At 36.8% G+C, this 57,671-nt stretch carries 59 protein-coding genes, 2 pseudogenes and 3 riboswitches (2 of these 64 cut by a window edge); of the genes and pseudogenes, 48 read left to right on the forward strand and 13 right to left on the reverse strand.

The features are described from left to right. From AB3M96_RS13050 to AB3M96_RS13060, 3 genes are all read right to left on the reverse strand, one after another. Positions 1-268, reverse strand: the 5' portion of a protein-coding gene (locus AB3M96_RS13050; RefSeq protein WP_412968061.1) for a spore coat protein. Its footprint begins 77 nt before the window's first position; the window shows 268 of its 345 coding nt (coding positions 1-268); it begins with the start codon at positions 266-268; its stop codon lies beyond the left edge, outside the window. Between the two features lie 15 nt (positions 269-283). Beyond that, positions 284-601: a hypothetical protein gene (locus AB3M96_RS13055; RefSeq protein WP_412968062.1), complete on the reverse strand. Its 318-nt coding sequence runs from the start codon at positions 599-601 to the stop codon at positions 284-286. Positions 602-947: 346 nt separating this feature from the next. Further along, entirely contained in the window at positions 948-1,097 is a 150-nt protein-coding gene (locus AB3M96_RS13060) for a YuzL family protein (RefSeq protein WP_412968063.1), read from the reverse strand. Positions 1,098-1,350: 253 nt separating this feature from the next. Between AB3M96_RS13060 and AB3M96_RS13065 the strand changes: the two genes are divergently transcribed. From AB3M96_RS13065 to AB3M96_RS13190, 26 genes are all read left to right on the forward strand, one after another. Next, on the forward strand, positions 1,351-3,735 hold the full coding sequence (locus AB3M96_RS13065) for a 3-hydroxyacyl-CoA dehydrogenase NAD-binding domain-containing protein (protein WP_412968064.1): 2,385 nt from the start codon (positions 1,351-1,353) through the stop codon (positions 3,733-3,735). Between the two features lie 225 nt (positions 3,736-3,960). Then, on the forward strand, positions 3,961-5,139 hold the full coding sequence (locus AB3M96_RS13070) for an acetyl-CoA C-acetyltransferase (protein ID WP_412968065.1): 1,179 nt from the start codon (positions 3,961-3,963) through the stop codon (positions 5,137-5,139). A gap of 76 nt (positions 5,140-5,215) precedes the next feature. Then, a complete protein-coding gene (locus AB3M96_RS13075; RefSeq protein WP_412968066.1) occupies positions 5,216-7,000 on the forward strand; it encodes an acyl-CoA dehydrogenase FadE in 1,785 nt (594 codons plus the stop codon). Positions 7,001-7,247: 247 nt separating this feature from the next. Then, positions 7,248-7,607, forward strand: coding sequence for an arsenate reductase family protein (locus AB3M96_RS13080; RefSeq protein WP_412968067.1), 360 nt, complete (start codon positions 7,248-7,250; stop codon positions 7,605-7,607). An 89-nt stretch (positions 7,608-7,696) separates the two neighbouring features. Beyond that, positions 7,697-8,080, forward strand: a complete 384-nt coding sequence (gcvH, locus tag AB3M96_RS13085) for a glycine cleavage system protein GcvH (RefSeq protein ID WP_412968068.1) — start codon at positions 7,697-7,699, stop codon at positions 8,078-8,080. Positions 8,081-8,213: 133 nt separating this feature from the next. Next, positions 8,214-8,459, forward strand: coding sequence for a YusG family protein (locus tag AB3M96_RS13090; protein WP_412968069.1), 246 nt, complete (start codon positions 8,214-8,216; stop codon positions 8,457-8,459). 160 nt (positions 8,460-8,619) lie between these two features. Further along, positions 8,620-8,964, forward strand: coding sequence for a toprim domain-containing protein (locus tag AB3M96_RS13095; RefSeq protein WP_412968180.1), 345 nt, complete (start codon positions 8,620-8,622; stop codon positions 8,962-8,964). Positions 8,965-9,082: 118 nt separating this feature from the next. Then, the gene (locus AB3M96_RS13100) at positions 9,083-9,388 is read left to right on the forward strand and encodes a thioredoxin family protein (protein ID WP_412968070.1); all 306 of its coding nucleotides are present in this window, start codon (positions 9,083-9,085) and stop codon (positions 9,386-9,388) included. 100 nt (positions 9,389-9,488) lie between these two features. After that, a complete protein-coding gene (locus tag AB3M96_RS13105; RefSeq protein ID WP_412968071.1) occupies positions 9,489-10,766 on the forward strand; it encodes an MFS transporter in 1,278 nt (425 codons plus the stop codon). A 274-nt stretch (positions 10,767-11,040) separates the two neighbouring features. Continuing rightward, a riboswitch (SAM riboswitch) is annotated at positions 11,041-11,144 on the forward strand. A gap of 176 nt (positions 11,145-11,320) precedes the next feature. Next, positions 11,321-12,643, forward strand: a complete 1,323-nt coding sequence (locus AB3M96_RS13110) for an O-acetylhomoserine aminocarboxypropyltransferase/cysteine synthase family protein (RefSeq protein WP_412968072.1) — start codon at positions 11,321-11,323, stop codon at positions 12,641-12,643. A gap of 102 nt (positions 12,644-12,745) precedes the next feature. Continuing rightward, positions 12,746-12,852: riboswitch (SAM riboswitch) on the forward strand. A 193-nt stretch (positions 12,853-13,045) separates the two neighbouring features. After that, positions 13,046-14,071, forward strand: a complete 1,026-nt coding sequence (locus AB3M96_RS13115; protein ID WP_412968073.1) for a methionine ABC transporter ATP-binding protein — start codon at positions 13,046-13,048, stop codon at positions 14,069-14,071. Continuing rightward, a complete protein-coding gene (locus AB3M96_RS13120; RefSeq protein ID WP_412968074.1) occupies positions 14,064-14,768 on the forward strand; it encodes a methionine ABC transporter permease in 705 nt (234 codons plus the stop codon). Before AB3M96_RS13115 ends, AB3M96_RS13120 begins: the two co-directional genes overlap by 8 nt. Before the next feature lie 16 nt (positions 14,769-14,784). Beyond that, positions 14,785-15,624, forward strand: coding sequence for a MetQ/NlpA family ABC transporter substrate-binding protein (locus tag AB3M96_RS13125; RefSeq protein ID WP_412968075.1), 840 nt, complete (start codon positions 14,785-14,787; stop codon positions 15,622-15,624). A 545-nt stretch (positions 15,625-16,169) separates the two neighbouring features. Continuing rightward, on the forward strand, positions 16,170-16,340 hold the full coding sequence (locus AB3M96_RS13130) for a YuzK family famiily protein (RefSeq protein WP_412968076.1): 171 nt from the start codon (positions 16,170-16,172) through the stop codon (positions 16,338-16,340). Positions 16,341-16,898: 558 nt separating this feature from the next. Then, entirely contained in the window at positions 16,899-17,684 is a 786-nt protein-coding gene (gene sufC, locus AB3M96_RS13135; protein ID WP_412968077.1) for a Fe-S cluster assembly ATPase SufC, read from the forward strand. 17 nt (positions 17,685-17,701) lie between these two features. Next, a complete protein-coding gene (gene sufD, locus AB3M96_RS13140) occupies positions 17,702-19,009 on the forward strand; it encodes a Fe-S cluster assembly protein SufD (RefSeq protein ID WP_412968078.1) in 1,308 nt (435 codons plus the stop codon). Next, positions 19,009-20,229, forward strand: a complete 1,221-nt coding sequence (locus AB3M96_RS13145) for a cysteine desulfurase (protein WP_412968079.1) — start codon at positions 19,009-19,011, stop codon at positions 20,227-20,229. The genes sufD and AB3M96_RS13145 overlap by 1 nt, the downstream gene beginning before the upstream one ends. Beyond that, the gene (gene sufU, locus AB3M96_RS13150) at positions 20,219-20,659 is read left to right on the forward strand and encodes a Fe-S cluster assembly sulfur transfer protein SufU (RefSeq protein ID WP_412968080.1); all 441 of its coding nucleotides are present in this window, start codon (positions 20,219-20,221) and stop codon (positions 20,657-20,659) included. The genes AB3M96_RS13145 and sufU overlap by 11 nt, the downstream gene beginning before the upstream one ends. Positions 20,660-20,724: 65 nt before the next feature. Further along, the gene (gene sufB, locus AB3M96_RS13155) at positions 20,725-22,122 is read left to right on the forward strand and encodes a Fe-S cluster assembly protein SufB (RefSeq protein ID WP_412968081.1); all 1,398 of its coding nucleotides are present in this window, start codon (positions 20,725-20,727) and stop codon (positions 22,120-22,122) included. Between the two features lie 513 nt (positions 22,123-22,635). Continuing rightward, on the forward strand, positions 22,636-23,484 hold the full coding sequence (locus tag AB3M96_RS13160; protein ID WP_412968181.1) for a DUF72 domain-containing protein: 849 nt from the start codon (positions 22,636-22,638) through the stop codon (positions 23,482-23,484). A 19-nt stretch (positions 23,485-23,503) separates the two neighbouring features. Beyond that, a complete protein-coding gene (locus AB3M96_RS13165; protein WP_412968082.1) occupies positions 23,504-24,895 on the forward strand; it encodes a bifunctional metallophosphatase/5'-nucleotidase in 1,392 nt (463 codons plus the stop codon). Between the two features lie 98 nt (positions 24,896-24,993). Further along, positions 24,994-25,296, forward strand: a complete 303-nt coding sequence (locus AB3M96_RS13170) for a YunC family protein (RefSeq protein WP_412968083.1) — start codon at positions 24,994-24,996, stop codon at positions 25,294-25,296. Between the two features lie 200 nt (positions 25,297-25,496). Next, positions 25,497-26,243: a sporulation protein YunB gene (gene yunB / locus AB3M96_RS13175; RefSeq protein ID WP_412968084.1), complete on the forward strand. Its 747-nt coding sequence runs from the start codon at positions 25,497-25,499 to the stop codon at positions 26,241-26,243. 95 nt (positions 26,244-26,338) lie between these two features. Further along, a riboswitch (Lysine riboswitch) is annotated at positions 26,339-26,524 on the forward strand. A 141-nt stretch (positions 26,525-26,665) separates the two neighbouring features. Then, the gene (locus tag AB3M96_RS13180; protein WP_412968085.1) at positions 26,666-28,246 is read left to right on the forward strand and encodes a Na+/H+ antiporter NhaC family protein; all 1,581 of its coding nucleotides are present in this window, start codon (positions 26,666-26,668) and stop codon (positions 28,244-28,246) included. 257 nt (positions 28,247-28,503) lie between these two features. Then, a complete protein-coding gene (locus AB3M96_RS13185; RefSeq protein WP_412968086.1) occupies positions 28,504-30,027 on the forward strand; it encodes a sodium-dependent transporter in 1,524 nt (507 codons plus the stop codon). Further along, positions 30,027-30,134 (forward strand): methionine/alanine import family NSS transporter small subunit, encoded by a 108-nt coding sequence (locus AB3M96_RS13190; RefSeq protein WP_412968087.1) that lies wholly within the window; start codon positions 30,027-30,029, stop codon positions 30,132-30,134. The genes AB3M96_RS13185 and AB3M96_RS13190 overlap by 1 nt, the downstream gene beginning before the upstream one ends. 74 nt (positions 30,135-30,208) lie before the next feature. Here AB3M96_RS13190 and AB3M96_RS13195 read toward each other — a convergent pair whose 3' ends face one another. Next, on the reverse strand, positions 30,209-31,144 hold the full coding sequence (locus AB3M96_RS13195) for a M23 family metallopeptidase (protein WP_412968182.1): 936 nt from the start codon (positions 31,142-31,144) through the stop codon (positions 30,209-30,211). 305 nt (positions 31,145-31,449) lie between these two features. Between AB3M96_RS13195 and lipA the strand changes: the two genes are divergently transcribed. Next, positions 31,450-32,352, forward strand: a complete 903-nt coding sequence (lipA, locus tag AB3M96_RS13200) for a lipoyl synthase (RefSeq protein ID WP_412968088.1) — start codon at positions 31,450-31,452, stop codon at positions 32,350-32,352. A gap of 63 nt (positions 32,353-32,415) precedes the next feature. On the opposite strand, the gene AB3M96_RS13205 is transcribed toward lipA, so the two are convergent. Further along, positions 32,416-33,231 carry a YhcN/YlaJ family sporulation lipoprotein gene (locus tag AB3M96_RS13205; RefSeq protein WP_412968089.1) on the reverse strand — a complete coding sequence of 272 codons (816 nt, stop codon included), beginning with the start codon at positions 33,229-33,231 and terminating at the stop codon, positions 32,416-32,418. A gap of 112 nt (positions 33,232-33,343) precedes the next feature. Here AB3M96_RS13205 and AB3M96_RS13210 point away from each other — a divergent pair, with 112 nt between their 5' ends. After that, the gene (locus AB3M96_RS13210) at positions 33,344-33,619 is read left to right on the forward strand and encodes a YutD family protein (protein WP_412968090.1); all 276 of its coding nucleotides are present in this window, start codon (positions 33,344-33,346) and stop codon (positions 33,617-33,619) included. Between the two features lie 37 nt (positions 33,620-33,656). Here AB3M96_RS13210 and AB3M96_RS13215 read toward each other — a convergent pair whose 3' ends face one another. After that, complete coding sequence (locus tag AB3M96_RS13215; RefSeq protein WP_412968091.1) at positions 33,657-33,944, reverse strand: cytosolic protein; 288 nt, start codon at positions 33,942-33,944, stop codon at positions 33,657-33,659. A 59-nt stretch (positions 33,945-34,003) separates the two neighbouring features. Then, positions 34,004-34,270, reverse strand: a complete 267-nt coding sequence (locus AB3M96_RS13220) for a DUF3055 domain-containing protein (protein WP_412968092.1) — start codon at positions 34,268-34,270, stop codon at positions 34,004-34,006. Positions 34,271-34,635: 365 nt separating this feature from the next. On the opposite strand from AB3M96_RS13220, the gene hepT reads away from it, so the two are divergent. Together hepT and AB3M96_RS13230 are read left to right on the forward strand one after the other, a co-directional pair. After that, positions 34,636-35,073, forward strand: coding sequence for a type VII toxin-antitoxin system HepT family RNase toxin (hepT, locus tag AB3M96_RS13225; RefSeq protein WP_412968093.1), 438 nt, complete (start codon positions 34,636-34,638; stop codon positions 35,071-35,073). Between the two features lie 17 nt (positions 35,074-35,090). Further along, positions 35,091-35,861: a TIGR01457 family HAD-type hydrolase gene (locus AB3M96_RS13230; RefSeq protein WP_412968094.1), complete on the forward strand. Its 771-nt coding sequence runs from the start codon at positions 35,091-35,093 to the stop codon at positions 35,859-35,861. A 43-nt stretch (positions 35,862-35,904) separates the two neighbouring features. Here the strand turns inward: AB3M96_RS13230 and AB3M96_RS13235 are convergent, their stop codons facing one another. After that, a complete protein-coding gene (locus AB3M96_RS13235) occupies positions 35,905-36,405 on the reverse strand; it encodes a phosphatidylglycerophosphatase A family protein (protein WP_412968095.1) in 501 nt (166 codons plus the stop codon). 139 nt (positions 36,406-36,544) lie between these two features. Between AB3M96_RS13235 and yutH the strand changes: the two genes are divergently transcribed. The 5 genes from yutH to thrB all read left to right on the forward strand — a co-directional run bounded on the left by yutH (position 36,545) and on the right by thrB (position 42,116). Next, the gene (gene yutH / locus AB3M96_RS13240) at positions 36,545-37,549 is read left to right on the forward strand and encodes a spore coat putative kinase YutH (RefSeq protein ID WP_412968096.1); all 1,005 of its coding nucleotides are present in this window, start codon (positions 36,545-36,547) and stop codon (positions 37,547-37,549) included. Between the two features lie 55 nt (positions 37,550-37,604). Beyond that, entirely contained in the window at positions 37,605-38,594 is a 990-nt protein-coding gene (locus tag AB3M96_RS13245; protein ID WP_412968097.1) for a 2-hydroxyacid dehydrogenase, read from the forward strand. A gap of 237 nt (positions 38,595-38,831) precedes the next feature. Further along, complete coding sequence (locus AB3M96_RS13250) at positions 38,832-40,130, forward strand: homoserine dehydrogenase (protein ID WP_412968098.1); 1,299 nt, start codon at positions 38,832-38,834, stop codon at positions 40,128-40,130. After that, positions 40,127-41,197, forward strand: a complete 1,071-nt coding sequence (thrC, locus tag AB3M96_RS13255) for a threonine synthase (RefSeq protein WP_412968099.1) — start codon at positions 40,127-40,129, stop codon at positions 41,195-41,197. The genes AB3M96_RS13250 and thrC overlap by 4 nt, the downstream gene beginning before the upstream one ends. Next, on the forward strand, positions 41,187-42,116 hold the full coding sequence (gene thrB / locus AB3M96_RS13260; RefSeq protein WP_412968100.1) for a homoserine kinase: 930 nt from the start codon (positions 41,187-41,189) through the stop codon (positions 42,114-42,116). The genes thrC and thrB overlap by 11 nt, the downstream gene beginning before the upstream one ends. Before the next feature lie 37 nt (positions 42,117-42,153). Here thrB and AB3M96_RS13265 read toward each other — a convergent pair. Beyond that, positions 42,154-42,481: pseudogene (locus AB3M96_RS13265) on the reverse strand (NifU family protein). Between the two features lie 208 nt (positions 42,482-42,689). Between AB3M96_RS13265 and AB3M96_RS13270 the strand changes: the two are divergent. The 3 genes from AB3M96_RS13270 (at position 42,690) to AB3M96_RS13280 (ending at position 44,798) form a co-directional block, all read left to right on the forward strand. Then, complete coding sequence (locus AB3M96_RS13270) at positions 42,690-43,019, forward strand: YuzD family protein (RefSeq protein WP_412968101.1); 330 nt, start codon at positions 42,690-42,692, stop codon at positions 43,017-43,019. 208 nt (positions 43,020-43,227) lie between these two features. Beyond that, positions 43,228-44,019 (forward strand): Nif3-like dinuclear metal center hexameric protein, encoded by a 792-nt coding sequence (locus AB3M96_RS13275; RefSeq protein WP_412968102.1) that lies wholly within the window; start codon positions 43,228-43,230, stop codon positions 44,017-44,019. Between the two features lie 128 nt (positions 44,020-44,147). Continuing rightward, positions 44,148-44,798, forward strand: a complete 651-nt coding sequence (locus AB3M96_RS13280) for a LysM peptidoglycan-binding domain-containing protein (RefSeq protein WP_412968103.1) — start codon at positions 44,148-44,150, stop codon at positions 44,796-44,798. A 34-nt stretch (positions 44,799-44,832) separates the two neighbouring features. Here AB3M96_RS13280 and AB3M96_RS13285 read toward each other — a convergent pair whose 3' ends face one another. Beyond that, entirely contained in the window at positions 44,833-45,900 is a 1,068-nt protein-coding gene (locus AB3M96_RS13285) for an NAD(P)/FAD-dependent oxidoreductase (protein WP_412968104.1), read from the reverse strand. A 239-nt stretch (positions 45,901-46,139) separates the two neighbouring features. Here AB3M96_RS13285 and AB3M96_RS13290 point away from each other — a divergent pair, with 239 nt between their 5' ends. The 3 genes from AB3M96_RS13290 to AB3M96_RS13300 all read left to right on the forward strand — a co-directional run bounded on the left by AB3M96_RS13290 (position 46,140) and on the right by AB3M96_RS13300 (position 47,897). Further along, on the forward strand, positions 46,140-46,376 hold the full coding sequence (locus AB3M96_RS13290; RefSeq protein WP_412968105.1) for a YuzB family protein: 237 nt from the start codon (positions 46,140-46,142) through the stop codon (positions 46,374-46,376). A 225-nt stretch (positions 46,377-46,601) separates the two neighbouring features. Beyond that, positions 46,602-47,456, forward strand: a complete 855-nt coding sequence (dapF, locus tag AB3M96_RS13295) for a diaminopimelate epimerase (RefSeq protein WP_412968106.1) — start codon at positions 46,602-46,604, stop codon at positions 47,454-47,456. A 75-nt stretch (positions 47,457-47,531) separates the two neighbouring features. After that, a complete protein-coding gene (locus tag AB3M96_RS13300; protein WP_412968107.1) occupies positions 47,532-47,897 on the forward strand; it encodes a HesB/IscA family protein in 366 nt (121 codons plus the stop codon). Positions 47,898-47,937: 40 nt separating this feature from the next. On the opposite strand, the gene yumC is transcribed toward AB3M96_RS13300, so the two are convergent. After that, positions 47,938-48,930, reverse strand: a complete 993-nt coding sequence (gene yumC, locus AB3M96_RS13305; RefSeq protein WP_412968108.1) for a ferredoxin--NADP reductase 2 — start codon at positions 48,928-48,930, stop codon at positions 47,938-47,940. Positions 48,931-49,341: 411 nt separating this feature from the next. Between yumC and AB3M96_RS13310 the strand changes: the two genes are divergently transcribed. From AB3M96_RS13310 to AB3M96_RS13325, 4 genes are all read left to right on the forward strand, one after another. After that, positions 49,342-50,565: an NAD(P)/FAD-dependent oxidoreductase gene (locus AB3M96_RS13310; protein WP_412968183.1), complete on the forward strand. Its 1,224-nt coding sequence runs from the start codon at positions 49,342-49,344 to the stop codon at positions 50,563-50,565. A 228-nt stretch (positions 50,566-50,793) separates the two neighbouring features. Next, the gene (locus AB3M96_RS13315; RefSeq protein ID WP_412968109.1) at positions 50,794-50,913 is read left to right on the forward strand and encodes a YuiA family protein; all 120 of its coding nucleotides are present in this window, start codon (positions 50,794-50,796) and stop codon (positions 50,911-50,913) included. An 88-nt stretch (positions 50,914-51,001) separates the two neighbouring features. Then, entirely contained in the window at positions 51,002-51,319 is a 318-nt protein-coding gene (locus tag AB3M96_RS13320) for a YuiB family protein (RefSeq protein ID WP_412968184.1), read from the forward strand. 203 nt (positions 51,320-51,522) lie between these two features. Then, the gene (locus tag AB3M96_RS13325; RefSeq protein ID WP_412968110.1) at positions 51,523-52,221 is read left to right on the forward strand and encodes a 3D domain-containing protein; all 699 of its coding nucleotides are present in this window, start codon (positions 51,523-51,525) and stop codon (positions 52,219-52,221) included. A gap of 16 nt (positions 52,222-52,237) precedes the next feature. On the opposite strand, the pseudogene AB3M96_RS13330 reads toward AB3M96_RS13325, so the two are convergent. Then, a pseudogene (locus AB3M96_RS13330) lies at positions 52,238-53,073 on the reverse strand (cobalamin-binding protein). Positions 53,074-53,155: 82 nt separating this feature from the next. Further along, a complete protein-coding gene (locus tag AB3M96_RS13335; RefSeq protein ID WP_412968111.1) occupies positions 53,156-53,626 on the reverse strand; it encodes a divergent PAP2 family protein in 471 nt (156 codons plus the stop codon). A gap of 141 nt (positions 53,627-53,767) precedes the next feature. On the opposite strand from AB3M96_RS13335, the gene AB3M96_RS13340 reads away from it, so the two are divergent. The 3 genes from AB3M96_RS13340 to AB3M96_RS13350 all read left to right on the forward strand — a co-directional run. After that, positions 53,768-54,151 (forward strand): DUF309 domain-containing protein, encoded by a 384-nt coding sequence (locus tag AB3M96_RS13340; protein WP_412968112.1) that lies wholly within the window; start codon positions 53,768-53,770, stop codon positions 54,149-54,151. 63 nt (positions 54,152-54,214) lie between these two features. After that, entirely contained in the window at positions 54,215-55,720 is a 1,506-nt protein-coding gene (locus tag AB3M96_RS13345; RefSeq protein ID WP_412968113.1) for a leucyl aminopeptidase, read from the forward strand. A gap of 1,067 nt (positions 55,721-56,787) precedes the next feature. Then, positions 56,788-57,671 carry the 5' portion of a Na+/H+ antiporter family protein gene (locus AB3M96_RS13350; RefSeq protein ID WP_412968114.1) on the forward strand. The gene runs 454 nt beyond the window's last position, so only the first 884 of its 1,338 coding nucleotides appear in the window; the start codon lies at positions 56,788-56,790; its stop codon lies off the right edge, out of view.

Here is a 57,671-nt window from a genome sequence, read left to right on the forward strand (position 1 = left end):
TATCTTCTTCTTCAAGCTTATACCAGCCATTTTTAAACATTAAATTATATAATTCTCTTTGACAGTCCTGAGTTTCATTAAAAATTGCCCGAATATCTTGATATAACCCATCATGACTCATCTCGTTCAGAGCAGTACTGTAAGCCGCAGTCATATATTTTTCAGTAGCCAACATATCGTTTACGAAATCACGATCATTCATTTCAGGAGTTTTAGGTACAGTTGTTTTGGGATTCTTTACTTGGTTTTGGTTCTGTTGTTGGTTCATTTACAATGCTCCTTTCTATTGCATTTGTTGTCCTTGTTGATTTTGGTTTTGACTAGGGGGTTGAGGCGCTTGCCCTGTATGTTTTTGCATGTGTTGTAGAATTTGGTTATAGTGACGTTCATGCATCTGGCATGCTTTCTCGAGTGCCTGAGAAATTTCGTCTATATGACATTGACCAGCATAAAAATGTGCTTTCTTAAGCGCCATTAAATTCCAAGACATCATATCTGTCAAATATAATAAATCTTTTGATGTAATAACCGCGGGTGTCTCAGACATTTGAGGACCCTTAGGTGTGTACATCGGTTGCTGTTGTGATTGTTGCTGCTGCATATTAATCCTCCTATCACATTATGAGTTGGCTACTGCATGAAGAGCTAAGTAGCCTATTTCTGTACAGGTATTATCCTTCCATAAAACAATTTTAGTATGCAAATAAATCAATATATTAAGGTGCGTTTTTTCTTTTTGACAGGCAATGAGTGCCCAACTAAAGTGAAAAAGATGGGTCGAGGTAACTCATATAGGCAATGAGTGCCCAACTAAGGTTAAAAGGATGGTCTAAGGTCATCCAACGAGAATAATATGCTTGATTAAGTGGATAGGTCCACAACCCAACAATATAATTGGCCCTCAATTAAATTGAAGGCCATTCCTTATGAACAACTATTAAATAGCCTTATCCTTCTCCACCAGTGTTTTCTGATCCATATTGCTGGTTAGTCGATGTTGTTTTGCCACTTCTTGCTCTTGTATCAGGACCAGCATTCCCCTTTACACTGGCAGCACTAACGCCTCTTTTTGAAGGGTTTTTATCCACCTTTGCCATTATAATCACCTCCGTTTTACTACGATAAACGGGCAATAACGCCCAATACAGCAAACTACACATATAGAGTCACCTGAAAAAAAGCTTTCCATTCGAACTGTAAAGAAAAAGGAAAATTGTTCTTCTAATATATTGCGAAAATTTAAATATTGCTTTATATTTAGATATAAGGAACAACTCATTCTTATTGGAAATTTTTTTTGGCATGAAAATGAATGAGTATTCATTCAAAAGGTCAAAGGGGGAACTGTGAATGATCCAAAGCATTAAAAAAGCGGCTGTCCTTGGTTCAGGGGTAATGGGATCAGGTATTGCTGCACACTTAGCAAACATTGGAATACCTACTTTACTGTTAGATATTGTTCCGCGTGAACTAACAGAAGACGAAAAAAAGAAAGGGTTTACATTAGAGGATAAGCAAGTTCGTAATCGTCTAAGTAACACTGCCCTTCAAAAATTATTAAAACAAAAGCCGGCTCCACTAACATCAAAAGAAAATATTTCACTTATTACCGCAGGGAATTTTGAAGATGATATGTCAAAGCTTTCTGATGTTGATTGGATTATTGAAGTAGTAGTTGAAAATCTTGAAATTAAGAAAAAAGTATTCAGCCAAATTGATGAAGTAAGAAAGCCAGGAAGCATTGTAAGTTCGAATACATCTGGTATTTCAGTAGAAGCAATGGCAGAAGGACGTTCTGAGGATTTCCAAAAGCATTTCTTAGGTACTCACTTCTTTAATCCACCTCGTTATCTAAAACTATTAGAAGTGATACCAACGAAACACACAAGCCCAGAAGTGCTCTCATTTATTAAAGTATTTGGTGAAGATGTACTGGGTAAGGGCGTCGTTGAGGCAAAAGATACTCCAAACTTCATTGCGAATCGCATTGGAACATATGGATTACTTGTAACTGTACGTGAAATGCTTAAAGGAGGATACAGCGTTGGTGAGGTTGACTCTGTAACAGGTCCAATGATTGGTCGTCCAAAGAGCGCAACTTTCCGTACATTAGATGTTGTTGGTCTTGATACTTTTATCCATGTAGCTAATAACGTATTTGAACAAGTTGAAGGCGAAGAAAAAGAAGTATTTAATGTTCCAACATTCATGAGAACAATGCAAGAAAAAGGCTGGTTAGGCAGCAAATCTGGTCAAGGTTTCTTCCTTAAAAAAGGAAAAGAAATCCTGGAATTAAACCCAGAAACGCTAGAATACCAAGAACGTAAAAAACTTAAAACTGCTACAACTGAAAGCTTAAAACAGGTTAAAGGATTACCAAATAAACTTAAAACGCTTTTATATGCAAATGATCGAGCAGGACAGCTGTTATGGAATATTACAAGCCCAGCTCTTATATACTCAGCAGATTTACTAGGCGAAATTGCAGATGACATTGTGGCTATTGATGAAGCGATGAAATGGGGCTTCGGATGGCAATTAGGTCCTTTCGAAACTTGGGATGCGATTGGTCTTGAAAACTCTGTGAAGAAGATGGAAGCAGAGGGAGCTGTTGTACCTAATTGGATTAAAGAGATGCTTGCGAACGGACATACTTCTTTCTATAAGAAAGAAAACGCTTCTGTCTCTTACTACCATAACGGTGAATACAAACCACTATCTGTGAATCCTAAAAATATTCATATTAAGAGTTTAAAAGAAACAAATGGTGTAATTAAGAAAAACAGTGGTGCAAGTTTAATAGATTTAGGTGACGATGTCGCACTATTAGAATTCACTTCACCAAACAATGCAATTGGTTTTGATATTATCCAAATGATTAACTACTCCATAGAAGAAGTATCTCGCAACTACAAAGGTTTAGTTATAGGGAACCAAGCAAAGAACTTCTGTGTTGGTGCAAACCTTGCAATGATTTTAATGGAAGCACAGGATGACAACTTCTATGATATCGATTTAGTAGTTCGCCAATTCCAACAGGCAATGATGAATGTTAAGTACAGTGAAAAACCTGTTGTTGCAGCACCATTCGGTATGACACTTGGAGGAGGAGCAGAAATCTGTTTACCTGCTGCAAGGGTGCAGGCTTCTAGCGAAACATACATGGGTCTAGTAGAAGTTGGTGTTGGTGTAATTCCTGGTGGTGGAGGTAATAAAGAACTTTATATCAATCATCTCCAAGGATTACCAAACGGTGTTGAGGTAAATCTTCAAAATGTAGCAAATAAGGTATTTGAAACAATTGCAATGGCGAAGGTTTCTACTTCAGCTGAAGAAGCACGTACAAATAACTTCTTATCAAAAGATGACGGTGTAAGTTTCAATGGTGATCACCTAATTTATGATGCAAAGCAATCAGTTCTTGCTTTATCTGCACAAGGCTATAAAGCTCCAGCCCGTAAAAAGGTACCTGTTGTTGGGGAAACAGGTTATGCAACTTTATTATTAGGAGCACAAGCAATGAAGTACTCAGGTTATATTTCTGAGCATGATTTAAAGATTGCTAAGAAGCTTGCATGGGTTATTGCTGGTGGAAATGTACCTTATGGAACTGAAGTTGACGAACAATACTTACTTGATTTAGAGCGTGAAGCATTCCTAAGCCTTGTTGGAGAACCAAAAACACAGCAAAGAATGCAGCACATGCTAGTAAAAGGAAAACCATTACGTAACTAACTAGAAAAGTGTAGGCGAGCGTTTAGCGACGTACGGACTGGACTGAACCTGTAGGAGATAAAGGAAACACGACGAATGAAATGAGTCGATGTTGACTTATCGTACGGAGGGTGAGGGAAGTCTCGCTAGGCGCTGCGAGCCGGTACTAGACAACTAGGACGTTAAACTTAATAGATGAGGAGATTGAAACAGCGTCTCCTCGAAAATTGAAATGGGGGGAATTTTGTGAGAGAAGCAGTCATAGTAGCGGGTGCAAGAACCCCGGTTGGAAAAGCCAAAAAAGGTACCCTGGCAAATGTGCGTCCTGATGATTTAGGAGCACTAGTTGTTAAGGAAACATTAAAGCGTGCAGGTAACTATGAAGGTAATATCGATGATCTAATAATTGGGTGTGCAATGCCAGAAGCTGAGCAAGGATTAAATATGGCACGTAATATAGGCGCACTTGCTGGCCTTCCACATACAGTACCAGCAATCACTATCAACCGTTATTGCTCGTCTGGTCTACAATCTATCGCTTACGCAGCTGAAAAGATTATGCTTGGTCATTCTGATACAGCTATTGCAGGTGGAGCAGAATCAATGAGTATGGTTCCAATGATGGGTCATGTTGTACGACCAAACGTTACGCTTGCAGAAACTGCACCTGAATATTACATGGGAATGGGTCATACTGCAGAGCAAGTAGCTGTAAAATACGGTGTTAGTCGTGAGGAGCAAGATGCTTTTGCGGTAAGAAGTCATCAACGTGCTGCTGCTGCAATAAAAGCTGGTAGATTCGTAGATGAAATCGTTCCAGTTGACGTGACACTGCGTTCTGTTGGGGCTAATAATAAATTGGTTGAGAAAAAGGTGCAATTTTCACAAGACGAAGGTGTCCGTGAAGGAACAAGTTCTGAAGTACTAGCAAAGCTTAGACCAGCATTTTCTGTAACTGGTTCTGTAACAGCAGGTAACTCGTCACAAACAAGTGATGGGGCAGCAGCAGTAATGGTAATGGATCGTGAAAAAGCTGTTAGCTTAGGGTTAACTCCTTTTGTTAAATTCAGATCTTTTGCAGTTGCGGGAGTACCACCAGAAGTAATGGGAATTGGCCCAGTTGCGGCAATCCCTAAAGCTCTTAAACTAGCTGGACTAGAGCTATCAGATATTGGCTTATTCGAACTTAACGAAGCATTTGCGTCTCAATCTATTCAAGTTATTCGTGAATTAGGACTTGATGAAGAAAAGGTTAACGTAAATGGTGGAGCAATTGCACTAGGACATCCACTGGGATGCTCTGGAGCAAAATTAACACTAACATTAATGCACGAGATGAAACGCCGCGAAGTTCAATTTGGTGTTGTAACAATGTGTATCGGTGGCGGCATGGGTGCTGCTGGAGTATTTGAATTATTAGCTTAATCTTTAACATTAACTAAACATGGCTAATCCATTTGGATTGGCCTTTGTGTAAATATACTTTTAGGGAGGAAACAAAATGTCAAATGCAACTGAAAAGGTAGTATTAGGTGGAGGCTTCTTAATCGAAGATATTGAAGCGGATCGTATTTTTACACCAGAGGATTACACAGATGAGCATAAAATGATTGCAAAAACAACAGAGGATTTCATTGAAAATGAAGTTTTACCTCAAATTGAGCATATTGAAAACCATGAATTTGACCGCACAGTTAAGCTTTTAAAAGAAGCCGGTGAACTAGGCTTATTAGGTGCTGATGTTCCTGAAGAGTACGGCGGTTTAGGTTTAGATAAAGTAAGTTCAGCATTAATTACTGAAAAAATGGCAAAAGCCGGTGGTTTCTCACTTTCACATGGTGCGCACGTTGGTATTGGTTCATTACCTATCGTATTATTCGGAAATGAAGAGCAAAAGCAAAAATATTTACCAGGCCTTGCTTCTGGTGAATTATTAGCTGCTTATGCATTAACTGAGCCAGGTTCAGGATCTGATGCACTTGGTGCAAAGACAACTGCTAAACTTAATGCAGAAGGAACTCACTATGTATTAAATGGTGAAAAACAGTGGATTACAAATGCCGGTTTTGCTGATGTATTTGTAGTATACGCAAAAATTGATGGTGAACATTTCTCAGCATTTATCGTTGAGCGCAGTTATCCAGGTGTTTCTACTGGTGCAGAAGAGAAGAAAATGGGTATTAAAGGCTCTTCAACTCGTACTTTAATTTTAGAAGATGCAGTTGTACCTAAAGAAAACCTACTTGGTGAAGTTGGTAGAGGGCATGTAATTGCATTTAACATCTTAAATATCGGTCGTTATAAGCTTGGAGTAGGTGTTGTTGGTGGTTCTAAGAGCGCATTTGAATTAGCTGTAAAATATGCAAACCAACGTCAACAATTTAAACAACCTATTTCTAAATTCTCACTTATTCAAGAAAAACTAGCTAACATGGCTACTAAAATTTATGCTGCTGAATCAAGTGTGTATCGTACTGTAGGATATTTTGAAGACCGTATGGGTCAATTATCTGAAGAAGAAGTAAATAACGGTAAAGAAGTAGCTAAATTAATTGCTGAATATGCAATTGAATGTTCTATCAACAAATTCTTCAATACTGAAGTGCTAGATTATGTTGTAGATGAAGGTGTACAAATTCACGGTGGATATGGCTTCATGCAAGAATATGATATCGAAAGAGCATACCGTGATTCACGTATTAACCGTATTTTTGAAGGAACAAACGAAATTAACCGTTTATTAGTGCCTGGAACATTCCTTCGTAAAGCATTAAAAGGTGAGCTTCCTTTACTTCAAAAAGCAGCACAACTTCAAGAAGAATTAATGATGCTTATGCCGGAAGAAGTTGGCGATGGCGTACTTGAGCAAGAGAAATATCTAGTTCGTAATGCTAAGAAGGTTGGATTAATGATTGCTGGTTTAGCAGCACAAAAATTCGGCCCTAAATTAGAAAAAGAACAAGAAATACTTGCGAATATCGCTGACATTGCAGCAAATATCTATGCTATGGAATCTGCAGTTCTACGTGCAGAAAAGGCGATCAACAAATCTGGTGAAGAAAAGAACAAACAAAAAGTTCTTTACACACAAGTATTTGTTCAAGAAGCATTCAATGAAATCGAAGCACATGCAAAAGAAACACTTGTTGCAGTTGAGGAAGGAGATACTTTACGTATGATGACTTCAGCACTACGTAAATTAACTCGCCACACTCCAATAAATGTAATTGCTAAGAAACGTGAAATCGCTGCAACACTTATAGATGCAGAAAAGTATACTGTTTAATTAGCAAAATACAGGAAAAGCTCCTACTGTAAGGGGCTTTTTCTTTTGACATAGGTTCACAAACTACTCGTTTATTTTTTAAAAAAATCTAGCAGGAAACGAAAGAAAAAAGTCGAATTGTAACAAAGGATTCTAAAAGTTTTCTTTCAAATCGTGGTATGGTAGAATATCAGGTGAAGTAAGGGGAAATATCTATTTCTGTAGTTATCTGGAATAGCATGCTTTTTTAGTATAGGTGGTGATAATGATGGCATTGATGTTTTACTGGTATCCAAAGTGTGGAACATGTCGAAAAGCTAAGAAGTGGTTGGAAGAACATCAACTTACATTCGAAGATATACATATCGTTGAAAATCCACCATCTAAAGAACAGTTAGAAGAAATGTATAAGAGTAGTGGATTGGAATTAAAAAAGTTCTTTAACACCAGTGGCCAAAAATATCGCGAATTAGGTGTGAAAGACAAAATAAACAGTGCAACTGAAGATGAATTACTTTCGCTTCTGGCTTCTGATGGTATGTTAATTAAACGCCCACTTGTAACCGATGGTACGAAGGTTACGGTTGGTTTTAATGAAAAGCAATTCGAAGAGACCTGGACCAACTAATCCGGATGGAAGACTATCAGTCTTTTACATATCATTTTTTAAAACATGAAAATGAACCAATAAAATACTATTTTGTGGAGGTTATACGAATGAATTTACCTAAAGAGTTACGCTATACTGAAGAACATGAATGGGTAAAAGTAGAAGGAGACAATGTTCGCATTGGGATTACTGACTTCGCGCAATCTGAATTAGGCGATATCGTATTCGTTGAATTACCAGAGGTTGGAGATGAAATTCAAGCAGATGAGCCATTTGGTAGTGTTGAATCTGTAAAAACTGTTTCCGAACTTTATGCACCAATCAGTGGAAAAGTAGTAGCCGTAAACGAAGATTTGGATGACAATCCAGAGTACGTAAATGAATCTCCATATGAAAAGGCTTGGATGATTGTTGTTGAGCCAGCAAATGCAAGCGATGTAGAAAACCTCATGACTGCTGAACAATATGAAGAAATGGTAAATGAAGACTAATAATAACAAGAACCTATTAAGGGGTATTTCCTTTAGTAGGTTCTTTTTTGTTGACCTACGGCAAACTGGCCTTTGATAAGATTCAGCCATTCTGGTTAACCTATTACTAAATACCGAAGGAAGGATGTTTAGAATGGTATTGAAACAATCAAGAATCGACATCACAGACAGAGTAGTAGGCAAATTAGGGAATAACGAAATGGACTTGTTTGTTGAACAAGAACCTATTGGTAAGATATCCTTTACAAATAGTGGAGCTCAGTATGAGTTGAAACAGGGTTATGAGCAAGAGGAAAATAAAATTTTCACTTATGCTGATGTAACAACTAGCCCTGATCAAAAATATGTAGATTGTGATGATGAAAACGGCTGGTGTTAAGGTAGTGGAAATCCCACTGCCTTTTTTTCACATCGACTATTTATTGTATCACCAAAAACAACGGTGATTGATAAAATGAAGGAAAAGCAGCAGTAGACATAGAATATACATTGTATACATTAGAAATTCCACACTTGAAACTAGGTGATGAATTGTGGCTTTGGATGATATAGAGAAGGTTCTTATTGTAGAGGGGAAATCTGATAAAAAGAAGGTTGAGACGGTTATAAATGAACCTATTGAAATAATCTGTACGAACGGTACAATTAGCATTTCAAAATTAGATGAATTGATTGAGCACCTTTTCAACAAAGATGTTTACATCCTTGTCGATGCGGATAATGCAGGAGAAAAGCTTCGGAAACAATTTAAACGGGAATTTCCAGAAGCAAGGCACTTGTTTATTGATAAAACGTATCGAGAAGTAGCTACTGCTCCAGAACAACATATTGCAACAGTCCTGTTAGCAGCAAATATTGATGTACATGCAGAGTTTTTACTCTAGAAATAATCCATACACCACTCACAAAAAATATATGTTTTTTAGTGCGTGTTTCTTTATGACTTGAAGGGTTGATGTTACAATACTAGAAATGATAATTTAGTAAAGGTTGTATTGTACAATGAAGGATTTAATTGAAAAGGAAATAGAAAGTGCTATTGCGGAAAATGATAAATTTTGCTTATATCTCTATACACCAATGTGCGGGACATGTCAGGTAGCCTCAAAAATGTTACAAGTAACAACGGAATTGGTACCAACCCTTGCAATTGGAAAAAGTGACTTAAACTATTTACCAAAGAAAGCAATTGAATGGGAAATTGAGAGTGTGCCATGTTTACTAATATTTGAAAAAGTTCAGATAGACAAAAAAATTTATGCGTTTCATTCTGTACCATATTTACTTGATTTATTATCAAATCAATAAACATCGTCAAAGGATTGACGATGTTTTTATATTGCATTTTTTCCGAAAAGTTGTATGATATTTAGGGAGTCGAAATATCATTCGAGGTGTACACACGTATATGAACTTATTTAACGATTGGAAGAAACAATACAAATCGTATAACAAGAATATTAAATTATTCATTATAGCAACAGTTCTAACGCAAATTGGAATGGGAATCTTTACAATAATTTATAACTTTTATGTAAGAGAATTAGGATATTCAGAGCAAACAAATGGCACCATTATTGCAATGACAGCCTTAGCCTCAGCGATCATTCTTGTACCAGCGGGTATTATGAGTGATAAATTAGGTAGAAAGAAAATTATGATCTTAGGTGTTGCTATATCGTCTTTCGCTCTACTTACTCGAAGTATATTAGAAATAGAGCAATTGTTAATTGCAACTGCTTTCTTAACAGGACTATCTACTGCGTTTATTCAGGTTTCAGGAATACCATGGCTTGCAGAAAACTCTACTGCTGCTCAAAGGGTACATCTTTTTAGTTTTCATTCTGCAATTATGATGGTTGCCCAAGTAATAGGGAATATCTCAGGTGGAGTCCTTACTGATACGTTTCTATATGTGTTTAATTTAAGTGGGTTATGGAGTATTAGGCTTACTTTACTGTTGGCCGTTATTATTTATGTAGCAGGAGTTCTGCCAATCTTTAAAATGAGTGAAGTAACTAGAGAAAAACCTATTGTAAAAAAGGTGCAAACGTTGGGTCAAAAACTACGTGCAAATTCATCACAAATTAAAATCATTGCCATGTTTGCATTTGCTCAAATGATTATAGGTTTTGGTTCAGGCTTAGTAATTCCTTATCTGAATTTGTATTTCGCCGATCGTTTCCTGGCAAGCAACTCAATTATTGGTATCATTTTATCCTTAGGGCAAGCCGCAACTGCAATTGCGATGATTATTGGTCCAGCTATTGTTAAAAGAGTCGGCGAAGTTCGTGCTGTTGTATATCTTCAACTCTCTTCACTTCCGTTTTTACTATTAACTGGTTATACAGAAAACATTTATATCGCAGCAATAGGTTTCTTATTCAGGCAAGCATTGATGAATGCTGGAAATCCAATACAAGCATCTTTAGTTATGGGAAGAGTTAATGATTCGATGAAAGGTCTAGCAAACTCGGTCAACCAAATGGTATTTTCTCTTGGATGGGCGTTTATGGGACCTGTATCGACATCTATCGTGATGTTATATGGTTCATATTGGGGTTATGCTTATGTATTTACAATTACAGCTATATTGTATCTATTTGGCTCACTATACTTTTTACTCGTATTTAGTCGAAACCCGATAGATCAAGTTAATAAGAAAACAATGGCGAAGATTTCATAATTTATTTGGAGATAGGAACAAACTGGTGCTGGTTAGTGGTACTAGTTTGTTCCTTTTTGTTTGACGAATAATACTCTCATTCTCATAACCTATATATGCAGTAGGCTAAGTTTTCTAATTGGTTTTCCGCGCGTAAACATATAGATTTAATAGGATCTGTGTAGAAATTAGAATAGAGTAAATTATTTTAATTTTTAGTTGACTTATTAATTAAAAAGTATTAACATTCAACTATATTCAATTATTTAAAGCGTCTCTAATTTAATATACTAAAGTCTTATCGAGAGTGGCAGAGGGAATGGCCCTATGAAGCCCAGCAACCGGTTATGAAACACGGTGCTAAATCCAGCAGACATGCATTTGTCTGAAAGATAAGAAGAGATAAATGTAAATTAACCCTCTTCTTATCTGAAGAGGGTTTTTTAGTATGGTAGGAAGTAAACTAGGTCTTTCATTCTTGAAGAAAGATCTTATGTTTTCAATAAAGCGGAACAAACCTTCATAGATTTTACTCGTAATCCGCAATTAAATTCATTTTAAGGGAGAGATTCGTAATGAGTGAAAATCAAAAAAAGTATAGACCAGAAACGGTAGCTATTCACGGTGGTCTTGTAGCAGATCCTGTTACGGGAGCGAGAGCGGTTCCGATTTATCAATCAAATGCTTATAAATTTAATAATACAGAACATGCCGCAAACCTATTTGGTTTAAAAGAAAATGGATATATATATACTCGCATCCATAATCCAACAGTGACAGTTTTTGAAGAAAGAGTTGCTCAATTAGAGGGCGGAGTTGGTGCATTAGCAGTTGCAAGTGGAATGGCAGCTATAACAACTGCTATTCTAAATATTGCGGGTGCTGGGGACGAGATTGTATCAGCATCAACACTATATGGGGGTACATATAACCTATTCGCAAATACACTTCCTAAATATGGAATAAAAACAACATTTGTAGACCCTTCAAATCCAGAAAATTTCCGTCAAGCAATTACTCCTAATACAAAGGCTGTATTTGCAGAAACAATTGGTAATCCAAGTTTAGATGTTCTTGATATTGAGTCAGTAGCGAATATTGCGCATGAAGCAGGGATTCCACTTTTAATTGACAACACCTTTGCAACTCCTTATCTCTGCAGACCTATCGAACACGGAGCAGATATTGTCATCCATTCTGCAACGAAATGGTTGCTAGGTAATGGAACGACATTAGGTGGGATCATCGTAGATGGTGGTAATTTTGATTGGAATTCACCTAAATTCCCAGGTTTCACAACCCCTGATCCGAGCTATAATAATTTAGTTTATGCCGAGGCACTTGGACCTGTCGCTTATATTATAAAAGCCAGGGTTCAGCTTCTACGTGATCTTGGGCCATCAATAAGCCCATTTAATGCTTTCCAATTTAATTTGGGACTCGAAACCTTACATGTTCGAATGAAAGAACATATTGAAAATACAAAAAAGGTTGTCACTTATTTAAAAGATCATCCAGGCGTTGAGTGGGTACTATATCCTGGAGAAGAAAATCATCCGAACAAGCAATTAGCAGACAAATATTTATCAAAAGGGGCCGGCGCTGTTGTAGTCTTTGGCATCAAAGGTGGAAGAGAGGCTGGTCAAAAGCTAATAAATAGTGTTGAATTATGGTCACATGTAGCCAATGTAGGAGATGCAAAGAGTTTAATTATTCATCCTGCAAGTACAACGCATCAACAACTTGGACCAGAAGATCTAAAAGCATCAGGTGTAACTGAGGATTTGGTTCGATTATCTGTAGGAATTGAAAATATAGAGGATATACTTGAAGATTTAGAACAAGCAATTGAAGTAGCAAATGGAACAACGTCGAAAAAATCTGTACCTACTGTGTAGTTTCTTTTTGAGAAAAAAATTTGTTGACACCTTTTTTTGCTAATGATAAAATCACAAATGTCGCTATAGCAACATAATGAAAAAGTGAATATATAAATGTGACTCTTATTTAGAGTGGTGGAGGGAAGTGCCCTATGAAACCCAGCAACCGTCAACGTCCGTTGAAAAGGTGCCAATTCACACAAAGCTTATGCTTTGAGAGATGAGAGGAAGGTTATTTAGATATCTATGCCTTTCTGCTCTTTTGCAGAAAGGTATTTTTGTTTTAGTAAAGTAGCTGAAAAGACAGGCTGACACCCTAATTGTAAATAAAGGTAACCGGATTATAATGGCGGGAGTTTACTTTATCAGTTATTTACATAAACTAAGCTTAGTTTTTTCTGAATAGAAGGTGTGACAAACGTGATATCACTAACAAATGTTAAAAAAGTCTATAACTCAAAGAATAATTCAGTAACAGCTGTGAATAATATCAATTTGCAAATTAATGAAGGCGAAATATTTGGCATAATCGGTTATAGTGGTGCAGGTAAAAGTTCCTTAATTCGCTTACTGAACGGACTTGAAACACCAACCGAAGGAACAATTACAGTTGCGGGACATGATATAACCTCTATTAAGGGGAAGAATCTTCAAAATGCACGGAAAGAAATTAGTATGATCTTCCAGCATTTCAATTTACTTTGGTCGAGAACTGTGAGAGAAAACATATCATTTCCACTTGAGATTTCAAAGGTTCCCAAAACCGAACGAGATAAAAGAGTTTCCGAACTCATTAAATTAGTAGGCTTAGAAGGAAGAGAAGATGCATATCCTTCACAACTTAGTGGAGGACAGAAGCAAAGAGTCGGTATCGCTCGTGCACTTGCAAATAATCCAAAGGTTTTACTTTGTGATGAAGCTACTTCTGCTCTAGACCCACAAACAACTGACTCAATACTTGACCTGCTCGTGGATATTAATGAGCGATTAGGGTTAACGATTGTATTAATCACGCATGAAATGCATGTTATACGTAAAATTTGCCATCGGGTCGCTGTAATGGAGGAAGGCAGATTTGTTGAACAAGGGAAGGTACTTGATGTGTTTAAAAAACCTCAGGCTAACATTACAAAACGTTTTGTTCAACAGGTAACAGAGCCAGAGGAAACAAAAGAAACGATTGAACACTTGTTACATCAGTATCCTAACGGACGGGTTATTCAATTAACTTTTGTTGGCGAAACTGCTGAAACACCATTAATTACACGTTTAATCCGTGATTTCAATATTGAAGTTAACATTCTGCAGGGGAAGATTTCTCAAACACAAAGCGGTTCATATGGGACTTTGTTTATTCATATTGATGGTGAGATGAATGAAGTGAATTCGTCAATCGATTACATTCGTCAACAGCAGGTAGAAGTCGAGGTGATCGAAAATGCTTGAGAAGTTATATGAACTCTTTAAATGGGAAAAACAAGTGGAAGACCTGGAAAAGTTAAAATGGGACGACCTATGGGAAGCAACGCTTGAAACACTATATATGACATCTATATCAGTAGTAGCAACATTTATTATCGGCTTGTTTCTAGGCTTGGTTTTATTTTTAACTGATAAAGGAAATGCATGGGAAAATCGTTATATAAATGGTTTTGTATCAGCGATTGTAAATATTTTTAGATCAATTCCATTTATTATTTTACTTGTTCTACTAATTCCGTTTACTAAAATTATCATGGGTTCTATGTTAGGCCCAAATGCAGCATTTCCATCTTTAATTATTGGTGCGGCACCCTTTTACGCAAGAATGGTAGAAATTGCACTACGCGAAATCGATAAAGGTGTTATTGAAGCATCGCATTCTATGGGAGCTACTAATAGCACTATTATCTATAAGGTATTAATTCCGGAATCATTACCTGCACTTATCTCAGGTATTACTGTAACTGCTATTTCGTTAATTAGCTTTACAGCGATGGCGGGGGTTATTGGAGCAGGAGGATTGGGACATTTTGCTTATCTTTATGGGTTCCAAGGAAATAAACCTATCATTACTTTTATTGCTACAGTAGCAATCGTAATCTTGGTATTCATCATTCAATTTTTGGGTGATTTCTTTACAAAATATACAGACAAGAGATAACAGGAGGAGTACTAACATGAAAAAGTGGTTTTTACTATTATTAGTTGGTTTATTATCATTAACTCTAGCTGCTTGCGGTGGAAATGATGAAGCAGGAGAACAAGGAACAGAAGGAACGAACGAAAATAAAAAGTTGGTAGTTGGCGCATCTGCAGTTCCACATGCTGAAGTATTAGAAAAAGCAAAAGAGCTTTTAAAGGAAAAGGGAATTGACCTTGAGATAGAAGTTTTTACTGATTATATTTTACCTAATGTTGCTTTACACGAAAAAGAAATCGATGCAAACTATTTCCAAACGCCAGGTTATTTAGCATTACAAATGGAAGATAACCCAGACTTTGATTTTGTTAGTGTTGGTGAAATTCACAAAGAACCAATTGGTATTTACTCAAAGGAATTTAACAATTTAAACGAGCTACCTGATGGCGCGAAAATTATTATGAGTAATTCATTTAGTGACCACGGTCGTATCTTACCAATTTTTGAAAGAGAAGGCATTATTACTCTTAAAGAAGGTGTAGGAGACCAAGCGAGAGTGGAAGACATCGTTGATAATCCGAAAAATCTTGATTTTTCTACTTTAATTGAAGCGAAATTACTAGCATCTTCTTTTGAAAATGGTGAAGGTGACGCAGTTGTTATCAATACAAACTATGCACTTGAAGGCGGAGTAAACATTGCTGAAGATGGTATTGCATTTGAAGGCGATGATGTTGTACCTGCAAACCTAATTGTAATTAATAAAGGCGATGAAGAACGCGAAGAAATAAAAGCATTAGTAGAAGTTTTAAAATCAGATGAAATTAAACAGTTCATCAAAGAAGAATATGCGGGTGCTGTAATTACAGTTGAATAAATTATGTGAAGAGAAGCTTATTACTAGCTTCTCTTTTTTTAGTCTCTTATGAGGGTACTCATTGTATTTTAGTACCCTCACTAAGTAAAAAGAGCAGCCCGAGGTCACTCATAGAGGAGATGAAAGCCCTCATAAAGTAAAAAGACAACATGAGGTCACTCATAGAAGAGAAGAAAGCCCTCATGAAGTAAAAGGAGCAGCCCGAGGTCACTCATAGAGGAGATGAAAGCCCTCATGAAGTAAAAGGACAACATGAGGTCATTCACAGTTGAGTTTTAAAGCCCCCCCCAGCAGCAGAAGAAATCCACCATGAGATCCACACGAACTTTTTATATCTAGATTAAACCTAAGTATTCACTAGAATTTATAAGGTATTTTAACAATCATTATTGTAAGGTCATCATTATTATTCAAAATGAATTAGGAGACCCGATTATCCCTGATTACTGACTTTGAGGTATTTTTGGGTACCTGTTATTATTTTAATTGTGCTAACAAAAAAGCCGAAAAAACGAAGGGATTGGTTCATTATCAGTCGAATACACTTGAATTATACGACGGAGATGGAAAAGGCAATGCATCAGGCTCATGGGATTGGCTATGAGACTTACAGTCGTAAATTTAAGGAACGTTTAAGGGTCGAGTTGAAAAGGGAAAAGGAATACCAAAAGGGAAGAATGATAGTCGCTGAATATGATCGAAGATTACACGTTTAATCATATATTGTACTTTCAAAACCAGTGTCCACCATACACTGGTTTTTCGTATTAATGTAAGAACATCATTTTGAGTAATAAGGAAATTAGTTTTCTAGAACGACCAGCAATCATCGAATCATAATCAGTGTATCGAGGAAACTCCTCCCTCACCATATATTATAGAATGTTTTCATTTATTATGTGAAAAATAAGCCCATGGTTATGTGTCTTAGTTACATAGGTTTCATTACTATGGCTTACCTGAGAATGATAAAACAGTTTTTTGTCGCAACGAAACATATTTTGCAGAATACAGGACTTTTAATTGATAATGCAAAAATAAAAAAATCAATTAGCATACACAAGTTGTAAAGGTTGATATCACTTTTAATTTGTTATAAGATTGTAATGAGAATAGAATGAGAATAAAGCTTTGACTTTATTTGGCGAATAAGAGGTTATTTTCTCTCTTAAACGCATTATCTGAGACTTTGTTTTTGCTTTGGCAATTACCGGGTTTCTATATCAATACAAAAACAATACAAAAATTTTTTTTGTCTAATGGAGGTAGTAGTAATGGCAGGATCAACATTAGTTATTAAAGATCTTCATGTTGAGATTGATGGCAAGGAGATTTTAAAAGGTGTAAACCTTGAAATTAAAGGTGGAGAAATTCACGCAATCATGGGACCAAACGGTACAGGTAAATCAACATTATCATCTGCAATCATGGGTCACCCGAAATATGAAGTAACAAGCGGTAGCATTACATTAGATGGTGAAGATGTATTAGAAATGGAAGTTGATGAGCGTGCTCGTGCTGGTCTTTTCCTAGCAATGCAATACCCAAGTGAAATTAGTGGAGTAACAAACGCAGACTTCCTACGTTCAGCAATTAATGCAAGACGTGAAGAAGGCGATGAAATATCTTTAATGAAATTCATCCGCACAATGGATAAGAATATGGAATTCTTAGAAATGGACCCAGATATGGCTCAACGTTATCTAAACGAAGGGTTTTCAGGTGGAGAAAAGAAGCGTAATGAAATTCTTCAATTAATGATGTTACAACCAAAAATTGCAATTCTTGATGAAATCGACTCAGGTCTTGATATCGATGCTCTAAAGGTTGTTTCAAAAGGAATTAATGAATTGCGCGGCGAAGAGTTTGGTTGCTTAATCATTACTCACTACCAACGTTTACTTAACTATATTACACCTGACAAAGTACATGTAATGATGCAAGGACGTGTAGTTAAATCTGGTGGTCCAGAACTAGCACAACGTCTAGAAGCAGAAGGATACGACTGGATTAAACAGGAACTAGGAATTGAAGATGAAACTGTAGGTCAAGAAGCGTAAGCGTTAGGAGGATTAATATGACAATAGATACGAAATTACCATTTGATCAAGATTATGTCAGAGGTTTTTCGTCGAAACTTGGTGAACCAAGCTGGTTACAGGAACTTCGCTTACAAGCTCTTGAAAAAGCAGAAGATCTTCCAATGCCAAAGCCTGACAAAACCAAAATTGATAACTGGAACTTTTTCCAATTCCCTAATCATGTTGTGGAAAGTGCTCCATACAATTCAATTGACGAATTACCAGAAGAAATTAAATCTCTTGTAAATATCGAAGAAGAGAAAAACATATACATCCAACGTAATAATACGCCTGCTTATATTTCTTTATCAGAAGAAGCAAAAGCAAGTGGTGTTATTTTTACTGATATTCATACTGCTGCTCGTGAACATAGTGACCTTGTTCAAAAGTATTTCATGAAGGATGGCGTTAAGGTTGATGAACATCGCCTTACTGCTTATCACGCAGCACTTGTAAATGGCGGTGCGTTTGTGTACGTACCTAAAAATGTAGAAGTGAAAATTCCACTTCAAGCTGTATACATTCATGATAATCCAGAAGTTGCAATTTTTAATCATGTTTTAGTTGTAGCTGAAGACAATAGTTCTGTTACCTATGTAGAGAACTACTTCTCAACAAATGAAACTGCAAACACTGTAGCAAATATTATCTCTGAGGTAATTGCTCAAACGAATGCAAAAGTAACGTACGGAGCTGTTGATACATTAGCAAAAGGTATTACAACGTATGTGAACCGCAGGGGAGTTATTGGTCGTGACAGTAAAATTGAATGGGCTTTAGGATTAATGAATGACGGAGATACAATCTCTGAAAACATTACACATCTAGTTGGCGACGGTTCATTCGGAGATACTAAATCTGTTGTAGTTGGTCGCGGAGAGCAAAAGCAAAACTTTACAACAAGTGTTATTCACCATGGTAAGCACTCTGAGGGCTATATATTAAAACATGGTGTAATGAAGGATAGCGCAAGTTCTATTTTTAATGGTATTGGGAAGATCGAACACGGTGCCACTAAGTCAAATGCAGAGCAGGAATCAAGAGTATTAATGCTAAGCGAAAAAGCTCGTGGAGATGCAAACCCTATTCTTTTAATTGATGAAGACGATGTAACAGCTGGTCATGCTGCATCTGTTGGCCGTGTAGATCCAATTCAATTATATTATCTAATGAGCCGTGGTATTTCTAAGACTGAAGCAGAACGCTTAGTTATTCATGGATTCCTTGCTCCAGTTGTTAAGGAGCTTCCAATCGAGGGAGTTAAGAAGCAGCTTGTAGAGGTAATTGAAAGGAAAGTAAGATAATGAATATCCAAGATATTCGTAGCATGTTCCCAATTTTGGACCAAGAGGTTAATGGGAAGCCCCTTGTCTATTTAGACAGTGCGGCAACTTCCCAAAAACCACTTCCTGTAATTGAAGCGGTAGACCGCTATTACAGAGAGTATAATTCAAACGTTCATCGTGGTGTTCACACACTTGGTACTAGAGCAACAGATGGTTACGAAAATGCTCGTGAAAAAGTAAGAAAGTTTATAAATGCTTCTTCTATTCAAGAAGTAATTTTCACAAGGGGAACAACAACCGCTTTAAATATGGTAGCAGCAAGCTATGGACGAGATAATCTCCAAGAAGGCGACGAAATCGTCATCACATATATGGAGCATCATGCGAATATTATCCCTTGGCAACAAATCGCAAAACAAACAGGTGCAACTCTTAAATATATCCCTCTACAAGAGGATGGTTCAATTGACCTTACGGACGTCGAAGCTACCGTTACTGAACAAACAAAAATTGTTTCTGTAATGATGGTATCCAACGTTTTAGGAGCAATTAATCCAATTAAAGAGATAACTGAGATTGCCCATCGTAAAGGTGCGATTATGGTAGTCGATGGTGCCCAGGCTGCTCCACATATGAAGATAGATGTTAAAGATCTAGATTGTGATTTCCTTGCATTTTCAGGACATAAAATGTGCGGACCTACTGGTATCGGTGTTTTATATGGTAAAAAGGCATTGCTTGAAAAAATGGAACCAGTGGAAACTGGCGGAGAAATGATTGACTTTGTTGGTTTGTATGAATCAACTTGGAAAGAGCTTCCTTGGAAGTTTGAAGCGGGAACTCCAATCATCGCTGGTGCTATTGGTTTAGGAGCAGCAATCGACTTTTTAGAAGAAGTAGGACTTGATAACATTGCCGAACATGAACATAAGTTAGTGGACTATGCAATGAACCGTTTATCACAAATTGATGGTTTTACGGCTTACGGACCAAAGCATCGTGCTGGTCTAGTAACATTCAATATAGAAGACGTGCATCCTCATGATGTAGCGACTGTATTAGACGCAGAAGGTATTGCTGTTAGAGCAGGACATCACTGTGCACAACCTCTTATGAAGTGGTTAAAAGTATCAGCAACTGCTCGTGCAAGTTTTTACCTCTATAATACTGAGGATGAAATTGATAAACTAGTTGAAGGACTCATTAAAACAAAGGAGTATTTCAGCAATGGATTCTAACATTAATCTTGATACGTTGTATCGCCAAGTAATTATGGATCATTATAAGAAACCAAGAAACCGTGGTGTTATTCAAGATGGATCTTTAACCGTGGATATGAATAACCCGACCTGCGGAGACCGTATACGCCTAACTCTTAAGGTAGATGAGGGAAAAGTGGTCGATGCGAAGTTTGACGGTGAAGGATGTTCTATCTCTATGTCATCTGCTTCCATGATGACACAGGCCATAAAAGGGAAGAGTTATGAGGAAGCAATTAAGCTTTCTAAAATATTCTCAGATATGATGCTCGGCAAAGAATACGATGATAGTATCGATTTAGGTGATATTGAAGCACTTCAAGGTGTATCAAAGTTCCCAGCACGAATTAAATGTGCTACATTGGCTTGGAAAGCAATGGAGAAGGGAATACAAGAAGAACAAAAATAGTTGTGAGTGGGAAGCGTTATCTGTGTATAGCGTAGAAACTCACATTGGAATGGAGTGAAAGTAGAATGGCTAAAAAAATGCCTGAAATCGGCGATTATAAATATGGCTTCGCAGATAAAGATGTCTCTATTTTCCGTTCAAAGCGTGGATTAACGAAAGAGATTGTTGAAGAAATCTCTCGTATGAAAAATGAACCTCAATGGATGTTAGACTTCCGTCTTAAGTCATTAGAGCATTTCTATAACATGCCAATGCCACAGTGGGGTGGAGATTTAAAATCCCTAAACTTTGACGAGATTACGTATTATGTTAAGCCTTCTGAGAAATCTCAAAAATCATGGGATGAAGTTCCAGAAGAAATCAAAGCAACTTTCGATAAATTAGGTATTCCTGAAGCAGAACAAAAATACCTTGCTGGTGTTTCTGCTCAATACGAATCAGAGGTTGTTTATCACAACATGAAGGAAGATCTTGAAGCACTAGGAATCGTATTCAAAGATACAGATACTGCTCTTAAAGAAAATGAAGACATTTTCCGTGAGCACTTTGCTAAGGTAATTCCTCCAACTGACAATAAGTTTGCAGCGTTGAACTCAGCAGTTTGGTCTGGTGGATCATTCATATATGTACCACCTGGTATAAAAGTGGATACTCCACTTCAAGCATACTTCCGTATCAACTCTGAAAACATGGGTCAATTTGAACGTACATTGATCATTGTTGATAAAGATGCACATGTACACTATGTTGAAGGATGTACAGCACCAGTCTATACAACTAACTCTCTTCACAGTGCAGTTGTAGAAATTATCATTAAAGATGGTGCATACTGCCGATACACAACTATTCAAAACTGGGCAAACAATGTGTATAACTTAGTTACAAAGCGTGCAGTTTGTGATGCAAACGCAACAATGGAATGGATTGATGGAAACATCGGTTCAAAACTAACTATGAAATATCCAGCTGTTATCCTTCGTGGAGAAGGTGCTCGTGGTATGACACTTTCAATCGCTATCGCTGGTAAAGGTCAACACCAAGATGCTGGAGCAAAAATGATGCACCTTGCACCAAATACATCTTCTACTATAGTTTCTAAGTCGATTTCAAAACACGGTGGTAAGGTAACATACCGTGGTATCGTACACTTCGGACGTAAAGCGGATGGAGCACGTGCAAACATCGAATGTGATACACTAATCATGGATAACCAATCAACTTCAGATACAATTCCTTACAATGAAATCTTAAACGATAACATTTCATTAGAGCACGAAGCTAAAGTATCTAAAGTATCTGAAGAACAATTATTCTACCTGATGAGCCGTGGAGTTTCTGAGCAAGAAGCTACAGAAATGATCGTAATGGGCTTCATCGAGCCATTCACAAAAGAACTTCCAATGGAATATGCGGTTGAAATGAACCGTCTAATCAAGTTCGAAATGGAAGGTTCTATCGGATAATTGTTATAATACAACTTGTAATAACTCGTTTGAGAGTACTCTCAAACGGGTTATTTTTATAGGTGTTAATAGTTGAGTTAGAGTATCGAAAGACAATCCTGGATACAGAAATTAGTCTGATTGTGCCTCAAGGTTCTAGTAAAAGATATTGGGGTATATAACCAGAATTATCCCAAAAGGAACGAAAAATAGATATTATGTGTACGCAAATGCAGTAACCGTACCCTCAAATTTCAAAGAATACTAAGTGAGGGTACGCAAGAGCGGCATACGTACCTTCAGTGTTCGAAAAGTTAAAAGCGAGGGTAAGTAAGAGCGCCATAAGTACCGTCTGTATTCGAAAAGTTAAAAGTGAGGGTAAGCAAGAGCAACATTCGTACCGTCAGTGTTGGAAAGTTAAAAATGAGGGTACGCAAGATTCAGAACCGTACCCTCAAGGCTCAAAAAATAAAAAGTGAGGGGACGCAAGAATCAAATATGTCCCAAAAGATTCAAAAGATCCGAGGTGAAAACATGATTTATGTTGGGGTAACCGGATGGGGAGACCATGACAGTTTATATGCAGCAGGTACTTCTACTGGAGATAAGCTTAAGGAGTATGCTGGTCATTTTCCGATTGTTGAGGTAGATTCCTCGTTTTACGCAATCCAACCAAAACGTAATGTGGAAAAATGGGTTAAAGACACTCCTGAATCATTTCAGTTCATTGTAAAAGCCTATCAAGGTATGACGGGGCATCAACGAGGTGATATTCCATTTGAGAGTAAGGAACTAATGTTTGAGGCGTTTCGTCTATCCCTAGAACCTTATATAGAGGCTGATAAGCTCTCAATGGTATTATTTCAATTTCCACCGTGGTATGATTGTAAACGTGAGAATGTAGAATACCTACGATGGTGCAAAAATCAAATGGGGGATATTCCAGTGGCACTGGAGTTTCGCCATCAATCATGGTTTTCACCATCATTACGTGATAAAACATTAACTTTTATGAAAGATGAAGGTTGGATACATAGTATATGTGACGAACCTCAAGCTGGCAGTAGTTCAATTCCTATTGTGCTACAACCTACTAGCAAAGAAAAAACGTTGATTCGATTTCATGGTAGAAATGTTCATGGATGGACGAAGCCGAAAGAAGGTAACTGGCGTGATGTCCGATATCTATATAGGTATAATGAAAAAGAACTCTCCGAGTGGATGGAATATGTAAATAAGCTATCCAAAGAAAGTGAAGAACTATTTTTATTATTTAATAATAATTCAGGTGGAGATGCGGCTGATAACGCTAAGCAATTTATAGACATGCTAGGAATCCAGTATACTGGTTTAGCACCACGCCAACTCGACTTTTTCAGCTAAATTGTTTGGAGATGAAGACATGATTGAGACGGTTCATATTTATCATACGAATGATTTGCATAGTCATTTTGATAGGTGGCCAAAGATAACAAAGTATGTTAACGAGATGAGAGAAATACATACTAAAGAGAAAGAGCAGATGTTATTGATGGATATTGGCGATCATATGGATCGTTTTCATCCAATTTCCGAAGCGACGTTCGGAAAGTTGAATGTCCAGCTTTTAAACCAGCTTGGTTATGATTATGCTACAATCGGCAATAACGAGGGGATAACTATGTCCTATGAACAACTTGATTCTCTTTATGAAGATGCACAGTTTAAGGTACTATTGGCCAACCTGTTTGATAGACAAGGAAACCTTCCAAATTGGGCAATCCCATATGATATACATACTCTTCCTAGTGGTTTTAAAATAGGGATAATAGGGCTTACTGTGCACTACATTGCGTTATATAAATTACTAGGATGGAATATTAAGGATCCATTTATTGTTTTAAAAGAAACAGTAGATGAACTTACACCCAAAACAGACATGATTCTTCTTTTATCTCATCTTGGTATAAATGAAGATGAGCAAATCGCTGCTGATTTTCCTGATGTAGATGTTATTCTCGGGGGACATACCCACCATTTACTAGAGAATGGTAGAAAAATAAATAATACTTTGCTTTGTTGTGCTCAAAAGTACGGTAATTATTTAGGCCATGTAAAACTGGATATTGATTTAACTACCAAAACTCTAATAAAAAGTGAAGCAAATGTAATCCAAACTGATGGACTCGAGGATTGCAAGGACACACAAAAAGTCATTAATCAATATACAAAAGAAAGTATGGAGTATCTACATAATGACATTATTACAGAACTAAAAGAAGAATTATCAATAGATTGGTTTTCGGATTCTACTTTTGGCACTTTCCTGGCAAAGGTGTTACGAGAATGGTGTGAGGGTGACATCTCCATGGTTAATGCAGGAATACTGCTTGAATCATTACCGAAAGGTACTGTTACTCGAGGCGATTTACATCGCGTTTGTCCACATCCAATTAATCCATGTAAGGTACATCTCAAAGGGGACCAGTTAAAAGAAATCATTTTACAGGCGAATACAGAAAAGATGGAGAGATTAGAAATTAAAGGCCTTGGTTTTCGTGGTAAAGTGATGGGCAAAATGGTGTATGATGGCGTAGAGTTGATGGCAACAGAACTTTCTGATGGGATGAAGCATATAACAGAAATCAAAATTAATGGTGAAGAGATTGATCCTGATAGAATATACTCTGTTGCAACAATAGATATGTTTACATTCGGAATGCTGTTCCCAGAAATCCGAGATGCAAAGGATAAAAAGTATTTTATGCCTGAAATGCTAAGAGATCTTTTAGCACACTATTTAAAGAAAAATTAATAAAAATTTATATTTTTTACAATTAGTTGGCGAATACCTATTTCTTACACAAATTTCTTAAGGATACATAAATTAATTAGGAAAGGAGTGTGCTAGGAATGGTTTCAATGACACCAATACTAATTGATAATCATCAATTTACAGCCATTACCGTTAAGCTGCCTAAGACTAACTTTATGGCCGTAACAAATGACAATGGCTATATAATGTGTGGTGCGCTCGATGTCGCATTACTGAATGAAAAACTGAAGGACAGAGGTATAATTGCTGGTAGGGCTGTAGGTGTAAGAACAATAGAGCAATTACTTGAAGCTCCACTCGAGTCAATTACAATTGAAGCAGAAAATCGGGGGATTACTGTTGGAATGAAAGGCAAAGACGCTCTTTTAAAGATGCTGTAAAGGCTATTATTAAGCTGCCGAAATAAAAAAAGGATAACCCCGGACTTTCTTTTATTCGCGGGCTTTTTGTTTTGAGTCGGTCTACTTTTACAGGTTCTTAAAGATAAAATTTGAGAAGGTAAGTCACACTTTAAAAATAAAATAATAAGCGTACATCCCCTCTTGCTTGCATACATATAGCTTGTAAGGGGGGATTTCACTTGGCGAAATACAGAGGTCGCCTGCCACAAAGAAGAAAAGGGCCTTTACCTTTTCGATATGTCTTTTTATTAACATTTGTCTTTTTTATTATATCAACTGCTTCAGGCTTATTTATCATTAACAAGGCAATTGAACCAGCTTTAATGGAGTATGCAAAAACAGAAACGCAAAAAATTGCAAACACTGTAATTAAAAATGCAATTAATCAACAAATAAGTGAAGAAGAATTAGTTCAAGATGAGTTGGTCATAACCAATGAAAATGGTGAAATTATAAACTTTAATACACAAACAATAAATAAAATGGCTACAAAGACGCTAGGAAACATTGAGAAATATTTAAAATATGTAAGTGAAGGTGAAATAAATAAAATTCAGTATCCTGATATTGAATTAGAGACTGATAGTGCACAAACCGGGTTTGTATTTAAGGTGCCATTAGGGGAAGCAACCAACAATGCTTTACTAGGGAACTTAGGTCCCCAAATTCCAATCCGGTTTCATATGATTGGTTTTGCATCTACTACTCCAGAGACTCGCATTGATGAATGGGGAATTAACAATGCGTGGTTACATGTTGATGTAGTAGCAACAGTCACTATGCAAGTAATACTACCCTTTTCAACTGGAGAAGTTGAAATTAAAACGCCTATTCCTGTAATAAGCCAAAATATCAGAGGAGACGTACCGCAGTTCTACAATAATGGTGGGGACTCAGCACCTTCAATTGAAGTTCCCATAGATTGACAATAATTTATTTTACTAGAATAGTTGATTTCATATGGTAAAATCGTTATACTACAAAAGGAATATAAAAAGTAAATAACATCACCTTATCGGATCGATGAGGTAGAGGTGCGGAAAATAAAAGTAGGCTATGTGAGGATGACAACAATGACCTTAGCTGAAAGGATTTTCTGCCGAAGCAAATGTAACAAGTCACTGTTACTTTTGTTGGGGTTGCCCTGAAGAAGGGTAACACTGTCATTATGGATGCTTTTTATCTATAATGGAGGGCTACTGATCGTGATGGAGGATAACATAACATTACTGAGGGTAATGATAGTTATTTTCTATCATTACTCTCTTTTTATTTGTTCAAATTGGCAAATAATGTATCTTCTTCACACAGAAGCCTCCGTAAAAATAGTATTTGGGAGGAAAACTTCATGTCTGGAACAATTTATTCATTAATTCCACCGATTATTGCACTTCTAATGGTCGTGTTAACACGCAGGGTACTTCTATCTTTAGGAGTAGGGATTTTATCTGCAGCATTATTATTACATGGAAATCTACTAAGTGAAGGAATAGGTGTTTGGTTAAAGGAAGCTTTTCTAACACTTTGGACTAGTATAAAAGGAATCTTCGTTTCTGAGGGAGCCTTAAATACATGGAACGTATATATTATTCTATTTTTATTTTTATTAGGAATTATAACTGCATTTATTTCAATTTCTGGTGGAAGCCGAGCATTCGGTGAGTGGGCACAAAAAAGGATAAAAACAAAAACAGGAGCACAATTACTAGCGGCTGTTTTGGGTATTATCATATTTATCGATGATTACTTTAATGCTTTGGCTGTTGGACAAGTAAGTCGTCCATTAACAGATCGTAACAACGTTTCACGTGCAAAACTGGCGTATATAATAGATTCAACCTCTGCACCAATTTGTGTGGTGTCACCAATTTCTAGCTGGGGTGCTTATATTATTGCAATATTAGCACCGATTTTAGCAGCACATGGTATGAGTGAGATGTCACCATTATCTGCATTTGTACAAATGATACCGATGAACTTATATGTAATTACAGCTATCTTAATGGTCATTGGAGTAGCGGTATTTAATGTTAATATAGGCAGTATGAAAGTTCATGAAAAAAGAGCTTTAGAAACAGGAGTAGTTATAGACCCTGCAAAGCCAGTCCTTGGAGAACTAAAACAAGAACTCCCAGTGAGTGCAAAAGGAACAGTTGGGGATCTTGTATGGCCAATTATTGCTTTAGTGATTGGGACTGTAGGTTCATTTTTATGGACAGGTTATAAAGCATCAGAAGGAAATGTTTCAATCCTTACAATCTTTGAAAATACTGATGTAACGACTTCACTTGTCGTGGGTGGTTTATTAGGTATTATTGTTACACTTGGATTGTTCTTCGTTCAAGTATATGTAAAAAATGGAGTTAGTATCAGTATTTTACCTAAAGGTATTGTAGAAGGTATAAAGTCAATGCTTCCTGCGGTATATATTTTACTTTTTGCATGGGTTATTGTCGATTTAATTGGACAGCTTGAGACTGGAACCTACTTAGCGGGTAAGGTTGAGGACTGGAATGTGAATGTTGCATTTTTACCGGTTATCTTATTTGTTGTAGCAGGTATTATGGCATTTGCTACAGGTACGTCTTGGGGAACATTCGGAATGATGTTACCGATAGCTGGAGAAATAGTTGCAGCTTCTGATGTGACTTTACTATTACCTGCATTAGCGGCAGTACTGGCAGGTGCAGTATTTGGAGACCATTGCTCTCCTATATCTGATACAACGATACTTTCATCTACTGGAGCAGGTAGCCATCACATTGACCATGTTATGACTCAGTTACCTTATGCTTTAACATCTGCAGTAATATCAGCAATTGGTTATGTAGTACTAGGTCTTACAGGCAGTACAGTACTAGGGGTCCTAGTAGCTGTGGTATTACTTATAGCTTTCATTTTCACTATGAAAAACAGAGAAACTATCTAAAGAATACTATTCAAACTTTATTTAAGTATTCTGTATAATATGCTAGAGACAAAGGAAATAGAACCCTTTGTCTCTTTTTATTGCTATAAAATATCATCTGTAAAATAACTTTTGACAGAAGGTAAAAGACTGGCTATACTAATAAATAGATTATATCAAAAAATCAGAATATATTAAAATTTCCAATTTCATTCTAGTGCTATTGTAATACTTAGAAAGAAAACACTAGAGTAAAATGGAGATGGGGAGGGTATTTCATGGATAATCGTCCACAATGGGGAACACGTTTAGGCTTTATCTTAGCAGCAGTTGGTTCAGCAGTTGGTTTAGGTAACATTTGGCGTTTCCCTGCAGTCGCATATGAGAATGGAGGAGGGGCGTTCTTCCTACCATATCTATTTGCCTTATTAACTGCAGGTATTCCATTATTAATTATGGAATTTACAATCGGTCATAAATATCGTGGATCAGCTCCTCTTTCTTTATCAAGAGTAAGTAAAGGAAAAGAGTGGATTGGTTGGTGGCAGGTAGCAATCTCATTTGTAATTGCTACATATTATGCAGTAATTGTTGCATGGGCAATGTCTTATTCAGTATTTTCATTTGGACAAAAGTGGGGAGACGACACTGGTGGCTTCCTAATGGGTGAATATCTGAATCGTATTGATTTAGCTGGTGGAGAAATTGGTCAATTTGGTAGCCTGGTTCCAGGTGTACTTATTCCATTAATAATCGTTTGGGTAGTGGCTTTAGGTGTTCTTTTTGCAGGGGTTAAAAGAGGGATTGAACTTGCAAACCGAATTATGATTCCTACGTTATTGGTATTATTCTTAATTATTGTTGTTCGTGCGATTACATTAGATGGTGCTGCTGAGGGACTTAATGCATTCTTTACTCCAGATTGGTCTAAGATTGCTGACGGTAAAGTTTGGGTAGCAGCATATGGTCAGATTTTCTTTAGTTTATCTATTGCATTTGCTATTATGATTACTTATTCAAGTTATCTTCCTAAGAAGTCCGATGTAACAAATAATGCTTTCATTACTGGATTTGCTAACTCAAGCTTTGAGTTACTAGCTGGTATTGGGGTTTTCAGTATTTTAGGCTTTATGGCAGTACAACAAGGCGTGGGTGTAGATGAAGTTGTATCCGCTGGTGTAGGTCTAGCATTCGTCGTATTCCCACAAATTATTAATGAATTACCAGCATTTAATGGATTCTTTGGATTCTTATTCTTTGGATCTCTTGTATTAGCAGGGTTAACATCATTAATTTCAATTGTTGAGACATTTGTAGCTGGTGTGCAGGAGAAGTTTAATATTTCTCGTACAAAATCAGTAGCTTTTGGCGGTGGTTTAGCTGCATTAATCTCTCTAGTGTTTGCTACCCAAGGTGGATTGTTCTTCCTTGATGCGGCAGACTACTTTATTAACAACTTTGGTGTTGCATTAGCCGGATTAATCGAGGTTGTCGCTATTGCTTGGTTTGCGAAAGAACTCAAAAATCTTCAAGACCATGCAGATGGTATTTCAGACATTAAGTTAGGGGCTTGGTGGAGATTAAGCTTAGGTGTGATTACACCTATAGTTCTTGGTTACATGATGTTTGATAACCTACGCCAAAACCTTACTTCAGAATATGAAGGTTACCCAAGAGAGTTCTTATTCAATTGGGGATGGACAGTAGCAATTGGAGCAATTCTATTTGGTGCATTGTTCACAGTGAAGAAGTGGAACGCTGCAAAAGTTGAAGTGAAATCTAGCAAGGGGGTATCACAATAATGGGTGTTAGTGCAATTGTGATGATGGTAATCGGAATTGTAATTATTTGGGGTGGCCTTGCAGCTAGTATTACACATGCTGTAAAAACTGCTAAAAAAGCAAAATAAGAAAAGATATAAAAAGAGGGTCAATAAATTGAACGGAAAAAGCTGTGGTTGCTGTAACCACAGCTTTTCTATTGTTATTTACGCTTCCGTTGCTGTCTTTCTGCTCTTTCCCAAGCTCTCAAATGAGGGTATGGATCAAATGACCACTCCGTGTAACCATTGTCTTTGTACATTCCATAATGTAAATGAGGTGGGAATTTTCCTGCTGTGCCAGGAGGTCCGTAACCAGAACTTCCGACTGAACCAATAATTGTTCCAGGCTCAACTACTTGACCAATAGCGATATCTTTTGCAAATCCGTTCAAATGTGCAAAATAATGATACGTATTGTTTACGTCACGAATACCTATCCGCCAGCCCCCATAACGATTCCAACCCTTCATCTCAATTATTCCATAAGATGTGGCTCTAACTGGTGTACCATAACTTGCGAAAATATCTGTCCCCTCATGAATTCTTCTGCCTCCCCAGCCTCGGGCATCCCCCCATGTATTCTTGTAACTATGGTTGTATCCTAAAGGTACAGGAAATGCATGTTTATCTAGATCCAAACTGCCATACGTTAAGTAAATTTTTACAATTCCCATAATTAAGGAAACTGATTTGTCCCGCTTGTAATAATTCCATAAAGCAATTTTTATATTATCCATATCGGTTCCGTAGGAAAGAATTTGCTCAGCAATAGCAAAAAGTATATCTTCATCATTTGTTTGTTCCGCTTTGCCATCTCCGTTCCCATCTACGCCTATTCCACCGAATAACTGAATGCTATGTGGATTTGTGTCATTTGGATCAGGATTCAAAGCACCAGACCAAACTTCGGGTTTTATATAAATACCAATTAACCCTGATTCCTTTGGAATATCTTTTCTAGCACGACGTATACTTCTTTCGTATTGATCAATAGCCGCAAAATAATACCATGGAATTTGTGTCACTACTTCCATTTTGTTATAAAGATTCATTCGATTCTCGAAAATGTTTTGCTGGTCATCTTCAGCGCGTATCATCGTGGGAAAACCAGAAAGTAGTAAAAAGAAAACAACTAGTAGTACTAAATTATTCTTCACGCACATGTAAACTCCCTTCCATAACAGGATACTAATTAAACTACGACAAAACGTTTTAGTCAGTATTAATAATCTTTTGATATTGTTAGTTTGTTAAAACAAAAAAATTTCATAATAACTAATTGTTGGAAGGAAATACAAACCCCTACAAAATGTTTGCACTACCCCAAAAAAGAACCAACACTTGGATTCTTATCATTTTTATGAGTATAATAGTGTTAGCCTTTGCAATGGAGTGATGAAGTATGTCAAAGAGTCAAGAATATATGCGTAAACCTGAATGGCTAAAGATAAAGCTTAATACAAACGAGAACTATACAGGCTTAAAGAAAATGATGCGTGAAAAACAATTACATACTGTTTGTGAGGAAGCAAAATGTCCTAATATCCATGAGTGTTGGGCTGTCCGTAAAACCGCGACATTTATGATTCTTGGTGACACTTGCACTCGTGCATGTCGATTTTGTGCAGTTAAAACTGGCCTTCCTTCCGAATTGGATTGGAAAGAACCAGAAAGAGTGGCAGATTCGGTTGCGCTTATGGGTTTAAAGCACGTTGTTGTAACAGCAGTTGCGCGTGATGATTTAAAAGATGGCGGTTCAGCTGTTTTTGCTGAAACTGTTAGGGCAATTCGAAGAAAGAATCCATTTACTTCAATTGAAGTTCTTCCTTCTGATATGGGTGGAGTATATGAGAATCTAAAAACCCTTATGGATGCGAAACCAGATATTATGAACCATAATATTGAAACAGTTCGGCGCTTATCTGACCGGGTACGTGCGAGAGCAAAATATGAGCGTTCCTTAGAATTCTTAAAAAGAGCCAAGGAAATGAACCCGACAATTCCTACGAAATCCAGCATTATGATTGGATTAGGGGAGACGAAGGAAGAAATTATTGAAACAATGGATGATCTGCGAGCAAATAATGTAGATATAATGACTATTGGCCAATATTTACAACCATCTAAAAAGCACCTGAAGGTTGAAAAATACTACCATCCAGATGAGTTCGCAGAATTAAAAGAGATAGCATTAAGTAAAGGATTTAGCCACTGTGAAGCTGGGCCATTAGTTAGATCTTCTTATCATGCAGATGAGCAGGTTAACGCTGCTAAGTCGAATCAACAACAGCTTAAAGAAGCATAAAAAAGAGGGGGAATCCCCTCTTTTTCTTTTTGGAAAAGCATATGTGTTAAGCGGTGTTTTTTATTATTGATGGCCTTGTAAGCCTGGGTCTTTCGAATCGATATCTTTTCTAGTTTCACCTTGGTCACTGTCACCTGTTTCAGTATTGCCCTGAATTCCACCTCTAGTATTGGTATCCCGGTCATCGTTTCCTTCAGTCCCAATACTCGGGTTTTTCAAGAATTCTTGTGTGTCTCTTGCACGGCGTTCGTATTCGGGATTAAGCCCGCCTTCCATTTCACCGTTTTCATTTTCTCCATCGCTTATTTTATATCCTTGTGGAGATTTAACCATTTCTTTAATTGTAGATGTAATAATCTGGTCAACATTTCGACTGTCTGCATCTAATCTTCCAAATCTTTCAATCTGTTCCATCATTTCAGGGTCATCAGAAACGTAAACATGAAAATATCTTGGAACAACAGATAAAGCAGATCTTTTTACTTGGTCTGCTGTTAGAACTCGATCCTTTGAATCAGTGTCATAAGCAATTAACACCTCTTCATCAGTTACGAGTGTACCAACATCGTTAACGTTTGGAATCTGTGTACAGATTTTACTTATTAAATCCGCAACAGCTTCTCTGTCCAGTTTTGGTATTTCTGAATATACATTTGCATCCCCAGGAACGGGACTTTTTTGATGACGAACATATCCAAAGTTCGCCATTTCTTCACCGTTATTTCGGACGCCACCCTCATTATACAATTCATTTTGGTCCACACGGTAAATCGTATTTCCATTATCATGGAAAATACCTGCTTCATCCTTTTGATTAGCACTACAACCTGATAGTGCCGTTAGAACACACAGTCCAGTGATTATAGTATACTTTTTCATTCTTTACACCCCCTCATAATTAGGGTGACCAATTCATAAAAAATTTCACATAGTAATTGATGGTTTGATTGGCTATAATGAATGTAGAGTAAGGGTATGGGGTGATATTGAAATGATTACTATTAATAATAGTGAATATGAGCTTGTTGAAGAATTAAAAGATGGTTTTAACGAAGAGGCATTTCGTGCAAGATATAGTGACATCCTTTCTAAATACGATTATATCGTTGGAGATTGGGGTTATGAACAACTGCGGTTAAAAGGCTTTTTTGATGATCAAAATCAGAAAGCATCTTTTGATACAAAAATTAGTACTCTGTCTGAATACTTGTATGAATATTGCAATTTTGGATGTGCATATTTTGTTTTGAAAAAGGTGAAAAAATAAGGTACAGGCATAAGATAAACGCCTGTACCTTTTTCTTTTAATCATACGGAGGTTCTGCATTTTCATTCTCGTCATCATGTGTTGGGTGAGCCCCAGGGTATTGTCGTGGTAAGTCTTGATGTAGTGATTTGAATTCATAATTAAAGTTACTATATGGTCGCTGTCCTTCTTCCCATGGGGTGCTCTTATTTTCTACTGGTTTATTTTTTCCTCGCGGTGAGCCATACGGGCCCTCGGGAAGATCCTCCGGAATAATAAAGTTTCGCTGAGTTTCTACATTTGAAAAATCAGTGTAAACAATCTCCTCTTTGTCTTTACCACTCATACTAACACCTCACTTAAGGAGACTTATTAGTAGTGTTTTCAGACAGGGATGGGAATATGTTAGACAATTTCATACAGGAATGAACGTAATTCTTCTGCTTCCTCTTCAGAAATTTGGTAAGCATGTTCAATATAGCCTGGCTCATCGAGGTCATCCCGACCAATGATAGCAAAGCGGTTACTTAGTATATTTAAAACAATATGTTTTCCATAATAGCGATCAGACTTAACTATAGCTAAATCAAAACGCTGATATTCACCCATAAAGCTGACAAACCTTGTTTTTGTTTCAATTGTATCGTCATATAAGAAAAAACGTTCAGACATAATAATTCCCCTTTTTCTAATCATATGTTTTGTTTACTACATTCATCATAACAAAGGTATACGAAATAGGCTATATTACTATATTGTCGGTGGGATTAGTTTCGCTAATTCCCTAATTAGCCTTCAAGGTACAATGAGTGGGGACACAAAAACCCCACTCATTGAAGTTGCACTATTCCGCGGTGTAAGCGTCCGTAATTCTCCCACCTAAAAGGTGAGAGATAAACGGCCGCTAACACCCCGATTAAGTGCAACTAACAATGAGTGGGAAAAAATCTCCCACTCATTGAAGTTGCACTATATGTTAAAATAATAAGAGTAACAAATCTTCAAAAGGGTAACGATTATAACTAGAAGGTGATACTGTGTATTTTGTTGACCGAGAAAAGATTGAGAAAACATTAGCCTTTTTTGAAAAGAATTTGGAGTTTATTGAAACTACTTCAAAATGGACAAGCTTTGTTGAGAAAAAAGCACTTGAAAGGATTTCTCAGCTATTAATTGAATCGATTTTAGATGTTGGTAATTCAATGATTGATGGTTTTATCATGAGAGATCCTGGAAGTTATGATGACATAATTGATATTCTTGAGGATGAAAAGGTAGTAGAAGTTAATCAAGCAAAGGAATTAAAAGAAGTGGTTCGCTTTCGGAAAGTACTGGTCCAAGATTATTTAGAAATCGATCATACAGCATTATTAGCTGTCCTAAAAGACAATACTAAAAGTCTGAAATCATTTCCCCAGTCGATAAGAACATACTTAGAAACGGAATTAGGACCTGTTTCTGCTTTTAAAAACTAACAAGTGGTGAATTATCAATGAAAACGTACAAAGGTTACTTAATTGATTTAGATGGAACAATGTATAGAGGCACAGAGCGTATACAAGAAGCTTGTGATTTTGTAAATGCTTTACATAAAAATGATATTCCTTATTTATTTGTAACAAATAATTCTTCACGTACTCCAGAACAGGTAGCATCAAAACTACGTGAGTTTGAAATACCTGCAACAGAAGAGCAGGTGTTTACAACAAGCCAAGCGACAGCGAACTTTATGTATGAAATGAAACCAAATGCCAGTGTTTATGTCATTGGTGAAGAAGGAATACGCCAAGCTTTAACAGATAAAGGGTTTGTTATCCAAGATGATAATCCTGATTTTGTTGTAGTCGGAATTGATCGGTCTATTACTTATGAAAAATTTGCACTTGCATGTATTGGTGTACGTAATGGTGCAACATTTATTTCAACAAATGGTGATATCGCAATTCCAACTGAAAGGGGACTGTTACCAGGGAATGGTTCACTAACTTCCGTTGTGTCAGTTTCAACTACTGTTAAACCAATCTTTATTGGGAAACCTGAAAAAATAATTATGGAGCAAGCACAAAAAAAGTTAGGAATCTCTAAAGAAGATACACTTATGATTGGTGACTACTACGATACGGATATTATGGCTGGTATGAATGCAGGAGTTGATACCTTATTAGTACATACAGGTGTAACAACTGTTGAGTTACTGAAGGGCTATGACCGTCAGCCAACGTATGCTATCGATAGTTTAAAGGATTGGATTGAAAAAATATAAAATAAAAAAGCAAAACTTTACAAAAGTTTTGCTTTTTGTCTTTTTACTCAACATTTGCCGCGCGGTGAGCTAATCTACTTGATGCTGCTGCAGCAATTGCTCCCACAATATCATCTAGGAAGGTATGACATTCCCCAGAAGACTTATCATTAAGTCGTTCAAGAATACCAGGCTTTTTCTTATCAATATAACCGTAGTTTGTAAAACCAATTGAACCATAAACGTTTACAATCGAGAAAGCAAGAATTTCGTCTACACCATATAGACCTTCATCTACCTTTATTGTTGATAATAAAGGTTCTTCAAGTAAACCTTTTTCAGCAAGTTTATCTAATTGAATGCCTGTTAAGACTGCATTTTGTATTTCCCTTTTAGTTAATACACGGTCGACATTGTGTACACAATCCTCCATTTTAAGGTCTGGATGGTATTTGCTTTGAAGATAATATACAAGTTCCGCGATATCCTGGATTGTGACTCCTCGTTCCTCTAGCCATTTCCTAGCAGTACGTTCAATTTCAGACATGTTACGTTCTTCACTCATACATTTCACCTAATTTCTATAATTTGAAAAATAATTTATTTTTACTAGTTTTTACTAGTTTATCACAAGTAATCCGATTGTGTGTCATATAGATGTTTTAAATACGTAGTTACATATTATGTGCAGGGAGTGTGGAAATATGAAAGAAACTCTTCTTGAAAATTATAATTTAAAGATAGAACGTACAATAAGCTTATTCGGTTACACAGGAATTATTTCTCGAAATATACTTTATTGTATTGTGCCTATCTCGTACTTGGAACCTGAAGAGTTAATGGAAATATACCAAATGAGCAACTATCTCATTCATCGAGGTGACAGTAGAGTTGCTTCTATTATTCAAACCACAAGTGGTCAGTTAAGTTGTACTGTAGAAAATGAAGATATTATCGTTGTTCGTTGTCCGGTTCATGGGAAACGTGGAGATGATTTGGTGGGAAGAGAGCTAGCTCGATTTCATAAGCGCGGCAGAAGTTTTCCTTACACCTTATCAAAAGTTAATCGAATAGGTCAGTGGAAATTTCTTTGGGAAAAAAGACTTGACCAAATGGAGTTATTTTGGAAAGAGAAAGTAAAGCAACATCCTGAAAATCGATTTGAAGAAATGTTTGTAGAAGCCTTTCCATATTATATAGGGTTGACAGAGAATGCCATTCAATATCTGGTTGATACAGAGTTAGATGAATACCCAATGCCAACAGATTCGGCCACCATCTGTCATCACCGATTCACAGAAGTGACATGGGATAAGGAGTATTTCATCAAATTTCCAAATGATTGGGTTTATGATCACTTCACCCGAGACATAGCTGAATATATCCGAGATCAATATTTGAATGGAGATAGAAGAAGGAATGATAAGACTTTTCAATTTATTGAGGAGTATGAACGTGTAAGCCCGTTATCTGCATTCTCATGGAGGCTACTTTATGCACGTTTACTTTTTCCTTTGCATTTCTTTGAATGTGTAGAGGAATATTATTTTACTGAAACAGAGAATAAAAAACAAAGAATTGAACAACAACTAGCTTCTATTTTACAGTCTTCGCGCGATAACGAACAATTTTTAGCTACATTTTTTCAAAGAGTAGGAGTGGGAAAGAGAAGAATAAAGGTTCCTGAAATCAACTGGCTTTCTAGATAAAAAACTATGGTATGATAGTATTACTACAAGTAAAATTCATAGCTTAGGGGTGCAAATGATGAAGCCATACGTTTTTATTACAAGAAAGCTTTCCAAGGAAGCAATTAAACCATTAGAGGCTGTAGCAGAAGTACATATGTGGCCTGAAGATGAGGTTGCCGTGCCAAGAGAAGTACTAATGGAAGAGGCTAAAAAGGCAGACGGAATTTTGACAATGTTATCCGATAAAATTGATAAAGAGCTAATAGACAATGCTCCTAATTTAAAGGTAATTGCGAACCTTGCAGTTGGGTTTGACAATATTGACGTGGAATATGCGACAGAAAAAGGTATTGCAGTGTGTAATACCCCAGATGTTCTTACTGATACAACCGCTGATTTAACTTTTGCATTATTATTAGCAACAGCCAGAAGAATTGTAGAAGCAGCAGAATTCGTTAAAGAAGGTAACTGGAAGAGCTGGAGCCCACTTTTATTAGCGGGTCATGATGTTCACCATAAAACTCTCGGTATAGTAGGCATGGGCAAGATTGGAGAAGCTGTAGCAAAGCGAGCACTCGGTTTTGATATGGAGGTCCTTTATCATAATCGTTCACGAAAAATAGAAACAGAAGAGAAATTAGGCGTTGTTTATACATCGTTTGAGGATCTATTAGAAGCATCTGATTTTATCATTTGCTTAACTCCACTTACTGAACAAACTAAAAATCTTTTTACTGCTGAGAGCTTTACCAAAATGAAAAAATCTGCGGTATTTATAAATGTTTCAAGAGGTCCAGTTGTAGATGAAACAGCATTATACGAAGCACTTGTAAACGGCGAGATAGCTGCTGCAGGACTAGATGTATTTGTAAAAGAGCCAATCGAAAAGTCTCATCCACTAGTAACCTTACCTAATGTAGTGGCCTTACCGCACATAGGAAGCTCGAGTACAGAAACAAGAACTATTATGATGCAATTATGTGCAAACAATATCAAGCTTGTATTAGAAAGTCAGGAGCCTGAAACTCTTGTAAACAAAGAATGGCTTCTTTGTAAAAATTAAACAGTACAAAGAGAGAGCATCTGTCAAGGTGCTCTTTTTGTATCTACAAGCCATAAGCGACCAGAAAAATAAATTTAAATGGAAATATTATCATATTTATCAGTATGTTAAGCGTTTTCAATAGGTGAAATTTGAAAAAATAACCCTTGTAATACATTTGATTCGCTACTATAATGTCCTTTATAGAAAGACAAATGTATTTCTAGGAAATACACATTAGAAAGGTGGTAGGAAGTGATGAAGAGTATTTCTGTTGGATTATTAGGTTTGGGCACAGTGGGGTGTGGTGTAGTAACGATACTTCACAATCATCAAGATAAATTAATGCATCAAGTTGGATGTCCAATACAAGTTAAAAAAGTACTAGTACAAGATTTGCATAAACAACGAATGGTCGAAGTGGATTCTTCGCTACTGACAACAAATGTCCATGACGTAATTGAAGATCCAGAAATAGATGTTGTGATAGAAGTGATGGGTGGAATTGAAGAAACGAGACAGTATGTACTTTCATCACTTCGTAATAAAAAGCATGTGGTTACAGCTAATAAAGATTTGATGGCATTATATGGACCGGAGTTATTACGTGTGGCAAGTGAAAACGGTTGTGACTTATTTTACGAGGCTAGTGTTGCTGGTGGTATTCCAATACTTCGCGGTCTTGTCGACGGTTTAGCTTCCGATCGAATCACTAAAATGATGGGAATTGTAAATGGCACAACAAACTTTATCTTAACAAAAATGAGTAAATATGGAAGTGCTTATGATGATGTACTTAAGGAAGCACAAGAACTAGGATATGCAGAGGCTGATCCAACTGCTGACGTTGAAGGGCTTGATGCTGCAAGAAAGATGGCGATACTTGCGACACTTGGCTACTCAATGAACATTGATCTTCAAGATGTTCGTGTTAAAGGAATATCCTCTGTTACAAGCGAGGACATCAATTATAGTAAGCGCTTGGGATACACATTAAAACTAATTGGAATGGCTCATCGAGAGGGAGAAAAAGTAGAAGTAAGTGTACAACCGACTTTGCTTCCTGATTCACACCCATTAGCCGGAGTTAACGATGAATACAATGCAGTTTATGTGTATGGAGAAGCCGTTGGAGAGACAATGTTCTATGGTCCCGGAGCGGGAAGCCTTCCAACTGCAACTGCAATTGTTTCTGATTTAGTTGGTGTCATGAAAAATATGCGACTGGGTGTTAATGGACGTAGTGCTGTTTCTCCACAATATAATAAAAAACTTAAGGTCGATTCTGAAATCTATTCTAAATATTTCTTACGAATTCATGTTAAAGATCAAGTGGGAGCCTTCGCAAAAATAACATCCCTTTTCTCTGAACGCGGGGTAAGTTTCGAAAAAATTCTTCAGCTGCCACTTAAAGAGAAAGATCTTGCTGAAATTGTCCTTGTTACCCACAAAGCTTCTCTCCAGGACTATGAAGAAATTTTAGTTCAATTAAGAGACCTACAAATTATTCAGGACGTTAAAAGTTCTTATCGAGTCGAGGGTGGTGAATTAGGATGAGATGGCCAGGGTTATTACAGCAATATCGGGAATATTTGCCTGTAACTAATGAAACACCAATGCTTTCCCTAAATGAAGGTAATACACCACTTGTGCCACTTCATACAATGTCAGAACAGCTAGGTGTTGAATTATATGTAAAAGTAGAAGGAGCAAATCCAACAGGTTCTTTTAAGGATCGTGGAATGGTTATGGCTGTTGCAAAGGCTGTTGAAGATGGAAGCAAATCAATTATTTGTGCCTCAACAGGGAACACATCAGCAGCAGCTGCTGCATATGCAGCACGTGCGGGTTTACGATGTATTATTGTTATTCCAGAAGGTAAGATTGCGATGGGTAAGCTTGCACAAGCAGTAATGTATGGAGCAGAGATTATTTCCATTGAGGGAAATTTCGATCAAGCTCTTCAAATCGTCCGAAATGTAAGTGAAAGTGCACCAATTACGTTAGTAAACTCTGTAAATCCTTATCGAATCGAAGGACAAAAGACCGCTGCTTTTGAAGTATGTGTTCAACTTGGAGGACGTGCTCCAGATGTATTAGCAATACCTGTTGGTAATGCGGGTAATATAACTGCCTACTGGAAGGGATTTAAAGAATATAATGAAAGACATAAAACTGGTCTACCTGAGATGCGAGGTTTTGAAGCAGAGGGATCAGCAGCAATAGTCAAAAATAGGGTGATTGAAAATCCGGAAACAATCGCGACTGCAATTCGAATTGGTAATCCGGCAAGCTGGATTGGAGCCGTAAATGCTGCCAAAGATTCAAATGGAAAAATTGATGAAGTTTCAGATGAAGAGATTCTCTATGCTTATAAAATGTTAGCAAGGAATGAAGGGGTGTTTGCTGAGCCAGGTTCATGTGCATCATTAGCTGGGGTAATCAAACAAGTAAAAAATGGTGAGATTTCTAAAGGAAGTAGAATTGTTGCAGTACTAACAGGAAATGGCTTAAAGGATCCAAATGTAGCAATTGAAGCATCTGCAATAGCACCAGTTGTACTTCCTAATGATGAAAAGAAAGTCTCTGAGCATATAAGAGGAGCAGTTCTCTATGGTGTCTGATCAAATTATACAAATCAAGGTTCCAGGTAGTACAGCAAACCTGGGACCAGGGTTTGATTCAATAGGACTTGCTGTTAACCGATATTTGACCTTAATAGCTGAACCGAGCAATGAATGGGAGTTTACCCCACTATCTGAGGAATTAGTAAATACTCCTTCAGGAAAGGATAATTTTATCTATTTAATAGCTAACCAAGTAGCAGCAACATATGGTTGCCAACTTCCTCCATGCCGTGTAACTGTAACAAGTACGATACCATTAGCCAGGGGATTAGGTAGTAGTGCTGCAGCAATTATTGCGGCAATAGAGCTGGCAAACGAGTTGTGTCACTTGCAATTATCCGCTCAACAAAAGCTCCAGTTAGCCTGCCAGTATGAGGGACATCCAGATAATGTTGGAGCTTCCTTATTTGGAGGCTTAGTAATTGGCAGCTCTCGTGGAGATGAGGATACTGATCTTATTCAAATTGACCATATTTCCTTTGATATGGTTGTAGTAATACCAAGCTATGAGCTAAAGACGAAGGAAGCACGAAGTGTTTTACCTTCTGAACTATCATTTAAAGAAGCCGTAAAAGCAAGTTCGATTAGTAATGTGATGGTAGCGGCATTGCTGACCAAGAATTACAATATGATGGGAAAAATGATGGATTTAGATCTATTCCATCACCGATATCGAAAGCCACTTATTCCAGAATTTACTCAAATTCAAAAAGCAGCAAAAGAGTCAGGGGCATTTGGAGTAGCTATAAGTGGTGCTGGTCCTACGGTTATTTGTTTTACTGAGAGTGGAAGAGGGAAGTCTTTGAGATATGTCTTATCATCAGAATTTGATAAGGCAATTGTAGATGAGGTATCCATTGAAACAAAAGGCAGTAGAGTTTCATCACTGTCTCATATAAATGTAGATACAAAATAAAAAGCGAAACCAGACTGGTTTCGCTTAACTTATATAATTAAAATACTTGTTCTACTTCTACAACACCTGGAACTTCTTCTAAAAGAGCACGTTCAATTCCAGCTTTTAAAGTTATAGTTGAACTTGGGCAACTACCACAAGCACCTAATAAACGTAATTTAACAATTCCGTCTTCAACATCTACTAAATCACAGTCTCCACCATCACGTAGTAAAAATGGACGAAGTTTATCTAGTACTTCTTGTACTTGTTCTTTAATATCTAATTCTGCCATTGAGATTTACTCCTTTCCTATTACCTTTAAAATTATTATAATCTGTTTTACATAAAAAATCTATCAAAACCGAGAGAGCAAGTACTTCCAAATTTTTTGTCTTAGAGAAAGTATAAATTCCTATCCCAGATGAATAAGCTCATACGACACTGTTGTTGCCTTATAGGCTGACAATCTCGAGGATTACAATAAGCCTATCTAGATACAAAGGAAGAGATTTATACTGTTGTAGTATTTATTTTACCAGATTTTTAGTACAATGAAAAAAGATATGATTGTTGGAGAGAAGGAGAAGAGAAATGGCAAATCAAAAAGTAGAAATATGTGTGTATGGTGCAGAGGTACTTTGCCCTAGCTGTGTGAACCTCCCTTCATCGAAAGAAACATATGAATGGCTTGAAGCAGCTCTTGGTAGAAAGTTTCCTGACCAGCCTTTTGATATTACTCATATTGATATATTTGACCCACCTAACGACGAAAATAAAAAAGAATTTGCTAAAAGGGTTATCGAAGAAGATATGTTTTATCCAGTAGTCGTGCTTGAGGGTGAAATAGTTGGTGAGGGCAGCCCAAAACTTAAAACAATTTATGCTGAGATGGAGAAATACGGATACAAAGCTGCAGAATAATTCCTACATAATCCCCTATAGGTGATATCTATAGGGGAATTTTTATACATTTAGACAAGGTATTATATGCGGAGAGTAATAATTGGCAGATAGGATTGTTTCCTAACAAAAAAATGTTTCGGCAATTTATTAACAATGAAAGAAACATATTAAATTTTACAAACACCCTTATAATTACAGTAGCCACGAAACCGGAAGGAATGAGCGTATGGGATTAACAATTCAGGATGTTATAGATAAACTAATCAGTCCAATCGGAGTTATAGAAAATACGGTTGATACATTAAAGTTTGGATCACCGAATACAGAGATTACAGGTATTGCAGTATCTTTTATACCGACAACACATGTGATAAAGCAAGCTATTGATTTAGGTGCTAATCTACTGGTTACACACGAAGGTGCATTTTTTAGCCATTGGGATAAAAATGAACTTGGCGAAAATCAAGTGTTCAATGCTAAATATAAACTTATAAATGAATCGGGAATCGGTATATTCAGGTTTCATGATTATTTGCACAGGTATGAGCCTGATGGGATTATGATAGGATTAATTCAAGCATTAGAATGGGAGAGGTATGTTGAAGAAAACCTACCAGCTGCAACAATTGTTTCTATCCCAACAATGACTGTTGAGGAGGTTGCGGGCCATGTGAAGGATAAATTAAAAATTGATTTTATTAGAGCTATGGGTAATTTATCATCTCCATGCAATCGCATTGGGTTATTGGCTGGCTATAGAGGCGGCGGTCCAGTAACGATTCCCCTGTTTGAAAAGTACAATCTGGATCTCGTTTTATACGGTGAGGGACCAGAATGGGAAACACCTGAATATGTTAGAGATGCTATCCAACAGGATAAGAAAAAAGCTTTACTTGTTTTAGGACATGCAGAAAGTGAAGAGCCTGGAATGAAATATCTATCTGAGTTAATGAGAGGCTGGTTTCCATCAATTCCAGTTCACTTTATTGCTGAGAAGCCACTTTTCACGTCAATATAAGTAGAAAAAAGCCCGTTTTTCCAAAAATGGGCTTTTCCTATTGAGCGTTAAGGTTGTCCCTTTGAAACTTGTTAAAACGTGTAACGACTAACTTTATGAAAGCAAAAAAAATAAACGGGGGACATCTTATGAAAAAGCTTATTGCTGCCCTTATGGGTATATTGCTATTTGGTGTTAGCATCTTTGGTATCCAAAAGGCAAATGCATTTTCTACTATTACTGTAAAAAAGGGAGATACACTTTATTCTATAGCACGAAATTATGATATGTCAGTTGAAGATGTTAAGCTTGCAAATCATCTTACATCAAATACTATATACGTAGGGAAAACCTTAAAAGTAACGGATCCAAATGAATTTGTCATCAGAAAAGGAGATACACTCTATTCCTTAGCAAAGACTCATAAAACAACGATACAAAAGCTTAAAGAAATAAATCAGTTAAAATCAGATTTGATCCGTATTGGTCAAATCTTGAAGGTGAACAATGATAAATATGTAACAGTTAAAAAAGGAGATACTTTGTATAGCCTTTCTAAAAAACACTTCATATCTGTGCAAGAGTTAAAAGAAATGAACAAGTTAAAAAGTAATTTAATTTATCCTGGTCAAATCCTAGTCATAACTTCAGCGGATTTCGTAACGGTGACTGTTAAAAAAGGAGACACACTATATAGCTTGGCAAAGTTGCATAATACAACTGTTTCAGAACTTAAACAAATAAATAATTTAAAGAACAACACTATATTTATTGGTCAAAAATTAAAAGTAAAGAAATAAGAATGAACCCTACTCAAAGAAGTAGGGTTCATGTTTATCCATTATGGTATTTGTACATCCACAAGACACCTGATTTTAATAATCGTGGCACTCGACCTGTTATTGGGCGCTCAGCAACAAGTCCAAAACCATGCTTCTTACCTAAGGAACCGAGAATTCCTTTTAACTTAATTTGTGGAAATTCACTTGGAGGAGCTTCACCATTCCAGCGTTTTAAAAGAACCTGAACAATTTGTTCTGCCTGTCCCTCAGCAAGCTGTGCGCTTGGGGCATGCGGAAGGCTTGCACAATCTCCTACTACATATACATTCTCGTCATTAGGAAGATTATGTTGTTTGGTGAGTACAACACGTCCACTTGTATCTTTTTCAACATCCATATCTCTTACAACCTTATTTGGTTGAATTCCCGCTGTCCATACAATAACCTCACAAGAAATAGGTTGGTCATTGTTATACAATACATTTTCTTCGACTTTAGTAATATTAGCATTGTTAATAATTTCAACATTATTTCTTTGAAACCAATTTTCTACATAAGTGCTTAGTCTCTCAGGGAATGCTGATAAAATATGATTACCACGGTCAAAGAGTTTAATTTGTAAGTCTGGGCGACTTTCATATAATTCGCTTGCTAATTCTACACCACTTAGTCCTGCACCAACAATAGCTACTGTTGCCTCAGCAGGTAAATTATTAAGCTTCTGGTAAGTTTGTCTAGAACTATCAATTGATTGGATCCCATATGTGAATTCTTTTGCTCCGGGCACATTATGATATTTATCTTCACAACCTAATCCAATAATTAAGTCATCATACTGTACTGGGTCTTGGTCGTTCAGGTATACTAGTTTAGCATCCATATCAATGCTACTAACTTCACCATATTTTACTTGCAAACGAGGGTGTTCTGGAAATGTTACACGTATGTGCTGATCTGATATAGTTCCTGCAGCAAGTGCATAAAACTCAGTCTTAAGACAATGGTAAGGTACTCGATCAATTAAGGTGATTTGGATATTTTCTGGGAGAGAGTTCGGTAAAAGACGCTGCAATATGCGCATGCCTCCATATCCTCCACCAAGTATTACAAGATTCTTCATGCTGATTTCCCCTTTTTGTTCCTCTCATTCGGTACACTTTTTGTTTAAATAGCCTATATTTTGTTAAATACTGTCAATAGTTTTCCGAAAGCCTTTTCAAAGACACTAAAAGTATAGCGAAATTGTGACAAAATAACAACAATAATTCCTGTAAAACTGTAAATTTTCAAAGTAAATACACTTTGACTATAATAAAAAAAGAGAGTAGGATAAGTATTTAGTAGTGAGGTGAGAAACCAGTGAATCCAATAATAGAATTTTGTATTAGTAACTTAGCAAGTGGATCACAAGAGGCACGTGCAATACTCGAAAAGGATCCGAATTTTGATATTGTTGAATATGGCTGCTTAAGCTACTGTGGGAAATGCTATCAAACGTTATTTGCACTTTTAAATGGAGAGGTAGTAACTGGTGAAACACCAGAAGCGTTAGTTGAGAATATTTACGCATACCTAGAAGAGAATCCAATGTTTTAATAGATAAAGTGTATCAAGTAGTGTAGGAAACTAGCACTGCTTTTTTGTTTATCATATGGAGAAATACATAACCATATTTACTTACCCGCATAACAATAATAAAAAAAGAAAACCCTCCATTACTAAGTAACGAAGAGTTTCTTTATAAAAACGGGGGATAATTTTCATTGTGTTCAAAAAAATATCATTTTATACTAGGGAAAAATAAAAAATTTGGAGGTACCTATGAACTCATTTTCCTTTACCAAAATGCACGGACTAGGAAATAACTATATTTATGTTAATTTATTCGAAGAAACAATTGAAGAAAGGTTTCTTTCTGACCTCGCAATAAAAGTGTCTAATGTCAACACTGGTATTGGTTCAGATGGTATGATCCTAATTTGTCCTTCTGAAATTGCACCAGTAAAAATGAGGATTTTTAATAATGATGGCTCAGAAGGAAAAAACTGCGGAAATGGTCTTCGATGTGTTGCAAAGTACGCATATGAGCATAAACTAGTAGAAGATAAGAGATTTCAGATTGAAACTCTTTCAGGAATTGTAGACGCAGAGGTACATGAACTAGATGGTGTTGTGAACAATGTGACTGTCAATATGGGGAAGCCTCGCCTAAAGCGAAGTGAAATTCCAATGACAGGAGAGGAAATCGATAAGGTTATAGAAGAGACATTCGTAGCGGGTGGGAATAAGCTTTCTTTAACAGGTGTATCTATGGGGAATCCTCATGCAGTATTCTTTGTTGAAGACATTGAACAAGCACCAGTAACAACACTAGGCCCAATTATTGAAAAAGATACGCGTTTTCCAGAGGGAATTAATGTGGAATTTGTAGAGGTTGTCTCAAATCATGAACTTCATTTCCGTGTATGGGAGAGAGGCTCAGGAGTCACTCAAGCTTGTGGAACAGGTGCATGTGCGGCTGTAGTAGCAGCAGTGTTAAACGGCAAAACAGAGAAGAACAAAGAGACAGTTGTGCATTTGGCTGGTGGAGATTTATATATCACCTGGACGTTAACTGGTGATGTTCTCATGACGGGACCAGCTGAGGTCGTATGTGATGGAAGATTTTATTACTAAGCGCTATATTTGTAACTGAGAATAATAGATATTATACTTATAGTAATAAGCTAAATGAGATAAGGAGGTTAAAAAATGACTGAACAAGTTATTTCAATTTCAGAAGCAGCTGCTTTTCAGATAAAAGATATGATGAAAGATAGCGGAGAAGAAGGCTCCTTTTTACGTGTAGCTGTTAAAGGTGGCGGATGCAGCGGGCTATCATATGGAATGGGGTTTGAACAGGAAATCAACGAAGAGGACCAGCAAGATGAACAGCATGGTATTCAAATCCTTATTAAGAAAGAAGACGCTCCAATCCTTAAGGGAGTCAAAATTGATTTTAAACAATCTTTAATGGGCGGCGGTTTCACCATTGACAATCCAAATGCGATAGCATCATGTGGATGTGGATCTTCATTCCGTACTGCAAAAGTAGCAGGGACTCCGGAAGAATGCTAAATAAAAAGAAGTTGGGGAATCCCAACTTCTTTTTTAATATTTAAAACATACTTGAACTATGCATTGGTTGTGTTTTTGCTTTTGGATCAATGTATGACTTCGCATTGTTAACTGCAGTTGGTGCTTCGCCAAAACCGCTAGCTATAAGTTTTACCTTACCGTCATATGTACAAATATCACCGGCTGAATAAATACCTAAAATATTCGTTTCCATTTTTGAGTTAACAACAATAGAGTTTTTCTCTATTTCTAAGCCCCATTCTTTAATTGGACCTAATGAAGAAACAAAGCCATAGTTTACAATTAATGCATCAATATCAATTGTTTCCTTGCGGTCACCCTTAACTTCCTCAAGGACAACTTGCTTAATTTCATTATCGTCTCCAACAAGTTCTACTGGAACGAAAGGTGTTTTTACTTCGACTTTTGAATTGATAAGGTTTTCAACACTATGCTCGTGGGCGCGGAATTTATCACGACGATGAACAAGCATTACCTTTTCAGCAATAGGCTCTAGCATAAGTGCCCAGTCAACTGCAGAATCCCCACCACCAAGCACCATTACTTTTTTACCTGCAAAGTGGTTAAGATCATTAATAAAATAGTGTAGGTTTTTACCTTCATATTTTGAAGCTTCTTCAAGATCGACTCTTCTAGGTTGGAAAGCGCCATTACCAGCAGTAATAATGACCGTTTTTGTATAATGTATTTCACTATTGGTTGTTAGTTTAAATGAACCATCTTCTTGTTTTTCTACCTTTTCAACCGCTTGTTCAAGACAAATGGTTTGTTCGAACTTCGACATTTGTTCTTTTAAGTTATCTATTAATTCTTGAGCTCTTATTTTAGGAAAGCCTGCGACATCATATATGTATTTTTCAGGATAAAGCGCTGATAATTGCCCGCCTAATTGTGGAAGACTCTCGATGATCTTTACACTAGCTTGTCTCATGCCCCCGTAAAAAGCAGTAAACAATCCAACAGGGCCTCCACCAATAACGGTAATATCATATAATTTTTGATCTTCTTTCACTTAAAATCCCCCCATGAATGTCAATTATATATGAAACAAATTTTCTCTTCTTATAGTAACATAAAAACAAAATAATATCTCAATCATATACATGAAAGTATGGTAAATGTGGCAAATATTAGAACAAACCAGAATGGTAATATGAAATATTTGTTACACCTTTTAAAAATGGTTGTTTTTCTAATATTCTTAAGGTTTGAAAAGTATGTTAAACACTTGAAAAATCAGTATAAAAGGACTAAGATGTTATGTAGGTATCAAATAGCAATTTTCTATGACAAAAACAGTACAATTAATTGTACAACTATGATATCTTACGTGAAGGATATCACAAACTTTTTATCAATAAAAATAGAGGTAACAGTGGATGATAAGTATAAACTAACTACTGTTAAAAAAGAAAAGGTGGGCGTGATTTCGGTGAGAAAGCCAAAAGTCGTTGTATTAGGTGCAGGATATGGTGGTTTAACCACAACTGTAAACTTACAAAAAACATTAGGTGTAAATGAAGCAGATATTACACTTATTAATAAGAATGATTACCATTATGAAACAACATGGTTACATGAAGCTTCTGCAGGTACTTTACACCATGACCGTGTTCGTTACCAAGTAAATGATGTGATTGACCGTAGTAAAGTTAAGTTTGTTCAAGGAACAGTTTCTTCAATTAATCATGAAGAAAAGCGCGTTATTTTAGAAGATGGCGAACATGAATATGATTATTTAGTAATCGCATTAGGTGGAGAGTCTGAGACCTTTGGTATTAAAGGGTTAAAAGAATATGCATTTACTATTTCAAATGTAAACGGTGCACGTCAACTTCGTGAGCACATCGAATACCAATTTGCTACTTATAATACGGAAGATGAAAAGAAAGATGAACGCCTAACAATTGTTGTTGGTGGAGCAGGTTTTACAGGTATTGAGTTTTTAGGTGAACTTGGAAATAGAATTCCAGAGTTGTGCCGTGAATATGATGTCGATCAAAATAAAGTACGTGTGATTTGTGTAGAGGCAGCTCCAACTGCATTACCTGGGTTTGATCCAGAACTAGTTGAATATGCTGTAAATCACTTAGAACGCAAAGGTGTAGAATTTAAAATTGGAACTGCAATTAAAGAATGTACACCAGAAGGTATCATCGTTGGTAAAGATGATCAAACAGAAGAAATTAAAGCTGGAACTGTAGTTTGGGCAGCGGGTGTTCGTGGTAGCAGCATAATTGAGGCTTCAGGAATTGAAGCGATGCGTGGCCGTGTAAAGGTTGACCAACATTTACGAATTCCAGGACATGAAAATATTTTCGTCGTTGGAGATTCTTCTTTAGTAATTAACGAGGAAATTAATCGTCCTTATCCACCAACAGCTCAAATAGCAATGCAACAAGGAGTTGTAGTTGCAAAAAACATTGCAGTGCTTGTTCGTAACCAAGGTGAATTAGCAGACTTCGCATTTGATAATAAAGGTACTGTATGTTCTCTAGGTGAGAATGATGCAATCGGAGTTGTATTTGGTAGAAAAATCTGGGGTGCAAGAGCTTCCTTTATGAAAAAGGTAATTGATAATCGTGCGTTATTGATTATTGGTGGCCCTGGTCTTGTATTGAAAAAAGGTAAATTTAATTTCCTATAAGTGAAAGATAAAAAAGGAAGTGTGCTATTGCACATTTCCTTTTTTGATGAATGAATAGAATTATAATTAAGCAAAATAGTGAGAGAATAAACGAAAGAGGAAGAGATATTACTATGTATTCGCTTACATGAGTGGTTATTGTCTTATTTCCTTCTTTTCAAATGCACAAAAACATGATATATTATCAGAAAATTTAGATTTAACAAAATTTTATAGGGAGGGAACGTAATGAATAGTAAACAGCTTGAAACAAAGGATTGTCCGTATTGCTCAGGTAAGGGGTATTTTCAACTAATCCTTGGTGGTTCTGAAACATGCTCTTCCTGTGAAGGTAGCGGTAAAAAGTAATATTGGCAGTAAGGTGAAATTAATTGACTGGACATTCTCCCTTTAGTACACTAGGAATGATTTGTACTGGAGGTGAGCTGTCATGCCAATGAGTGTGCCTGTTTTAATTATATCTATGCTTTTGTTTTTAGTATTATTTTTTGGAATCGGATTCCTTTTAAACATGCTATTACGAATGTCGTGGATAATGACTATTATATATCCGATCGTTGCAATTGCTATCATTCAAGATGTTTCGTTTATTGATTACTTTACGTCACCAGGAAGTTCATTTAGTGCTCTATTCAATAATATAATATCCTTACAACCAGCTGATATCCTTGTTCTCGTTAGTGGACTAATTGGAGCTGTTTTATCTGGAATTGTGATCAAAATGCTTAGATCTAAGGGTTACCAAATGTTTTAGGAATTATTTTTTATCGAAAAATTCAGCTGAAAAATGTATATGCACAGAACGCAAGGGATTTTTTCTTGCGTTTTTTTGTGCTATTAAAAGGAATTAATTACCAATTTAATAAGTTATTAGATAGATTTTGGTTAATTTTCCACTCAAAACGAATATTTTCCTTTTTATTTGGAAACAAATAGACTCGTGAGAGGAGTGGAAACATGATTCATCTAAAAGTAATGGCAAAAAGAATTATCATGTCCATTTTGTTCGTATTAGCACTTTTTACAACGTTTCAATCATATTCTGGTGTTAAGGCAAAGGACCTTTCAGACTGGTTTGAGAAAAATATAACTGACGAAGTCCAACCAGTTGGTGAAAATTCTACTAAAAGGGTAGGATTGTTTACTAAATTTTTGAATATTGCTAGAGTAGAAAAAACTTCAATTTCTTCGAGCCAAAGTGTAGAAAGTTCAATCACACTAGAAGAAGCCATTGATTTCTCTAAATATCCAACGAAAACTGTAACTGCAACAGGTTACACTGCAGGAGTCGAATCAACTGGAAAAGATTCAAGTCATCCACAGTATGGAATTACTTACTCTGGTGTTAAAGTAAAGCGTGATTTATATTCTACTGTTGCAGCTGATTTAAACGTATTTCCAATTGGCACAGTTCTCTTTATTCCCGGTTATGGGTATGGAGTTGTGGCTGATAAGGGTGGAGCTATAAAAGGAAATAAAATAGATTTATATTACGATTCTGTAGAAGATGTGTACAAGCATTGGGGAAAGAAAACCCTTGATGTGTATATTATTAAAATGGGTAACGGTAAAATTACTGAAGATGAGATTGCTTCAATGAATGCAGATAAATCGATGCAGGTTTTTCGTCAACAAATCTTAGGTTCGAAAAGCTAATCAGAGTAAATTCTGATTAGCTGTTTTCATCTAGGTGAGTTTTATCAAGTAGCGGGTCATTTCCATCATCCTCAGGAAAAATCATTGGATGAATCAATGCAGCAAGCTTTTTTAAACCGAATAACAGTCGCGGAGAGGGTCTACAGTATAAAGGCTCTTCTAATAAATGGATGCGTTCATCTTTAACCGCAGGTAGTTCTGTCCACCCAGGTCTCTTTTTTAAGAGGGAAGGATTCATTCTATCCTGCTTAACTCCGACCCATGCCATACAAATATGATCGGGGTTCCTTTTTTCTACATCCTCCCAATCTGTTTGAACACTTGCTAATTCACATCAGCAAAGAGATTTCTTCCACCTGCAAGCTCACTGATTATTGTTAGCCAGTTTAATCTTCCAGGTGTAAAAACTGGTTTTAACCATTCCCAATATAAAGATGGCTTTTTGTCTTTAGGAATTTGAGTAGATAAAGTCCTATAGGTTTCAATAATGGAATTGTATTTTTCGACTATAACCTTGGCTTGCTTTTCTGAACCTGTGGCTTTGCCAACTGTCAGGAGATCATTTGCTATATCTTCAAGAGAATTTGGGTTAAGTATAATATGAGGGATTCTTCTTTTTTCTAACTCTTCAATATTTCGTTCCATTCCAGGTACACTTAATGACGCTAGTACTAAATCAGGTTTTAGTTCCTCAACCTTATCCATATCAATAGAAAGGTCCGGACCTATGCGTGGAAGATGGGAGATATCGTCGGGCCAATCTGAATAATCATCAATAGCTATTAGCTGTTTTGTAAGACCTAAATATTCAATCAATTCGGTATTGCTAGGACAAATTGAGATTAACTTCATCTTCTCTCCCCCTTCTCTGTTTTTCCTGTTAAGGTTTGATAAGTTTAACTATCAAAAGAAAAATTGAATTAATAAGTGGTGCTCACAGAAAATATAACACTAAGGTTAATAAAATTCCGCTTAATCCTCCAAAAAAAACTTCTATCGGTTTGTGACCTAATAATTCTTTTAAATCTTTTCTTTTTGCATTTTCATCGAGTCGCGGCCATAGCTTTGCTTCTTCAGCAAATCTTTGAAAATCTGCAACAAGTTTATTCAAGACCGTTGCTTGCTCTCCAGCATGTCTTCTTACACCTGATGCATCAAACATAACAATTACCGCAAAAACGGTAGCAATTGCAAAAAATGGAGAACCAACTCCTTGTTCAAGAGCAATACCAGTTGTTAGAGCAGTGACAGCGGCCGAATGAGAACTTGGCATACCACCTGTACTCGTGATCAATGACCAATCAATCTTTTTTGTAACAATAAACTGCAGGGGGACCTTAATAAATTGTGCAAACGCAATAGCAGCAAGTGCGGCCCATAGGGGGAAGTTTGTAAAAAGCTCCATTGTTTAGTCGTCCTCTCGTATGTATCACACAAATACTTTTATTACTTATAAGATTACGTAACAATTATTCTTGTAGCGGAATGTTTTTCCCACTCCTTATAAGTTACTATTATTATAAAAGAAAATGGGGGATGCTGTAAAATGGACCTTTATCCTCAAGAATATTACGAGTTTTTTATAAAGTTTAATGAAGGCGATTACTATACCTGTCATGATTTACTTGAGGAAATCTGGATGACAGAGAAAGGGAATCTCTTTTTAAAAGGACTCTTACAAATGACGGTGGCAATTTATCATTATGAATATGGAAATATAAAGGGTGCAAGGTTAATGATGGAAGCGGGCAAGCACTATCTACATCCATATCGACCGTTTCATTGGGGGATAGATTTGGAAGAGGTATTAAATTTTATAGAAAAATGTTTGTTAATTCTTCCAAAGGACAAAGACTCTGTACCGTTTGAAGAGGTTGATTCATTGCCTAAATTACCATCTTTGATACTATTTATGAGAGATGGAATTTAGGTACTCGAAGTATTTTGTGTTTTCCTTTATAATTTGAGATGAACACAATTCTGGAGGTGTAAGATGTTTAAAGTACTTAATGAAGTAAATGTTACAGAAAAACAGGAAGCATTAGTAGTAGGATTATTTGCGAAGAATCAAAAGACAACAGGACTTACTAGCGAGCTTGACACCCTTTTGGCAGGTCAAATAACTGAATTGTTAAAAGAGGGAGATATTTCAGCAAAGCACAATACCGTTTCTAAATTACATACACTTGGAAAAAGCGCTATAAAGCGTATTTATTTTGTTGGACTGGGTAAAGAAGAAGACCTAAGTTTTGAGAACTTACGTGAAGCTTTTGGAAAAGCTGTAAAATCGATTGCTGGAGCAAAAGTAGAAAGCTTTGCGATTGCATTGGATTCATTTGTAACTAATAGTGTTGATGTATTTGATGCAGCACATGCATTTGGTGAGGCTGTTTCATTAGCAACATATAAGTTCGCAGACTATAAACAGAAGTCAAATGAGCCTGAAAAGCATATTTCTGAGGTTATAGTTTATACAGAAAGTGACATTGAAGAGGTAGAAGCAAGTGTAACAGTTGGGTATGCATATGGTAAAGGTACCAATTCTGCACGTACCTTAGTAAATCTACCAGGCAATATGCTAACGGCTACGGATTTAGCAAACTATGCAGTGGAATTAAGTAAAAAGTATGAATTTGAAGTGGAGATTCTTGAAAAAGAAGATATGGAAAAACTCGGCATGGGTGCCCTATTGGCCGTTAATAAAGGCTCTGTTGAACCTCCTAAAATGATTGTTTTAAAATATCAAGGTAAAGACACTTGGGAAGATGTAATTGGCCTTGTTGGAAAAGGTATTACGTTTGATACGGGTGGCTACTCAATTAAGCCGAAAGATGGTATTGTCGGCATGAAGTCGGATATGGGAGGAGCTGCAGCAGTTTTAGGAGCAATGGAAGTTATCGGTGAGCTTCGACCTGAAAAGAACGTTGTAGCAGTAATACCTTCAACTGATAATATGATTAGCGGAGATGCTTTTAAGCCTGATGATGTCGTAACTGCTATGAATGGAAAGACTATCGAAATCCTGAATACAGACGCTGAAGGACGTTTAGCACTAGCAGATGGAGTAACATATGCTAAATTCCACGGAGCTTCTTATTTAGTTGATGTAGCAACGCTCACTGGTGGTGTTATCGTAGCATTAGGTAATGATATTACTGGTGCTATGACAAACGATGAAGAACTCTTCGAACAAGTATTAGAAGCTTCTATTGAAGCAGGAGAGCCAATCTGGCGTCTACCAATTACCGAAAATCATAAAAAACGTGTACGAAAGAGCTTAGTTGCTGACTTAAATAACTCACCAGGACGCGACGGCCATGCGATCTTCGCAGGTACCTTCATTGGTGAATTTGCTGAAGATACTCCATGGGTGCACCTGGACATCGCTGGTACTGCAACAACAACCTCTGCGCATGACCTCGGTCCTGCAGGAGGAACAGGAGTAATGGTACGCACACTAGCGACCCTAGTGGAGCGTTTTGGAGAAACAGGAGAATAAGTATTAGGGATTTTGGGGCTGCCATTGATTTGGCAGCCCTTTTACTATACATGAATGATTTAGTCATGGGCTGTTTAATCAACCGAATGAGCGCAGTGGGACGATTTGGGTCGATGAAGAGAGTTCTAATCGACCGAGCGAGAACATGAAGAGAGAGTTGGGTCGATGAGAGGAGTTCTAATCGACCGAGCGAGAACATGAAGAGTGATTTTGGTCGATGAGAGGAGTTCTAATCGACCGAGCGGGAACGTGTAGGGAGAGTTGGGTCGATAAGAGGAGTTCTAATCGACCGAGCGGGAACGTGTAGGGAGAGTTGGGTCGATGAGAGGAGTTCTAATCGACCGAGCGTGAGCATGGAGATTGAGTTGGGTCGATAAGGAGAGTTCTAATCGACCGAGCGTGAGCATGGAGATTGAGTTGGGTCGATGAGTTGTGTTCTTCAGCCATTCAGGATTCAGCCCCAGTGAAAGTCAAATAGAGAAGCATTCTATCAGCCATTCAAAGAAACTAAGCCTCAGTGAAAGTCATATAGAAGCATTTTATCATCCAATCAAAGGAACTCATGCCCAGTGAAAGTCACATAGAAGCATTTTATCATCCATTCAAAGGAACCCAGCCCAAGTGAAAGTTACATAGAAACATTTTATCATCCATTCAAAGGAGCCCGACCCCAGTGAAAGTAGCATAGAAGCGTTCTATTAACCATTCAAAGAAACTCAAGCACAGCGAAATTCACATAGAAGTGTACTATCAGCCATTCAAAGAAACTAAGCCTCAGTGAAAGTCACATAGCAAATTTCAACATCGCCGAAAAAGGTCACCATTCCCCATAAACCTCACAGGGATATCTCCCCTATGAAAAACAATCAATTACTCCCCACTTAAAGATAATCCCCGTCCCAAATGGAAATACTAACTAAATCCACACTTTCTGCTATAACACATTTTCTTCCATTGACAGCATTTTTACTTATATGATATTTTAGTTTAGTGATTTAGTTCTCTACCATTTTACCAAACTAAAGGAAAACTAAAATATATAACCTAAATACAAGGAGCTTTACACCATGAATGCAGTTTTGTTAGCCGTTTTTATTATGCTTATATTGAGTTTATTTCGAATAAATGTTGTTATAGCACTAGTTATCGGTGCATTTGTAGGAGGTATTGCTGGGGGACTAGATGTTCCAACAACTATCACTACTTTTACAGATGGCTTGGGAGGAAATGCTACTGTTGCTTTAAGCTATGCGTTACTCGGAGGGTTTGCGGTTGCCATTTCTAAAACAGGTCTTCCAGATGCTATGGTCGATTTGGCATTAAAAATTGTTGGGAAGGATGGAGACAGTAAACGAAAAGCATATTCAAAAGTGCTAATCGTTCTTATTATTCTAGCAATCTCAATTGCGTCTCAGAATGTAATACCTGTTCATATTGCGTTTATTCCTATATTAATTCCACCATTATTAAAGGTATTTAATGAGTTGCAAATTGACCGTCGTCTAATTGCAGTAGTTATTACATTTGGATTAACAGCACCTTATATCTTACTTCCTGTAGGATTTGGTGAAATCTTTCAAGGTATTTTGCAAAGGAATATGGCTGATAGCGGTTTAGCAGTCTCTCAAGGCGATATTCCAATTGCAATGCTTATTCCGGTAGGTGGTATGGTTATTGGATTGCTAGTTGGAGTCTTTATTTCATATCGTAAGCCGAAGAATTACAAAACAATCGAAGTTGAAAGTCAAATGTCAAATGAGAAAGTTTATACTAAAAAAAGTATCTTTTTTGCATTAATTGCGGTTCTGGTCTCATTGTCAGTGCAACTTTATTTGACTCAATCCTATGATGTAGATGGAATGATATTCGGTGCATTAGCGGGAATAGCTGTCATTTACGTTAGTGGATCCATGAAGTTAAACCAAGCAGATGAGTTACTAACTGGTGGTAT

Source organism: Ferdinandcohnia jepli (assembly GCF_047246645.1).
In the GTDB taxonomy this organism is placed as follows: Bacteria; Bacillota; Bacilli; order Bacillales; family Bacillaceae_L; genus Ferdinandcohnia.

Excerpts from the sequence above, each read along its gene's own strand:
- AB3M96_RS13055 (WP_412968062.1), bottom strand. The coding sequence starts at position 601 with ATGCAGCAGCAACAATCACAACAGCAACCGATGTACACACCTAAGGGT.
- AB3M96_RS13060 (WP_412968063.1), bottom strand. The coding sequence starts at position 1,097 with ATGGCAAAGGTGGATAAAAACCCTTCAAAAAGAGGCGTTAGTGCTGCC.
- AB3M96_RS13065 (WP_412968064.1), top strand. The coding sequence starts at position 1,351 with ATGATCCAAAGCATTAAAAAAGCGGCTGTCCTTGGTTCAGGGGTAATG.
- AB3M96_RS13075 (WP_412968066.1), top strand. The coding sequence starts at position 5,216 with ATGTCAAATGCAACTGAAAAGGTAGTATTAGGTGGAGGCTTCTTAATC.
- AB3M96_RS13080 (WP_412968067.1), top strand. The coding sequence starts at position 7,248 with ATGGCATTGATGTTTTACTGGTATCCAAAGTGTGGAACATGTCGAAAA.
- gcvH (WP_412968068.1), top strand. The coding sequence starts at position 7,697 with ATGAATTTACCTAAAGAGTTACGCTATACTGAAGAACATGAATGGGTA.
- AB3M96_RS13090 (WP_412968069.1), top strand. The coding sequence starts at position 8,214 with ATGGTATTGAAACAATCAAGAATCGACATCACAGACAGAGTAGTAGGC.
- AB3M96_RS13100 (WP_412968070.1), top strand. The coding sequence starts at position 9,083 with ATGAAGGATTTAATTGAAAAGGAAATAGAAAGTGCTATTGCGGAAAAT.
- AB3M96_RS13105 (WP_412968071.1), top strand. The coding sequence starts at position 9,489 with ATGAACTTATTTAACGATTGGAAGAAACAATACAAATCGTATAACAAG.
- AB3M96_RS13110 (WP_412968072.1), top strand. The coding sequence starts at position 11,321 with ATGAGTGAAAATCAAAAAAAGTATAGACCAGAAACGGTAGCTATTCAC.
- AB3M96_RS13120 (WP_412968074.1), top strand. The coding sequence starts at position 14,064 with ATGCTTGAGAAGTTATATGAACTCTTTAAATGGGAAAAACAAGTGGAA.
- AB3M96_RS13125 (WP_412968075.1), top strand. The coding sequence starts at position 14,785 with ATGAAAAAGTGGTTTTTACTATTATTAGTTGGTTTATTATCATTAACT.
- sufC (WP_412968077.1), top strand. The coding sequence starts at position 16,899 with ATGGCAGGATCAACATTAGTTATTAAAGATCTTCATGTTGAGATTGAT.
- sufD (WP_412968078.1), top strand. The coding sequence starts at position 17,702 with ATGACAATAGATACGAAATTACCATTTGATCAAGATTATGTCAGAGGT.
- AB3M96_RS13145 (WP_412968079.1), top strand. The coding sequence starts at position 19,009 with ATGAATATCCAAGATATTCGTAGCATGTTCCCAATTTTGGACCAAGAG.
- sufU (WP_412968080.1), top strand. The coding sequence starts at position 20,219 with ATGGATTCTAACATTAATCTTGATACGTTGTATCGCCAAGTAATTATG.
- sufB (WP_412968081.1), top strand. The coding sequence starts at position 20,725 with ATGGCTAAAAAAATGCCTGAAATCGGCGATTATAAATATGGCTTCGCA.
- AB3M96_RS13160 (WP_412968181.1), top strand. The coding sequence starts at position 22,636 with ATGATTTATGTTGGGGTAACCGGATGGGGAGACCATGACAGTTTATAT.
- AB3M96_RS13165 (WP_412968082.1), top strand. The coding sequence starts at position 23,504 with ATGATTGAGACGGTTCATATTTATCATACGAATGATTTGCATAGTCAT.
- AB3M96_RS13170 (WP_412968083.1), top strand. The coding sequence starts at position 24,994 with ATGGTTTCAATGACACCAATACTAATTGATAATCATCAATTTACAGCC.
- AB3M96_RS13180 (WP_412968085.1), top strand. The coding sequence starts at position 26,666 with ATGTCTGGAACAATTTATTCATTAATTCCACCGATTATTGCACTTCTA.
- AB3M96_RS13185 (WP_412968086.1), top strand. The coding sequence starts at position 28,504 with ATGGATAATCGTCCACAATGGGGAACACGTTTAGGCTTTATCTTAGCA.
- AB3M96_RS13190 (WP_412968087.1), top strand. The coding sequence starts at position 30,027 with ATGGGTGTTAGTGCAATTGTGATGATGGTAATCGGAATTGTAATTATT.
- AB3M96_RS13195 (WP_412968182.1), bottom strand. The coding sequence starts at position 31,144 with ATGATACGCGCTGAAGATGACCAGCAAAACATTTTCGAGAATCGAATG.
- lipA (WP_412968088.1), top strand. The coding sequence starts at position 31,450 with ATGTCAAAGAGTCAAGAATATATGCGTAAACCTGAATGGCTAAAGATA.
- AB3M96_RS13205 (WP_412968089.1), bottom strand. The coding sequence starts at position 33,231 with ATGAAAAAGTATACTATAATCACTGGACTGTGTGTTCTAACGGCACTA.
- AB3M96_RS13210 (WP_412968090.1), top strand. The coding sequence starts at position 33,344 with ATGATTACTATTAATAATAGTGAATATGAGCTTGTTGAAGAATTAAAA.
- AB3M96_RS13215 (WP_412968091.1), bottom strand. The coding sequence starts at position 33,944 with ATGAGTGGTAAAGACAAAGAGGAGATTGTTTACACTGATTTTTCAAAT.
- AB3M96_RS13220 (WP_412968092.1), bottom strand. The coding sequence starts at position 34,270 with ATGTCTGAACGTTTTTTCTTATATGACGATACAATTGAAACAAAAACA.
- AB3M96_RS13230 (WP_412968094.1), top strand. The coding sequence starts at position 35,091 with ATGAAAACGTACAAAGGTTACTTAATTGATTTAGATGGAACAATGTAT.
- AB3M96_RS13235 (WP_412968095.1), bottom strand. The coding sequence starts at position 36,405 with ATGAGTGAAGAACGTAACATGTCTGAAATTGAACGTACTGCTAGGAAA.
- yutH (WP_412968096.1), top strand. The coding sequence starts at position 36,545 with ATGAAAGAAACTCTTCTTGAAAATTATAATTTAAAGATAGAACGTACA.
- AB3M96_RS13245 (WP_412968097.1), top strand. The coding sequence starts at position 37,605 with ATGATGAAGCCATACGTTTTTATTACAAGAAAGCTTTCCAAGGAAGCA.
- AB3M96_RS13250 (WP_412968098.1), top strand. The coding sequence starts at position 38,832 with ATGAAGAGTATTTCTGTTGGATTATTAGGTTTGGGCACAGTGGGGTGT.
- thrC (WP_412968099.1), top strand. The coding sequence starts at position 40,127 with ATGAGATGGCCAGGGTTATTACAGCAATATCGGGAATATTTGCCTGTA.
- thrB (WP_412968100.1), top strand. The coding sequence starts at position 41,187 with ATGGTGTCTGATCAAATTATACAAATCAAGGTTCCAGGTAGTACAGCA.
- AB3M96_RS13270 (WP_412968101.1), top strand. The coding sequence starts at position 42,690 with ATGGCAAATCAAAAAGTAGAAATATGTGTGTATGGTGCAGAGGTACTT.
- AB3M96_RS13275 (WP_412968102.1), top strand. The coding sequence starts at position 43,228 with ATGGGATTAACAATTCAGGATGTTATAGATAAACTAATCAGTCCAATC.
- AB3M96_RS13280 (WP_412968103.1), top strand. The coding sequence starts at position 44,148 with ATGAAAAAGCTTATTGCTGCCCTTATGGGTATATTGCTATTTGGTGTT.
- AB3M96_RS13285 (WP_412968104.1), bottom strand. The coding sequence starts at position 45,900 with ATGAAGAATCTTGTAATACTTGGTGGAGGATATGGAGGCATGCGCATA.
- dapF (WP_412968106.1), top strand. The coding sequence starts at position 46,602 with ATGAACTCATTTTCCTTTACCAAAATGCACGGACTAGGAAATAACTAT.
- AB3M96_RS13300 (WP_412968107.1), top strand. The coding sequence starts at position 47,532 with ATGACTGAACAAGTTATTTCAATTTCAGAAGCAGCTGCTTTTCAGATA.
- AB3M96_RS13315 (WP_412968109.1), top strand. The coding sequence starts at position 50,794 with ATGAATAGTAAACAGCTTGAAACAAAGGATTGTCCGTATTGCTCAGGT.
- AB3M96_RS13320 (WP_412968184.1), top strand. The coding sequence starts at position 51,002 with ATGAGTGTGCCTGTTTTAATTATATCTATGCTTTTGTTTTTAGTATTA.
- AB3M96_RS13325 (WP_412968110.1), top strand. The coding sequence starts at position 51,523 with ATGATTCATCTAAAAGTAATGGCAAAAAGAATTATCATGTCCATTTTG.
- AB3M96_RS13335 (WP_412968111.1), bottom strand. The coding sequence starts at position 53,626 with ATGGAGCTTTTTACAAACTTCCCCCTATGGGCCGCACTTGCTGCTATT.
- AB3M96_RS13340 (WP_412968112.1), top strand. The coding sequence starts at position 53,768 with ATGGACCTTTATCCTCAAGAATATTACGAGTTTTTTATAAAGTTTAAT.
- AB3M96_RS13345 (WP_412968113.1), top strand. The coding sequence starts at position 54,215 with ATGTTTAAAGTACTTAATGAAGTAAATGTTACAGAAAAACAGGAAGCA.